At 69.0% G+C, this 57,374-nt stretch carries 52 protein-coding genes (1 of these 52 running past the window's edge); 22 read left to right on the top strand and 30 right to left on the bottom strand.

Annotated features, from left to right (window positions below; all coding sequences use genetic code 11):
• Positions 1-305: the 3' portion of an SH3 domain-containing protein gene (locus HUW62_RS05865; RefSeq protein ID WP_176433826.1), read on the top strand. The gene continues 277 nt to the left of window position 1, outside the view; 305 of the gene's 582 nt are visible here — the last part of the coding sequence; the start codon falls outside the window, past its left edge; its stop codon occupies positions 303-305.
• Positions 305-1,303 (top strand): M48 family metalloprotease, encoded by a 999-nt coding sequence (locus HUW62_RS05860; RefSeq protein ID WP_163863430.1) that lies wholly within the window; start codon positions 305-307, stop codon positions 1,301-1,303. The genes HUW62_RS05865 and HUW62_RS05860 overlap by 1 nt, the downstream gene beginning before the upstream one ends.
• Before the next feature lie 112 nt (positions 1,304-1,415).
• Here HUW62_RS05860 and HUW62_RS05855 read toward each other — a convergent pair whose 3' ends face one another.
• Genes HUW62_RS05855 through HUW62_RS05845 form a run of 3 tightly spaced genes read right to left on the bottom strand, consistent with a single transcriptional unit; the run spans position 1,416 to position 5,873 of the window.
• Positions 1,416-2,645 (bottom strand): extensin-like protein, encoded by a 1,230-nt coding sequence (locus HUW62_RS05855; protein ID WP_163863431.1) that lies wholly within the window; start codon positions 2,643-2,645, stop codon positions 1,416-1,418.
• Between the two features lie 8 nt (positions 2,646-2,653).
• Complete coding sequence (locus HUW62_RS05850; protein WP_163863433.1) at positions 2,654-3,613, bottom strand: ParA family protein; 960 nt, start codon at positions 3,611-3,613, stop codon at positions 2,654-2,656.
• A 40-nt stretch (positions 3,614-3,653) separates the two neighbouring features.
• On the bottom strand, positions 3,654-5,873 hold the full coding sequence (locus HUW62_RS05845; protein WP_176433825.1) for a HEAT repeat domain-containing protein: 2,220 nt from the start codon (positions 5,871-5,873) through the stop codon (positions 3,654-3,656).
• Between the two features lie 696 nt (positions 5,874-6,569).
• Between HUW62_RS05845 and HUW62_RS05840 the strand changes: the two genes are divergently transcribed.
• From HUW62_RS05840 to HUW62_RS05830, 3 genes are all read left to right on the top strand, one after another.
• Positions 6,570-6,929: a helix-turn-helix transcriptional regulator gene (locus tag HUW62_RS05840; RefSeq protein ID WP_141643418.1), complete on the top strand. Its 360-nt coding sequence runs from the start codon at positions 6,570-6,572 to the stop codon at positions 6,927-6,929.
• Between the two features lie 200 nt (positions 6,930-7,129).
• Positions 7,130-8,026 carry a fatty acid desaturase gene (locus HUW62_RS05835; RefSeq protein ID WP_163863438.1) on the top strand — a complete coding sequence of 299 codons (897 nt, stop codon included), beginning with the start codon at positions 7,130-7,132 and terminating at the stop codon, positions 8,024-8,026.
• Positions 8,027-8,106: 80 nt separating this feature from the next.
• Positions 8,107-8,862 carry a helix-turn-helix transcriptional regulator gene (locus tag HUW62_RS05830; protein WP_240356164.1) on the top strand — a complete coding sequence of 252 codons (756 nt, stop codon included), beginning with the start codon at positions 8,107-8,109 and terminating at the stop codon, positions 8,860-8,862.
• 19 nt (positions 8,863-8,881) lie between these two features.
• Here HUW62_RS05830 and HUW62_RS05825 read toward each other — a convergent pair whose 3' ends face one another.
• Both HUW62_RS05825 and HUW62_RS05820 read right to left on the bottom strand, forming a co-directional pair.
• Positions 8,882-9,487, bottom strand: coding sequence for a glutathione S-transferase family protein (locus HUW62_RS05825; protein WP_163863440.1), 606 nt, complete (start codon positions 9,485-9,487; stop codon positions 8,882-8,884).
• The gene (locus HUW62_RS05820; RefSeq protein WP_163863442.1) at positions 9,484-10,116 is read right to left on the bottom strand and encodes a phospholipase D-like domain-containing protein; all 633 of its coding nucleotides are present in this window, start codon (positions 10,114-10,116) and stop codon (positions 9,484-9,486) included. The genes HUW62_RS05825 and HUW62_RS05820 overlap by 4 nt, the downstream gene beginning before the upstream one ends.
• Positions 10,117-10,229: 113 nt before the next feature.
• On the opposite strand from HUW62_RS05820, the gene HUW62_RS05815 reads away from it, so the two are divergent.
• The 3 genes from HUW62_RS05815 to HUW62_RS05805 are packed head-to-tail and all read left to right on the top strand — an operon-like array spanning position 10,230 to position 13,857.
• Positions 10,230-10,910, top strand: a complete 681-nt coding sequence (locus HUW62_RS05815; protein ID WP_163863444.1) for a TetR/AcrR family transcriptional regulator — start codon at positions 10,230-10,232, stop codon at positions 10,908-10,910.
• 29 nt (positions 10,911-10,939) lie between these two features.
• Positions 10,940-12,394 carry an aldehyde dehydrogenase family protein gene (locus tag HUW62_RS05810; RefSeq protein WP_176433824.1) on the top strand — a complete coding sequence of 485 codons (1,455 nt, stop codon included), beginning with the start codon at positions 10,940-10,942 and terminating at the stop codon, positions 12,392-12,394.
• Between the two features lie 23 nt (positions 12,395-12,417).
• A complete protein-coding gene (locus HUW62_RS05805; RefSeq protein WP_176433823.1) occupies positions 12,418-13,857 on the top strand; it encodes an aldehyde dehydrogenase family protein in 1,440 nt (479 codons plus the stop codon).
• A 37-nt stretch (positions 13,858-13,894) separates the two neighbouring features.
• On the opposite strand, the gene HUW62_RS05800 is transcribed toward HUW62_RS05805, so the two are convergent.
• Positions 13,895-15,517 carry an ABC-F family ATP-binding cassette domain-containing protein gene (locus tag HUW62_RS05800; protein ID WP_163863450.1) on the bottom strand — a complete coding sequence of 541 codons (1,623 nt, stop codon included), beginning with the start codon at positions 15,515-15,517 and terminating at the stop codon, positions 13,895-13,897.
• A gap of 285 nt (positions 15,518-15,802) precedes the next feature.
• Positions 15,803-16,858, bottom strand: coding sequence for a zinc-binding dehydrogenase (locus HUW62_RS05795; RefSeq protein ID WP_176433822.1), 1,056 nt, complete (start codon positions 16,856-16,858; stop codon positions 15,803-15,805).
• Positions 16,859-17,293: 435 nt separating this feature from the next.
• Here HUW62_RS05795 and HUW62_RS05790 point away from each other — a divergent pair, with 435 nt between their 5' ends.
• Both HUW62_RS05790 and HUW62_RS05785 read left to right on the top strand, forming a co-directional pair.
• The gene (locus HUW62_RS05790; protein ID WP_163863455.1) at positions 17,294-17,920 is read left to right on the top strand and encodes a phenylalanine--tRNA ligase beta subunit-related protein; all 627 of its coding nucleotides are present in this window, start codon (positions 17,294-17,296) and stop codon (positions 17,918-17,920) included.
• A gap of 68 nt (positions 17,921-17,988) precedes the next feature.
• Entirely contained in the window at positions 17,989-19,023 is a 1,035-nt protein-coding gene (locus HUW62_RS05785) for a phosphotransferase (protein WP_176433821.1), read from the top strand.
• A gap of 17 nt (positions 19,024-19,040) precedes the next feature.
• Here the strand turns inward: HUW62_RS05785 and HUW62_RS05780 are convergent, their stop codons facing one another.
• The gene (locus tag HUW62_RS05780) at positions 19,041-20,066 is read right to left on the bottom strand and encodes an NAD(P)-dependent alcohol dehydrogenase (protein WP_163863458.1); all 1,026 of its coding nucleotides are present in this window, start codon (positions 20,064-20,066) and stop codon (positions 19,041-19,043) included.
• 120 nt (positions 20,067-20,186) lie between these two features.
• On the opposite strand from HUW62_RS05780, the gene HUW62_RS05775 reads away from it, so the two are divergent.
• Entirely contained in the window at positions 20,187-21,137 is a 951-nt protein-coding gene (locus HUW62_RS05775) for a LysR family transcriptional regulator (protein ID WP_163863459.1), read from the top strand.
• Positions 21,138-21,294: 157 nt separating this feature from the next.
• Here HUW62_RS05775 and HUW62_RS05770 read toward each other — a convergent pair whose 3' ends face one another.
• The 8 genes from HUW62_RS05770 to HUW62_RS05735 all read right to left on the bottom strand — a co-directional run bounded on the left by HUW62_RS05770 (position 21,295) and on the right by HUW62_RS05735 (position 28,548).
• On the bottom strand, positions 21,295-23,631 hold the full coding sequence (locus HUW62_RS05770) for a M12 family metallopeptidase (RefSeq protein ID WP_163863460.1): 2,337 nt from the start codon (positions 23,629-23,631) through the stop codon (positions 21,295-21,297).
• A 158-nt stretch (positions 23,632-23,789) separates the two neighbouring features.
• A complete protein-coding gene (locus tag HUW62_RS05765) occupies positions 23,790-24,275 on the bottom strand; it encodes a gluconokinase (RefSeq protein ID WP_163863461.1) in 486 nt (161 codons plus the stop codon).
• Positions 24,276-24,550: 275 nt separating this feature from the next.
• On the bottom strand, positions 24,551-25,639 hold the full coding sequence (locus tag HUW62_RS05760; RefSeq protein ID WP_176433820.1) for a hypothetical protein: 1,089 nt from the start codon (positions 25,637-25,639) through the stop codon (positions 24,551-24,553).
• Between the two features lie 2 nt (positions 25,640-25,641).
• Entirely contained in the window at positions 25,642-26,049 is a 408-nt protein-coding gene (locus HUW62_RS49875) for a DUF2169 domain-containing protein (RefSeq protein WP_368670350.1), read from the bottom strand.
• A complete protein-coding gene (locus tag HUW62_RS05750; protein ID WP_163863463.1) occupies positions 25,953-26,417 on the bottom strand; it encodes a DUF2169 domain-containing protein in 465 nt (154 codons plus the stop codon). The genes HUW62_RS49875 and HUW62_RS05750 overlap by 97 nt, the downstream gene beginning before the upstream one ends.
• A gap of 92 nt (positions 26,418-26,509) precedes the next feature.
• Complete coding sequence (locus HUW62_RS05745) at positions 26,510-27,007, bottom strand: hypothetical protein (RefSeq protein ID WP_176433818.1); 498 nt, start codon at positions 27,005-27,007, stop codon at positions 26,510-26,512.
• Between the two features lie 7 nt (positions 27,008-27,014).
• Complete coding sequence (locus tag HUW62_RS05740) at positions 27,015-27,440, bottom strand: hypothetical protein (RefSeq protein ID WP_176433817.1); 426 nt, start codon at positions 27,438-27,440, stop codon at positions 27,015-27,017.
• A 10-nt stretch (positions 27,441-27,450) separates the two neighbouring features.
• On the bottom strand, positions 27,451-28,548 hold the full coding sequence (locus HUW62_RS05735) for a DUF4150 domain-containing protein (protein ID WP_368670348.1): 1,098 nt from the start codon (positions 28,546-28,548) through the stop codon (positions 27,451-27,453).
• Here HUW62_RS05735 and HUW62_RS05730 point away from each other — a divergent pair.
• Positions 28,429-29,709 (top strand): TIGR02270 family protein, encoded by a 1,281-nt coding sequence (locus tag HUW62_RS05730; protein ID WP_368670347.1) that lies wholly within the window; start codon positions 28,429-28,431, stop codon positions 29,707-29,709. The genes HUW62_RS05735 and HUW62_RS05730 overlap by 120 nt on opposite strands.
• Before the next feature lie 33 nt (positions 29,710-29,742).
• On the opposite strand, the gene HUW62_RS05725 is transcribed toward HUW62_RS05730, so the two are convergent.
• On the bottom strand, positions 29,743-30,066 hold the full coding sequence (locus tag HUW62_RS05725; protein ID WP_163863468.1) for a hypothetical protein: 324 nt from the start codon (positions 30,064-30,066) through the stop codon (positions 29,743-29,745).
• A gap of 261 nt (positions 30,067-30,327) precedes the next feature.
• Between HUW62_RS05725 and HUW62_RS05720 the strand changes: the two genes are divergently transcribed.
• Complete coding sequence (locus HUW62_RS05720; RefSeq protein ID WP_176433814.1) at positions 30,328-31,398, top strand: DNA ligase; 1,071 nt, start codon at positions 30,328-30,330, stop codon at positions 31,396-31,398.
• A gap of 267 nt (positions 31,399-31,665) precedes the next feature.
• Positions 31,666-32,133: a PilZ domain-containing protein gene (locus tag HUW62_RS05715; protein WP_176433813.1), complete on the top strand. Its 468-nt coding sequence runs from the start codon at positions 31,666-31,668 to the stop codon at positions 32,131-32,133.
• On the opposite strand, the gene HUW62_RS05710 is transcribed toward HUW62_RS05715, so the two are convergent.
• Positions 32,120-34,153 carry a neutral/alkaline ceramidase gene (locus HUW62_RS05710; protein WP_163863471.1) on the bottom strand — a complete coding sequence of 678 codons (2,034 nt, stop codon included), beginning with the start codon at positions 34,151-34,153 and terminating at the stop codon, positions 32,120-32,122. The genes HUW62_RS05715 and HUW62_RS05710 overlap by 14 nt on opposite strands.
• 449 nt (positions 34,154-34,602) lie before the next feature.
• Here HUW62_RS05710 and HUW62_RS05705 point away from each other — a divergent pair, with 449 nt between their 5' ends.
• The 5 genes from HUW62_RS05705 to HUW62_RS05685 all read left to right on the top strand — a co-directional run bounded on the left by HUW62_RS05705 (position 34,603) and on the right by HUW62_RS05685 (position 40,730).
• On the top strand, positions 34,603-35,439 hold the full coding sequence (locus HUW62_RS05705) for a Hint domain-containing protein (protein WP_163863473.1): 837 nt from the start codon (positions 34,603-34,605) through the stop codon (positions 35,437-35,439).
• A 94-nt stretch (positions 35,440-35,533) separates the two neighbouring features.
• Positions 35,534-37,282 (top strand): M1 family aminopeptidase, encoded by a 1,749-nt coding sequence (locus tag HUW62_RS05700; protein ID WP_176433812.1) that lies wholly within the window; start codon positions 35,534-35,536, stop codon positions 37,280-37,282.
• Between the two features lie 45 nt (positions 37,283-37,327).
• Positions 37,328-38,131, top strand: a complete 804-nt coding sequence (locus HUW62_RS05695) for a hypothetical protein (RefSeq protein WP_163863477.1) — start codon at positions 37,328-37,330, stop codon at positions 38,129-38,131.
• A 202-nt stretch (positions 38,132-38,333) separates the two neighbouring features.
• On the top strand, positions 38,334-39,848 hold the full coding sequence (locus HUW62_RS05690; RefSeq protein ID WP_255203258.1) for a M4 family metallopeptidase: 1,515 nt from the start codon (positions 38,334-38,336) through the stop codon (positions 39,846-39,848).
• A 45-nt stretch (positions 39,849-39,893) separates the two neighbouring features.
• On the top strand, positions 39,894-40,730 hold the full coding sequence (locus HUW62_RS05685; RefSeq protein WP_163863479.1) for a hypothetical protein: 837 nt from the start codon (positions 39,894-39,896) through the stop codon (positions 40,728-40,730).
• Between the two features lie 66 nt (positions 40,731-40,796).
• Here the strand turns inward: HUW62_RS05685 and HUW62_RS05680 are convergent, their stop codons facing one another.
• The 4 genes from HUW62_RS05680 to HUW62_RS05665 are packed head-to-tail and all read right to left on the bottom strand — an operon-like array spanning position 40,797 to position 43,557.
• A complete protein-coding gene (locus tag HUW62_RS05680; protein WP_176433811.1) occupies positions 40,797-41,522 on the bottom strand; it encodes a hypothetical protein in 726 nt (241 codons plus the stop codon).
• Positions 41,519-41,938 carry a hypothetical protein gene (locus HUW62_RS05675; RefSeq protein ID WP_176433810.1) on the bottom strand — a complete coding sequence of 140 codons (420 nt, stop codon included), beginning with the start codon at positions 41,936-41,938 and terminating at the stop codon, positions 41,519-41,521. The genes HUW62_RS05680 and HUW62_RS05675 overlap by 4 nt, the downstream gene beginning before the upstream one ends.
• A gap of 57 nt (positions 41,939-41,995) precedes the next feature.
• Positions 41,996-43,165, bottom strand: coding sequence for a VCBS repeat-containing protein (locus tag HUW62_RS05670; RefSeq protein ID WP_176433809.1), 1,170 nt, complete (start codon positions 43,163-43,165; stop codon positions 41,996-41,998).
• Positions 43,162-43,557, bottom strand: a complete 396-nt coding sequence (locus HUW62_RS05665; protein ID WP_176433808.1) for a hypothetical protein — start codon at positions 43,555-43,557, stop codon at positions 43,162-43,164. The genes HUW62_RS05670 and HUW62_RS05665 overlap by 4 nt, the downstream gene beginning before the upstream one ends.
• Before the next feature lie 398 nt (positions 43,558-43,955).
• Between HUW62_RS05665 and HUW62_RS05660 the strand changes: the two genes are divergently transcribed.
• Positions 43,956-45,743 (top strand): HEAT repeat domain-containing protein, encoded by a 1,788-nt coding sequence (locus HUW62_RS05660; RefSeq protein ID WP_368670346.1) that lies wholly within the window; start codon positions 43,956-43,958, stop codon positions 45,741-45,743.
• 132 nt (positions 45,744-45,875) lie between these two features.
• A complete protein-coding gene (locus HUW62_RS05655; protein WP_163863491.1) occupies positions 45,876-47,030 on the top strand; it encodes a hypothetical protein in 1,155 nt (384 codons plus the stop codon).
• Positions 47,031-47,099: 69 nt separating this feature from the next.
• On the opposite strand, the gene HUW62_RS05650 is transcribed toward HUW62_RS05655, so the two are convergent.
• From HUW62_RS05650 to HUW62_RS05630, 5 genes are all read right to left on the bottom strand, one after another.
• Positions 47,100-49,136, bottom strand: a complete 2,037-nt coding sequence (locus HUW62_RS05650; protein WP_255203257.1) for an ATP-binding protein — start codon at positions 49,134-49,136, stop codon at positions 47,100-47,102.
• Between the two features lie 271 nt (positions 49,137-49,407).
• On the bottom strand, positions 49,408-50,067 hold the full coding sequence (locus HUW62_RS05645; RefSeq protein WP_163863496.1) for an acyltransferase: 660 nt from the start codon (positions 50,065-50,067) through the stop codon (positions 49,408-49,410).
• Positions 50,068-50,197: 130 nt separating this feature from the next.
• A complete protein-coding gene (locus HUW62_RS05640; protein ID WP_163863499.1) occupies positions 50,198-51,943 on the bottom strand; it encodes a histone deacetylase in 1,746 nt (581 codons plus the stop codon).
• 243 nt (positions 51,944-52,186) lie between these two features.
• Positions 52,187-52,891 carry a phosphatase PAP2 family protein gene (locus HUW62_RS05635; protein WP_255203256.1) on the bottom strand — a complete coding sequence of 235 codons (705 nt, stop codon included), beginning with the start codon at positions 52,889-52,891 and terminating at the stop codon, positions 52,187-52,189.
• Positions 52,892-53,017: 126 nt separating this feature from the next.
• Positions 53,018-53,470: a biopolymer transporter ExbD gene (locus tag HUW62_RS05630; protein ID WP_163863503.1), complete on the bottom strand. Its 453-nt coding sequence runs from the start codon at positions 53,468-53,470 to the stop codon at positions 53,018-53,020.
• Positions 53,471-53,648: 178 nt separating this feature from the next.
• Between HUW62_RS05630 and HUW62_RS05625 the strand changes: the two genes are divergently transcribed.
• Positions 53,649-54,215 (top strand): DUF1629 domain-containing protein, encoded by a 567-nt coding sequence (locus tag HUW62_RS05625; protein WP_163863506.1) that lies wholly within the window; start codon positions 53,649-53,651, stop codon positions 54,213-54,215.
• A 14-nt stretch (positions 54,216-54,229) separates the two neighbouring features.
• On the opposite strand, the gene HUW62_RS05620 is transcribed toward HUW62_RS05625, so the two are convergent.
• The 3 genes from HUW62_RS05620 to HUW62_RS05610 all read right to left on the bottom strand — a co-directional run.
• Positions 54,230-54,472 carry a hypothetical protein gene (locus tag HUW62_RS05620; protein ID WP_163863508.1) on the bottom strand — a complete coding sequence of 81 codons (243 nt, stop codon included), beginning with the start codon at positions 54,470-54,472 and terminating at the stop codon, positions 54,230-54,232.
• 62 nt (positions 54,473-54,534) lie between these two features.
• Entirely contained in the window at positions 54,535-55,260 is a 726-nt protein-coding gene (locus HUW62_RS05615; protein WP_217911142.1) for a hypothetical protein, read from the bottom strand.
• The coding region (locus HUW62_RS05610; RefSeq protein WP_255203255.1) for a serine/threonine-protein kinase at positions 55,260-57,374 on the bottom strand (2,115 nt) is incomplete at its 5' end. The genes HUW62_RS05615 and HUW62_RS05610, both read right to left, overlap by 1 nt.

Genomic DNA, 57,374 nt, shown 5'->3' with positions numbered 1-57,374 from the left:
CCGCGCCCAACATGGAGCTCGTCGTGGAGGACAAGGGCAAGCGCCAGGTGAACCCCGCGGGCTTCGTCGCCAGCGGCGCGGCGGTGAAGGCGCTCAGCCCCGGCGCCGTCGAGTACGGCAACAAGAAGGGCGGCAACCACAAGCAGGCGGTGGCCCAGTTGCAGAGCCTGGAGAAGAAGGCCAAGGACGTCTCCACCGCGGACATCGCGAAGCACGCGAAGGAGGCGGGGCTGTTCCCCGTCGTCGGCGCGGAGGCCACGGCGAAGTCGGGTGCGTCCAAGGGCAAGTCGAAGGGGGGCACGTGATGCGCGGGCACTGGAAGACGGTGGCGCTGGCGGGCCTGGGGCTGATGGCCTCGTCGTGCAAGGGGGTGACACTCGCTCAGTTCGCCGACAAGGCGGGGACGGTGGTGAACAGCTCGGCGGCGGCGACGAAGGAGCGCGCCTCCTGCGACAAGCTGAACGTGGAGCCTACGGTGACGGAGGAGTACGCCATCGGCAGTGCCATGGCCGTCCACTGGGTGCAGGGAGGTGGCGGGTTGATGGCCCCGACGGACGGCGCGAAGGGCACCGGGGTGCATGACGTCCACGAGTACATCAATGTCGTGGGGAAGAACCTGGGTGCGCAGTCCGCGAGGCCCACGCTGGAGTGGACGTTCGGCGTGCTCAACGACGACAAGAACTTCAACGCCGTGTCCACGCCCGGGGCCTACGTCTTCGTCACCCGGAAGCTGCTGTCGGAGCTGGACAACGAGAGCCAGCTCGCGGGCGTGCTCGCGCACGAGATTGCCCACGTCGTGCTCAAGCACTCCATCAAGCAGTACAACGCCGCCAAGGTGAGCCTCTGCAAGACGGCCGTCACGATGGAGGCCGGCATTCCAGGCTCCGGCAAGCTCATCGCCTCGACGGACAGCGGCGGCAACCTGGACCTGGACGGCGACTCGGCGTTGCTCGGCAGCCTGACGGAGAAGGTCATCGAGTTCGCGGAGAGCGGGAACGACAAAGAGCAGGAGTACGCGGCGGACGAGCTCGCGGCGCGGATGATGATCTCCGCCGGCTATGACCCGAACGAGTACCGCACGCTCCTGCGCAAGACGACGGACGGCTCGAGCCTGGGCTCACGGCACCCCAAGAAGGCGGACCGTGAGAAGCGCCTCGTCGCGTTCCTCGACGGGCTCAAGTCCACGCAGGGCGAGTTCGCGGAGCTGTCGCTGGAGGGCCTGCACAACCCGCCGCTCAAGCCGGAGCTCGTCGCCGCCGTGAAGAGCACTTCGCGCGGTGGCGTGGCGAAGGACGGGAAGTAGGCGCCACCGTGTGGCGCCCTCTTCCGGGCGCCCCAGGTGGAGCGGATTCAGCAAGGCGCGGGAGTCTTCAGCGCCTTGCGTCCTCCACCGGCTCGACCCGACGCGACGAGGACTACCGGGCCGCGGCCTGGCTCAGCGCGCGGTGCACGGCCTCCAGGGCCTTGCGTGCCTCGAGCAGTTCGGCGCGCTCGGCGGTGAGTGACGCCACCTGCTGGGCCAGCACGTCACGCTCGCCCTGGAGTGCTTCCACCGCCCGGTGCAGCGAGGTCGACTCGTCCTTGGCGGACTCCAGCTCACCGGCGAGCCTCTCCTCCTCGGCGAGGCTGTCCACCAGGGCCTGCTTGCCGCGAGCCACGGCCTCCTCGAGGACCTCGTGCTCCCTCGCGGAGGCCTGGAGCGCCTGACGGTTCTCCTGGAGGGACAGGAGCGCCTCGTCGCGCTCACCCTCCAGCGCGGCCAGCTCCCGCTCCAGGTCCGCCAGCAGCTTCACGCGGCCTTCCATCTCGGAAGAGAGCCGACGCGCCTCGTCCATGCGCAGGCGGGCTTCCTCGGTGGCCTTCTCCGCCTGACGGCGCGCCACTTCCAGCTCCTGCGTGAGCGAGAGGTTGGCGGACTTCACCTTCACCAGCTCCGCCTGGAGGTGGGTGATGCGCTCCACCGCGCGCTGACCCGCCTCGGCCACCGTCGCCGGCAGGGGCTCCGGACGCGGATTCTCGCGCACCGCCTTGAGGCGGGCCTTCAGCCGCTCGCGGCGCGCGTCGGAGTCATCCTCTTCACGCGGCGGCGCGGGCGTCTGCACCTCCACCTCCTGGGGCGGAGCTTCGACGCGAGCCACCGGCTCGGCGACCATCGCGGTGACATGGGGAAGCGAAGCGTGTGACGAGCCCTGCGTCATGGGATGGGCCTCCTGGGAGTGCCCGGCCGAGAAGCCGTCCAGATGGAACGCAGTGGGGGGAGGCGCCGCGAAGGTGGCGGGAGCTTCGCCGTACTCGTCGTCGAAGCGGGCCGACTCCGGCGACCCAGGCTCTGGAGACGCGTACGTGACGGGCTCGGAGACCTGCGAGGTGAACACCGGCTCCCGGGCGCGCGTCGGCTCCTGCGCACCCAACGCGACTTCCATCGCCTCGGCGGCGGTGGGACGCGGGGCGCGGGCGCGCTCGATTCTGGCGCGGACCTCGGCGGACAGGTCCGCGGAAGGAGGCTCGGGCGGGGCCGAGGCGGAGGGCTCCTGCTCCGAGGACTCGGAGGGGGAGGACTCGGCCGGGTCGGCGACGCCGGTGAACGCGCCCAAGCGGAGGCGCGGCTTGGCGCGAGACACGTTCTGTTCGAAGGCTTTCTTCATGGCGAATCTCAGCCGGCCTGCTGGGTGCCCTTCTTCGGGGCGGCGGCGGCCGCGGCGACGAGGCGCGGCAGGACGTTGTCAATCATGGCCTGGATGTCGCTGGCGCCCTTCGACGTGGGGTCCGCGACGAAGACGGGGCGCCCCTCGCTGGAGGCCTGGGCGAACTTGGTGCACTGCCGGATGATGGTCGGCAGGAGGAACTCCGGGTAGTGCTTCTGGAGCGCCTCCAGCGCTTCCTTCGCCAGCTTGAAGGTGGCGTTGAAGGAGTTGACCACGATGAACACGTGGTCGAGCACGTGGTTCAGGTCCTCCTCCAGGCTCTGCACCGTTTCGAACAGCAGCTTGAGGCCGTGGAAGGAAAGGAAGTCCGCGAGCACGGGGACGAACAAGTCGTTCGCCGCCATCAGCGCGTTGAGGTTGAGCAGGCCGAAGGACGGGGGCGCGTCGAAGACGACGACGTCGTACTGGGCCTCCACGTCCTTGAGGGCGTTGCGCAGCTTGAACTCGCGGCCGGCCATGGGCATCAGCGAGAGGTCCATGGTGGACATGCTGAGGTTGGACGGGACGAAGTCCAGGTTGGGCAGGGAGGACTTCTGGATGACCTTGGCCAGGGGCGTCTTGCGCACCAGCACGTCGAGCAGCGTCTTCTCGAAGTCCTCGCCCTCGTAGCCCAGGCACTTGGTGGCGTGGCCCTGGCTGTCCAGGTCGATGAGGAGGACCGAGTAGCCCAGCTCCGCGATTCGCCACGCGTACGAGGTGGACAGGGACGTCTTGCCGGTGCCGCCCTTGAAGTTCAGGAAGAGCTGACGGCGGTGGCCAATCTTGTCCGGGAAGCGGTCGAGGGTGGTGCGCAAATCCCAGACGTCGTCCGGGGTGTACACGTCCTTCCGCGCGTCCTCCGGGATGGCCTTCGGAGACACGCCGAGCATCTCGGCCACCTGCTTCGAGCTGTATGTCGGCGCTTCCATGAACGACCCTTCGAAAGACGTACGGGACGGAGACCTTGCCTCAAGCGGCGAAGTATTTGTGTCCCCTTCGGACCACGGAACCTCGGGCTGATAGCAGGGTGAGTGCTTCCTGGGCGAGTTCCACGGGGGCCCCCAGGGCGGTCGTCAGCTCGGCGAGCGAGCGACCACGAACCGCGACGCGGACCTCCATCAGCATCTGCCCGCAGAGCGTCTCGACGGGTGAAACACCCGGGCGGCCCGAGGGGGGACGTGCTTCGGCGGCTCGCGCTGGAGCGGGAGGAGCAGCGGCGGGCACGGGCGCCGGAGCACCCATCGCCACCAGGGCCGCCTGGACAGGGGAGAGTCGAGGAGCGGCGGCGGGCCGGGCGGCCTGCGCTGTCGGCTGCGAGGGAGTGCCCGTCGCGGACTGGCCTGGCGCGCGCTGGCCGGACTGCGCGGTGGGGAGAAGCGTCGAGGGAGGAGCCCCGCCCGCCTGCATCGGAGCACGGGCAGCAGCCTGCGCCGAGGGAACGCCCCCCTGCCCCACGAAAGCCGGAGCCGGGATTTGCCGACCCCCTACCGAGGCCACGGCCTGAGGCGATGCAGCGGAACCCGCGGCGTGCCGAGCACCCACGGCGACCATGGCCTGCGGCGCAGCCGCGAAACCCGCGCCCTGCCGGGCACCCACGCCGACCACGGCCTGCGGCCCAGCGGCGGTCGCACCTACGTAGGCCATCCCCTGCGCCTGCGCGGAGCCCATCGAGGCAGCCCCATGGGCCCCCTGTGCGGAAGCCATCGAGGCAGTCCCGTGGGCCGAGCCAGCGGACATCATCACCTGCGTAGGACTCATCGAGGCAGTCCCATGGGCCATGCCCGAGGCGGCCACGTGCGCGGAAACCACCGCCTGCGCCTGAACAACCAGGGTGCGCGCGACCATCGGGCGCGCCGCATCCTCCAGCCGTGCGCGCACGGGCTTCACGGGCAGCGTCGCCAGCCTGCGAATCTCGCGGCGCCGGTGCGTGTCATCCAGCGAGACCACCGCCGACACGTCGTGTCCCAGGATCCGCGACAGGCTCTGCGCCGCCGCCTTGCGCACGCGCGGCTCGCGGTCGCCCAGCGCCTCCAGCAACAGCGTGCGAGCGTTCTCCCCGCTCCCAGCCCCCAGCGCGAGCGCCGCCAGCGAGCGGACCTCCGAGTCCGCGTCGTGGATGGCTTCCTCGCCCAGCCGCCGCGCCGTCTCACCCTCCAACCCCAGCGCCAGCAGCGACGCCCGGCGACGCACGGAGCGGTCCGGGTCCTTCATCGCCTGCGCCAGATGCGGCGCCGCGTCCCGAGGCGCCAACGTCAAGAGCGCCTTGAGCGCCGCGATACGCACCTCGGGCACCGGCGACGCCAATAGCGGAGACACCACCGGCGAGCCTTCTTCCCGGCACAGCGCCGCGAACGCCTGGAGCAGCGCCACCTGCGCCGCCGAGTCCGTCTCCGCGTGCAGCGCGCTCGCCAGCGCCGGAGCCGCCGCCGGCTGGGACAGCGCCTTCAGTCGCTCCGCTGCACGAATCCGCGCGGCGGGGTCCGGCGCGGACAGCTCGCGCACGGAGAACCCGAACAGCGTCTCGTCTGTCGAAGCCCCCACGCCACCCTGCCCGGACAGCTCCGCGAGCTGCGCCTGGCTGACGCCGAGACGCCCCGCCTGGAAGAAGCGCTGGGCCTCGCGCGCCACCGGCGACAGCCCCTCCAACAGGGGCTCCAGCAACGCGGCTCGAATCGGCGTGCTCGGAGCGGAAGCACTGGCGGCCTGCGCCTTCGCGGCCCCCTCGGCGAGCGGCACGGCCGGCCCGCGCATCGGTACCTTGACGACCGGCGAGGCCACGCGCTGCGACTCCCCGTTCAGCAGCGCCTCGCTGCGAAGCTGGGAGATGAACGACGCCAGGTCGAACCCCAGGTCGTCGTCCTCGTCGTCGCCGTCCTTCGTCGACGTGCGCAACCGACTGGCGTTCAGCAGCCGGTCCATCAGCTGGTCGCGCTCGCCGCGCAGCGCCTGCGTGAGCCGCACGGACTCCTCGCGCTCCGCCTGGAACCGCCCGGCGCGAACCTCCAGCGCCGCCACCTCGCGGCGCAGCTCCAGCTCGCGCTGATGCGCCTCCGCCAGCTCACGCTTGAGGTGCTCCATCTCCTCGCGCGTCGAACCCAGCTCGCTGAGCAGTTGCTCCGCGCGCGCCTCGAAGTAGACAATTTTCTCGAGTGCGCTCTTGAGCAGCGCGTCCGGACGCTCGTCGCTCACGACCTCAACGGCCCTCCCCGCGAGGCAGCGCGGTGCACCCCCGACCCACCGGGGGGCGCTCACCCTACGTCAGACGTCCCGCCTTCGTAAACCACGGAAACACCAGGGCTTTTCCTTGAACTCCCGGCCTCTCCATTGACAACGCCGCGCAGGCCGACTTTTCGGCCTCGGAGGTGAGCACCGCCTTTCCGCCACACGCCGACGGTCGCGCCAGGACCGCTGAACACCTGCACCGTGAGTGCGGCCGCGCGGCGGGTGACGTCCAGCACCGGACGTTGCTCCGGAGCGACGTTCGCGGTGAGCCCGACGCGTCCTGGAAACGCTCCGCGTGAAGCCCCACTCGCACGCACGCCACGTTGATCCACCCGCGACAGGCGCTGATCTCCCCGGAGCCGATTTTTCGGCCTCGCGCGGCATTTGGCGAGATTCGCGTCCAGCGCCCGCATGGTGCCTTCCCCGGACGCCGGAACCCCACTTCCGGAGCCCCCCAGGAGCGGCCTCGGACACGTGTCCCGACAGGGTCCGAAACGCCTTCGGGTTCAAGCGCTTTCGCACGCCCTTCTGGATGCACCTGAATGTCAGACCCCACCCGTAGTCTGTGTTCCACGAGGTCAGGAGCCCGCAGGCACTTCTCCCCGGTACCTCTCCGCCGAAGCGCGGGGGGTGAAGCCCTCTTTCGACAGGTTTCCGCACGCCATGGAACAACGATTGGCCACCATCATTGGAAATGCAGTTCGCGCGGCGCGGCAGCGGCTGGAGCTCACCCAGGCCGACGTGGCCGAGCGCGTGGGAATCGCCACCGAGGTGTACGGGCGGCTGGAGCGCGGCCACATGCTCCCCAGCGTCCGCACGCTGAGGAAGCTGTGTCTGGTTCTCAACTGCTCGTCGGACGTGCTGCTCGGCATGTCCGGCGTGGAAGGCGCGCCCACGCTCGCCGAGGACCCGCCGGAGTATCGCGAGCGTCCCGAGGTGCGCCGACTTCTGCGCACCGTGCGCAAGCTGGATGCGCCCCGGCTCAGGCTGTTGGGCCAGGTCGCCAACGCGCTCGAAACGTGAACCCCGCAGCACGCCCGCGACGCGCTGCTTCCATTCCTCATCCGTGGAAGACAGCGAGCGCGGGCGGAATCAGTCCCGGGGCGGGGTGGACCCGGGTTGCAACGGATTGAGGGGGACGACGCTCGAGGTTGCGCGTTTTCGCAAGCGCTTGGCGTATGGAATGAAGCGGCGAGGCGAGCGCAAGCCTACCTTCGTGCTTCATGACTCGCCCCTCCCCCGCCCCCGCTCTCGACTTGCCGCAGCTCGCGGTACACGCGCTGTGGTGGGTGTGGTTCCCTTCCTTCCTGTTGAGTTGGGACCACCTGGGCCTCTGGGGCCGCGTGGGCATGTGCGTCGTCGGCTGGGCGGTGCTGTTCTGGAACTACGCCGTCCTGCACAACCACATGCACGTGTCCATGGCGCGCCCCAAGGTGCTGCACTGGGTCGTGTCCCGGACGCTCGGCCTGGCGTGTGGGTTCCCCTACCGGGGCTACTACATCCACCACTTCAACCATCACCGGTACAACGACGGCCCGGGGGACTGGGGTCAGCGGCGGCCGGGTGAAGGCGCCCTGCGTTATTGCCTGCGCTCGGCGCTGACGCCGTGGTTCTGGCCGTTCGAGGCGGTGGCCAACGTGTGGCGGTGGGCCAAGAAGCGCAACCAGCGCCTGGAGCTCATCCTCGACTTCCTCGTCGTGGACGGGGGCATCCTCGCGGTCATCCTCTGGCGCCCGGCCCTGGGGCTGGCGTGGTGGGGGGTGCTGCTGGTGGGACAGGTCTGCATCCACTGGCTCAACCTGGCGGCCCACTTCGAGACGGACTCCACCCAGAAGGCGGCCCTGGGCACCACGTCCACCTCCCATCTGTACAACCTGTTCTTTTTCAATGCCGGTTACCACCAGGCCCACCACGTGAAGCCCCAGGTGGCCTGGCGGGAGCTGCCGGTGGTGACGGCGGAGCTGGCCGGGACGGCGCAGGTCCGGCCGGAGTTGGTCACTTCGCTGGCCCCCATCAATCCCTTCTGGGTGGCCAAGGTGGCGAAGCGCTATTCTGCCGAGCCGTGCGATCGGCAGACGGCGTCGACGATTACTTCAGGGACCCCCACGGCCGTTACCTAGTCGGGGAAGGCTTCCTGCATTGGTACGCTTCGGCGGACCTGTGCGGCTTCATCCTCTGGGGCCGCCCGGCCGAGGCGCACGTGCGCCGGCTGGTGCATGTGCTCGATGTGGAGCTCGCCCCCGCGGCGCCGCATGCGTCGCTGGTGGATGCGCGGCGGCTGGAGGCGGCGGACCCCGCCGCGTTCGCGGTGCTCGTGAAGTACATGCAAGCGCGCGAGAAGTCGTTCAGCACGTCCGTGCAGCGGCAGGCCCTGGTGCGTCCGGAGGGCGTGGCGGGCGCGGTGGTGGGCGGGTTCTACACGCTCTTGACGGGCGCCTATCCCAGCAAGGTGTTCACGGACCCCGCGAATGCGCTCGCGTGGCTGGGCCAGCCGGAGGGCCGGGCGGCGCCGCTCTTGTCCAAGCTGAATGACCTGGTGGCGGAGGCCACGGGCCAGTCGCCCTTGCTGCGCGAGCTGCACCAGGCGATGCGCGGCAAGCTGCCGGACATCAACCTGTCGGACGTGGCCCGGGAGATGGGAATGTCCGAGCGCACGCTCCAGCGCCGGTTGAAGGAGGCGGGGACGTCCTTCCAGGCGGAGCTGAACTCGGTGCAGGTGCGTATGGCGCAGGCGCTGCTGCTGGAGACGGACATGAAGCTCACCGCCGTCGCGGTGGAGGTGGGCTGCGCATCGCTCCAGCACTTCAGCAGCCTGTTCCGCAAGCTGGTGGGCGACTCCCCCAGCTCGTGGCGAGAGCGACAGCAAGGCAAGGCGTCCGCCGAGGCGAGCGCCCAGGCAGAGGAGCCCGCCATCGCCGCCGCGGTGAATCGCGGCGAAGGGCCCCCGAGCGAATAGCCGCCAGACGGAGGGCGTCCTACTGCTGGGCGCGCCGCGCGGCGGGACGAGCCATCTGCCGCTCCACGTAGGAGCGCAGGGCGGGGAAGTCCTCCAGCAGCCCCATGCCTCCACCCCAGTTGAGGATGGACGCCATCACCACGTCCGCCGCGGTGAAGCGCTCGCCCACCAGGAACGAGCGCCCCTTGAGCTTCTCCTCCAGCATGCGGGCGATATCCGTGAAGCGCTTCTGGCCCCGCTCCGCCTCCCCGGGCACGCGCTCGTGCTCCGGCAGGAAGCGGCTGTGCGCGGAGTACGCGGACAGGGGCGGCTCCATGGTGGCCATGCAGAACATCATCCACTGGTAGTACTCGGCGCGCTCCACGGTGCCGAGCGCCGGCGCGAAGCCCGCTTCCGGGAACTTGTCGGCGAGGTGCAGGAGAATCGCGGCCGACTCGAAGACGGCGTGCCCGTCATCCTCCAGCGCGGGCATGGAGCCCATGGGGTGCACGCGCAGGTACTCGGGGCTCTTGTGCTCGCGCTGGAGCAGGTCCACCGGCACCAGCTCGTACGGGACTCCCAGCTCCTCGAGCAACCAGCGGGGTCGCGTGGCGCGCGTCTTCTGGGCGAAGTAGAGCTTCATCATCGTCGTCGAGACTCCGAGGTGTGTCGCTTGAGCCGGCGAGCCTTGCCCAGCCGCACGGCGTCGCGCGAGCTTCGCATCTCCCCCAACCTGGTGGGTGCGGGGATTATCGGGTCCGGGCACACCGCCCGCAGCTTGCACCCCCGGCATTCGGCCCCGCTCCACACCGCCTCGTAGAGCGCCGTCACCCGGTCGATGACGTCGAAGTCCTCCGTCACGAACCCCAGCTCGAAGTTGCGCACCGCGTCGCCCTTCGCGCCCAGGCCCGCCCCCGTGAGATTCGCGCTCCCCAGGTAGGCCCACGCCCCGTCCACCACCACCGCCTTGAAGTGCACGCGCGGGCACACCTTCAACTCCAACCCTCCCGCCACCAGCCGGGCCCGCTCGTCGAACGCCGCGCGGAACGGACGGCTCGGCAGCTCCGCGTGCAAGAGCCGCAACGACAGCCCTCGCGCGGACAGCCCATCCAGCACCTCCACCAGCGGAACGAAGCGCCCCTTCGACTCCACGTACATCGCCTTCACGTTCGCCGTCGCAATCCACACCGACTCGCGCGCGTGGAGCAGCTTCTCCAGCACCACCTCCCGGTACAGCTCGCTGCCGGACAGCAGTTCCGCCTGGATGGGACGCATGGCGACACTCTCACACACATACCCACCACCCTCCAGTCGGGGGCCATTGTTCAGCCGTCGAAGCTGACCGCCAGTCAATTGACGACTGACCCAAGGTCACCTATTGATGACCCATGGTCAGCAACGTGGGCGAGAAGGCGGGACGGGCGGCGCCCCAGCGGGCGCGCAAGGACGAGGACAAGGAAGCGCGGCGGCGCCAGTTGCTGGACGAAGCGCTGGCGCTCTACGAGGCCACCTCCTACGCGGAGGTGAAGATGGCGGACGTGGCGGAGCGGGCCGGGCTGGCCAAGGGCACGGTGTTCCTCTACTTCCCGACCAAGGAGGCGCTGTTCCTGGCGCTCCTGGACGACCTGCTCTTCTCCTGGTTCTCGCGGCTGGACGCGCGGCTGTGTCAGCCGGACGCGACGTGGACGGGCCCGTGGCTGGCGCGCACCGTGGCCGAGTCGCTGGAGCCAGAGACGTCGCTCACGCGGCTGCTCGCGATGCTCCAGACGGTGCTGGAGCAGAACGTGACGGTGGAGCAGGCGCGGCGGTTCAAGGAGCGGCTGCTGCAGGCGATGCTGCACATCGGCGCGCTGCTGGAATCGCGAATGACCTTCCTGCGGCCCGGCGAGGGCCCCCGAGTGCTGGTGCACCTGCACGCGCTGGTGACGGGCCTGCGGCAGATGGCGGACGTGGCGCCCGTGGCGCGCGAAGTCCTGGCGTCGCCGCACATGGCCCCCTTGCGAATCGACTTCACCGCCGAGCTGACCGCGGCGCTCACCACCCTCTTGCGCGGGCTCGAGGCCCGCTGAAGCACCCCGCCACACCCCAGGAGCCAACCATGCTGGAGCTCGTCCCCGTCACCACCGAGTCGAAGCCCACCGCGGACCTCGCGCGCATCCAGGCCGCCTTCCAGGCCCAGCGCGCCAACCGCTGGGTGATGTCGCGCACCACCACCGCCGAGCGCATCGCCCGGCTCAAGCGCCTGCGCGAGGCCATCATCGCTCGCCGCGACGAGCTGGCCGAGGCCATCCACCAGGACTTCCGCAAACCCGCGCTGGAGGTGGAGCTGACGGAAATCCACCCGACGCTGGAGGAGCTGAACCACACGGTGAAGCACCTGTCGTCGTGGATGAAGCCCACGCGCGTGGGCACGCCCCTGCTGCTCGCGGGCTCCTCCGCGCACGTGCGCTACGAGGCGCGCGGCGTGGTGCTGGTGCTGGCCCCGTGGAACTACCCCTTCCAGCTCCTGATGGCGCCGCTCATCGCCGCCATCGCCGCGGGCAACACGGTCATCTGCAAGCCCAGCGAGAAGACGCCTCACACCGCGCGCTTCCTCTCGCGGCTGGTGCGGGACGTCTTCCCGGAGAACGAAGTCGCGCTGTTCGAGGGCGGCGCGGAGACGGCGGAGGCGCTCTTGGAGCTGCCCTTCGACCACTTCTTCTTCACCGGCAACCCGCGCATCGGCCGCAAGGTGATGGAGGCGGCGGCGAAGCACCTGGCCAGCGTGACGCTGGAATTGGGCGGCAAGTCGCCGGCCATCATCGACGAGACGGCGGACGTGCAGGCCGCGGCGGAGCGGCTCGCGTGGGGCAAGTTCATCAACGGCGGACAGACCTGTGTCGCGCCGGACTACGTGTTCGTGCACGAGTCACGGCAGCAGGCCTTCATCGACGCGCTCAAGGCGGTCATCGCCCGCTTCTATGGGGCCACCGAGCCGGAGCGGCAGGCGAGCGCGGACTTCTCGCGGCTGGTGGACCAGGCGGCGTGGCGACGGGTGAAGGACCTGGTGGACAGGACGGTGGCGGCTGGAGCGAAGGTCGAGGTGGGCGGGGTGGCGGACGGGCCCTCGCGCTACCTGGCACCCACCGTGCTGACGGGCGTGACGCCGGACATGGCCATCATGGAGGGGGAAATCTTCGGGCCGGTGTTGCCGGTGATGACGTACCGCTCGCGTGACGAGGTGTACGCGCACATCCAGGGGGGGGACAAGCCGCTGGCGCTCTACGTCTTCAGCCAGGACAAGCGGGCCGTCGAGGACGTATTCCGCAACACGACGTCCGGAGGGGCCGTGGTGAACAACGTCCTCATCCACGTGGCGAACCCGAACCTGCCCTTCGGCGGGGTGGGAATGAGTGGCCTGGGGCACTACCACGGCGTCTACGGCTTCCGGACCTTCAGTCACGAGCGCGCCGTGTCGGTTCAATGGATGAAGTCGCTGGCGGCGGTGTTCTTCCCGCCGTACCGCGGAAAGGCGCAGGAATGGGCCTCCCGCGCCAGCCGGCTGTTGGAGTAGGCCAGACAGCCAGAGGAGCCGGGATGCGCGTGGTGAAGCAGGAGGAGGAGCTGATTCCCCGGGCCTTGCAGGAGGCGTTCGAGCGCCTGCGGGCCCGGCGCTGGGACGTGGCGCGGCGCGGCCCCGGCGAGCGACTGGAGAGGCTGGAGAAGCTCAAGGCGCGCATCATCGAGCGGCGGGATGCGCTCGCGGACGCCATCCACGCGGACTTCCGCAAGCCCCGCGCGGAAGTCGAGGCGACGGAAATCCTCCCGGTGCTCATCGAACTGGAGCACGTGCGCAAGCACCTCAAGGCGTGGATGAAGCCGCGCAAGGTGACGACGCCGCTGGTGCTCACGGGCACCTCCAGCCACGTGCGCTACGAAGCACGCGGCGTGGTGCTGGTGCTGGCTCCGTGGAACTACCCCTTCAACCTGCTGATGCTGCCGCTGATAGGCGCGGTGGCGGCGGGCAACACCGTGATGTGCAAGCCCAGCGACAAGACGCCGAAGACGTCGCGCTTCCTGGCGGAGCTGGTGCGAGACACCTTCCCCGAGGACGAAGTCGCGCTGGTAGAGGGTGGCGCGGAGGTGGGCGAGGCGCTCTTGCGGCTGCCGTTCGACCACTTCTTCTTCACCGGAGGGCCGCGCGTGGGGCGGCGGGTGATGGAGGCGGCGGCGAAGCACCTGGCCAGCGTGACGCTGGAATTGGGCGGCAAGTCGCCGGCCATCGTCGACGCGACGGCGGACCTGGAGGCCGCGGCGGAGCGCGTGGCCTGGGGCAAGTTCCTCAATGGCGGGCAGACGTGCATCGCCCCGGACCACGTCTGGGTGCATGCGTCGAAGGAGGAGGCGTTCCTCGCGGCGCTGAAGGTGGCGCTGGAGCGCTTCTACGGACGCTCCGAGGAGGCGCGGCGCGCGAGCACGGACCTCTGCCGCATGGTGGATGACGGCGCCTTCGCGCGGGTGCGCGGGCTGATGGACCGCACGGTGGCGGCGGGGGCGCGGGTGGTGGTGGGCGGCGGCGTGGACGCGGAGACGCGCTTCATCGCGCCGACGGTGCTGGCGGACGTGGCGCCGGATGCGCCGCTGATGGAGGAGGAGATTTTCGGGCCGGTGCTGCCGGTGCTGCGCTTCGAGTCGCTCGACGAGGTGGTGACGCACGTGCGCACGGGCGGCAAGCCGCTGGCGCTCTACGTCTTCAGCCATGACGACGCGGCGGTGGAGCGGCTGCTCCAGGAGACGAGCGCGGGCGGCACGTGCATCAACACCGTGGTGTTGCACAACGTGAACCCGAACCTGCCCTTCGGCGGCGTGGGCGCGAGCGGCCTGGGCGCGTACCACGGAGAGACGGGCTTCAGGACGTTCAGCCACGAGCGCGCGGTGCTTCGCCAGGGCCGTACGACGCTGGCGAACCTGTTCTTCCCTCCGTACACCGGCAAGGCGCGGAAGCTGGCGCGACTGGCCAGCCGCCTGTTCGAGTAGCCGCGCATCCCGAAGGAGCGCGGCCTCTCGCCGTCACTCAACTTCGCAGACCTGGCGCCTCGTGGCCGGTGCGCGCCACGTACTCGGTGTAGCCGCCGCCGTACTGGTGGATGCCTTCCGGCGTCAGCTCCAGCACGCGGTTGGACAGCGCGCCCAGGAAGTGACGGTCGTGCGAGACGAAGAGCATCGTGCCTTCGTAGCGGGCCAGCGCCGTAATCAGCATCTCCTTCGTCGCCATGTCCAGGTGGTTGGTGGGCTCGTCCAGCACCAGGAAGTTGGGCGGGTCGAAGAGCATCTTCGCCATCACCAGACGCGCCTTCTCACCACCCGACAGCACGCGGCACTTCTTCTCCACCTCATCGCCGGAGAAGCCGAAGCACCCGGCCAGCGCGCGCAGCGAGCCCTGGCCAGCGCGGGGGAACGCGTCCTCCAGCGACTCAAACACCGTGCGCTCACCATTCAGCAGGTCCATGGCGTGCTGGGCGAAGTACCCCAGCTTCACGCTGCCACCCACCGTCACCGCGCCGGTGTCCGGAGTCGTCGAGCCCACCACCAGCTTCAGCAGCGTGGACTTGCCCGCGCCGTTGACGCCCATGACGCACCAGCGCTCGCCACGGCGCACGAGGAAGTCCATGCCCTCGTAGATGGTCCGCTTGCCGTAGGCCTTGTGCACGGCCTTCAGGTTCACCACGTCGTCACCCGAGCGCGGCGCAGGCTGGAACTCGAACAGCACCGTCGTGCGGCGCTTGGGCGGCTCCACCTTTTCAATCTTCTCCAGCTTCTTCACGCGGCTCTGCACCTGCGCGGCGTGCGAGGCGCGGGCCTTGAAGCGCTCGATGAACTTCAGCTCCTTGGCGAGCATGGCCTGCTGGCGCTCGTACTGCGCCTGCTGCTGCTTCTCGTTCTGAGCGCGCTGCTGCTCGTAGAAGTCGTAGTTGCCCGAGTACGTCGTCAGCGAGCCGCCGTCGATCTCCACCATCTTGGTGACGATGCGGTTCAAGAACTCGCGGTCGTGCGACGTCATCAGGAGCGCGCCCTCGTACCCCTTGAGGAAGCCCTCCAGCCAGATGAGGCTCTCCAGGTCCAGATGGTTGCTCGGCTCGTCGAGCAGCATCGCGTCCGGGCGCATGAGCAGGATGCGCGCCAGCGCCACGCGCATCTTCCAACCGCCAGACAGCGCGCCGACGTCGCCATCCATCATCTCCTCGCTGAAGCCCAGGCCCGCGAGAATCTCCCGCGCGCGGCCCTCCAGCGCGTAGCCACCGAGCTCCTCGAAGCGCGCCTGCACCAGGCCATAGCGCTCGACGAGCTTCTCCATGTCGTCGGCCTTGTCCGGGTCGGCCATGTCCGCTTCGAGCGACTTCATCTCCCCGGCGACCGAGCTCACTGGACCGGCGCCGTCCATGACCTCGGCCACGGCGGAGCGGCCGGACATCTCGCCGACGTCCTGGTTGAAGTAGCCGATGGTGACACCACGGTCGACGGCCACCTGGCCTTCATCGGGGTGCTCCTGGTCGGTAATCATCCGGAACAGCGTCGTCTTGCCGGCGCCGTTGGGGCCGACGAGCCCGACCTTCTCCCCCTTGTGGAGAGCGGCCGAAGCCTCGATGAAGAGAATCTGCTGGCCGTGCTGCTTGCTGATGTTGTCGAGACGAATCATGTGCGTAGGGGTTGCCCGGAAGGCGGGCGCGGCGCCCTTATGCCATGGGGGACGCCGAAGGAGGACTGTTCCGAACCCTCGACCTCCGCTTCCCATGCCCGAGGCCTGCCCACCAAGGGGGCGTCCGCCCTGGAGCAGGGAGGGGGACCTACATGGGCCGGCCGCATCCCCTCGACATCAGGCCCCTAGGCTGGTGCCCATTCCGCCAGGAGCGGATCCGCACCAGGTCCGGACACTCTCCTGGGTGCTCGGCCGCCCGCTCCCCCGCCGTGCTGCCCGTGAGCCTCAGGGCGTGATGACGAGGCGGATGGGATTGCCTTCCTTCTTCACCAGCCGCTCCACGCCCTTCGCCACGTCCTCCAGCGGCAGCGTCGCCGTCACGGAGCGCGAGACGTCCAGGCGCTTGGTGCTCACCAGCGACACGAGCTGGTCCAGGTGCTTCTTCTCGTAGCCCAGGTGTCCCTGAAGCGTCTGGGAGCGCAGGCCGAAGTTCACACCGGCGCCCAATTGAATCTGCTCCGGTGACAGGCCCACCATCACCACGCGCCCGTAGCGCCCGAGGCACAACGCCGCCTGCGCCAGTACCGAGTTCGCCCCCACCAGGTCCACCGCCACATCCAGGCCCAGGCCATGCGTGTGCTGGAGCACCTGCGCACGCACGTCCGGAGAGCGCGGATCCAACGCCACGTCCGCGCCGAACTCCAGCGCGCGATTGCGCGCGGCCTCGTTCGTGTCGAACGCGATGATGGGCGTCGCTCCCATCATCCGCGCAATCTGTACCGCGTGGACGCCAAGCCCGCCGATGCCCCACAAGCCCACCGACTGCGCGGGCTTCAGCTTCGCGCTGTCCAGCAAGCCCGCGTACGGCGTGGCCACCGCGTCCGCGAGGATGGCCGCCTGTTCGAACGGCAGGTGGTCGGGAACCAACGAGAGCACGAAGTACGGCACCACGACGTACTCGGCCCAGGCGCCGTCGTAGTGGAAACCCATGATTTGGAAGTCGAGGCAGTCCGTCGGCTGACCGTTGGAGCACTTCGCGCAGCGACCGCAGGGCTTGCCACCCGCCATCGCGACACGCTGCCCCACCTGCCAGCGCGGCACGCCCACGCCCACCTCGTCGATGACGCCCGAGGACTCATGTCCCGGTGTCACCATCGGCAGCGGAGAGCGCAGCGAGCCGTCGAGCAGGTGCGCATCCGAGAGACAGATGCCGCACGCCTTCACTCGCACCCGCACCTCGCCCGGACGCGGCTGGGGGACGGGGACGTCGGTCACCGTCAACGTCCGCGCGGCCGTATCGAAGCGCGCCGCCCGCATCATCCGCTGGTTCGCGTCTGCCATCGATTGCTCCTCCTCGCCGCGCATCGTGGGGCACGAGCGGGCGCCAAAGCTCGGAAGGCGCGACCGTACCACGCACGCCCGGGGGCGCTGGTTGCTCTCATGCGCGCCTTTCACCCTGGCGCGAGGACGACACTCTTACGGCACCGGTTCAGCTCTGGTTCAGCTCCGAGCGGTCTGGAACGACTCGCACTGCGAAACCAGCTCCGTACCCATCTGCCTCCCATGGGCAACGCGACACCGGGTGCGTGGGCATCGCCTCCGTGCCCGAGCACCGCCGCCAGCACAGGCTCCGCATGTGGCGGAGGCGACATCACCGCCGTTTGCGCGCACCACCGCCGACAAAGGCAGGCTCCACATGTGGCGTAGGCGGCATCACCGCCGTTTGCGCGCACCACCGCCAGCACGGGCGCGCCGTGTGGCGTAGAGTGCCCGGCTGTGCTGACCGTCGAACCGCATCCGTCCCTGGACACCCTGGCCTTCACCACCACCTTCCCCGCACCGCTGGGCTCCCTGCCCTCGCCGGAGTGGCTGGTGGCGCTGCTGAAGTCGGATGCCTCCGCGCCGCTCTCCAGCGACGACGCCGTGCGAGGCGCGGTGCGCGACATGCTCCGCCACGGCGGCTACAAGCCCACCGGCCGAGGCAAGCCCGCCAGCGAGTACCTGGTGCGCGCCGCGGGCGATGGCTCGCTCGGCACCATCAACACCGCGGTGGACCTGTGCAACGCGGTGTCCCTGCACAGCGGACTTCCCGTCAGCGTCGTCGACATGGACCGCGCCACGTCTCCCTTCCGCGTGGCCATCGCTCCCGAGGGCGCGCAGTACGTCTTCAATGCCTCCGGACAGAGCATCGACCTGGCGGGCCTGCTGTGCCTCTTCGACGCGGAGGGCCCCTGCGCCAATGCCGTGAAGGACGCGCAGCGCACCAAGACGAACGCCGACACGCGCCGCACCCTCACCCTTCTCTGGGGCGCGAAGAGCCTGGGCGACCGCACCGCGCGCGCCTTCGCGTGGTACCGCGAGCTGTTGGAACGCGCGGGCGCCACCGTGGAGCGGCTCCCCTGAGCGCCCTGGACCTGGAGCAACTGCTCGCCGACGGCGCTCGCTCGCTCTCCGCCGCCTGGGGACGCCCCGTGCTCCTCGCGGAGCCCGAGGTCCTCCGCACCCAGTCCCGCTGTCACGTCGTGCGAGCCCGCGTGCGCGGTGGCGACGTGCCCACCGTCATCCTCAAGCACTTCCACGAAGACCCCGTGCTCGGCCTGGACGAGTGGGCCGGCCTGGAGCTGCTCGGCCGCCACAACCTCACGACCGCCCCGGGCCTCATCGCTGGAGACATCCACTCGCGCCTGCTCGTCCTCCAGGACTTGGGCAGCGGCCCCAGCCTGGAAGACCTCTTCAACGCCGACGACGCGAGCGCCGCCACCGGAGGACTGCTCGCCGTGGCCCGCCTCACCGGCCAGCTCCACGCGCGCACCCGGGGCCTGCAGGGTGACTTCGACCTGCTCCGCCACTCGCTCAACCCACGCCCGCTGCGCGTCCGCATCGACAACGCCCGCTATCTGCTGGACCACACGGACCGGCTGCGGCGCTGGACGGAGGCCGTGGGCACGCCCCTGGTCCCCGGCACGCAGGAAGACGTGGAGCAGCTCGCGCGGGAGCTGGCCGAGCCCGGCCCCTTCCTCGCGCTCACCCACGGGGACATGGCCCCGAGCAACACCCTCTTCACCCCCAGCGGCCCGCGCCTGCTCGACTTCGAGTACTGCGGCATGCGCCACGCGCTGTACGACGCGCTCATGTGGCTGCTCGTGGTGCCTTTGCCAGACGAGCTCGTCACCCGCGCGGACCTCACCTACCGCATCACCCTGGCCCCCGTCTGCGAGGCGGCCCAGACGGACACCACCTATACGCACGCGCGCGCCCTCGTCGCCACGGCTCGCACGGTGAACATGTTCCAGTGGCTGTCGCCCAAGGCGCTGGAGCGGGACAGGGACTGGGCGCCAGGCTACTCCGAGCGCGCCGCCCTGCTGCGCCACCTCGCGCGCTCCCGCGTCCTGCGAGAGCCCACGAACATGGTCCCCGCCCTCTCCCAAACCCTCGCCGCGCTGGAGGAGCAACTGGTGGAGCGCTGGGCGGGAACACCGACCTTCACCTGGCCCGCGTTCCGGTAGACGCCCCGCCGACGCGCTCACTCGCGGACGCGAATCACCACCTTGCCGAAGGGTCCCCGGTCCAGGTGCTCGAGCGCCTTCGGGAACTCGCGGAGCGCATACGTCGCGTCGACCACGGGCTCCAGGCGCAGTGAATCCACCGCGCGCACGAAGTCCTCCAGCCCGCGCCGATTCCCCACCGTCACGCCCTGGAGGGTGCCCTGCGTCTGGAACAACGGCAGCACCGGGAAGCGCATGTCGAAGCCGTCCAGCACGCCAATGAGCGTGACACGCCCCGCGGGCGCCAGCGCCTTGACCGAGCGCCCGAGGTTGTCACCGCCCACCATCTCCAGGATGTGGTCCGCGCCGCGCCCGCCCGTCAGCTCCACCACCGCCTTCTCCCAATCCGGCGACTGGCGTCGGTGGATGCCATGGGTCGCGCCCAGCTTCTTCGCGCGCGCGAGCTTCTCCTCATCCCCCGACGTGACGATGACCCGAGCGCCCAGCGCCGATGCGAGCTGCACCGCGAACAGCGACACGCCACCAGTGCCCTGTGCCACCACCGTCTGTCCTGGCCGCAGCCCACCCAACTCCACGAGCGCCGTCCACGCGGTGAGCCCCGCGCACGGCAGCGTGCTGGCGCGCACGTCATCCAATGACTTGGGCGCGGCGACGAGCCAGCTCTCCGGCATCGTCACGTACTCAGACAGCACGCCCTGAAGGCTCCCGCCCAGGCTGCGCACGGAGCCATTCACGCGGGGCACCGGCCCCTCCACCCAATCCGTGTTGAACGCGGCGAGCACCCGCTCCCCCATCCGGACGCGAGTGACGCCACTGCCCGTGGCCACGACCTCGCCCACCATGTCGGAGGTGGGAACGAAGGGCCACGGCACGTCCGAATAGCCCGCCGCATCCAGGAACAACTTCTCGCGGTAGTTCAGCGACACCGCGGAGACTCGCACCAGGGCCTCGCCCGCGCCCGGTGTGGGAATCGCCAGGCTCGCCAGCTCCAGGTTCGCCCGACCGGGCTTGCGCAGCTCCCACCGCTTCATCACGCCATCCATCGTCTCTCTCCGTTGCCGTGCCACCGAGGGGCGCGGGGGATATACCGACGCGGATATGTCGCCAGTGACGAGACTTCGGCGCTTTACTGGTGACAGGATTTCTCCAATGGACGCCACGCCATGACGATGGACCGACTCAGTGGAGTGCACACCTTCGTCCAGGCCGCCGAGGCCGGGGGCTTCGCGCTCGCCGCCGAGCGCCTGGGCCAGTCCCGCTCCGCCGTGGGCAAGAGCATCGCCCGGCTGGAGGAGCGGCTGGGCACCCGCCTGTTCCAGCGCACCACGCGCAGACAGAGCCTCACCGAGGACGGACAGGTCTTCTATGAGCGCTGCGTCCGCGCGCTCGCGGAGCTGGAAGCAGCCGAGGCGGCGCTGGACTCCGGGCGTCGCGCGCCCACGGGCCGCCTGCGTGTGGCCGCGTCCGTGTTGTTCGGTCGGCACTGTGCGGCGCCGCTGCTGTGGGAGCTGACGCGCCAGCACCCGGGGCTGGAGCTGGAGTTGTGTTTCAGCGACCGCGTGGTGGACCTCATCGAGGAAGGCTTCGACCTGGCCATCCGCGCCGCGCCCCTGGCGGCCCACGCGGGCCTCACCGCGCGCAAGCTCGGCGTGCAGATGATGAGCGTCTGCGCCTCACCCCGCTATGTCGCCCGACGCGGCCGACCCAGGACGCTCGCGGACCTCGCGAAGCACGAGGCCATCAACTACGGGCGCGCGGGCGTGAGCAATTCCTGGCGCTTCCCGGACGGACAGGGCGGCGAGCGACTCATCGCGGTCCAGGGCCGGCTGCGCTTCGATGACCTGGAGACCATCGCCGATGCCGCCGTCCAAGGCGCGGGGCTCGCGTGGCTTCCGAGCTGGCTCATCGCCGAGCGGGTGCACAAGGGCGAGCTGGTGACGCTGCTGGAGAACGAGGGGCACCACGGCAATGAACTCTTCGCCGTGTGGCCCCAGAACAAGCACCTGCCCTCGAAGGTGCGCGCGGCCATCGACATCCTCGTCGCGCGCATCCCCGAGCGACTGTCCGCCGAGGAGCAACGACGGACCGTGAGGACGCGAAAGCGCCACCGCTAGCCACGGGCCACACGCGGGTTCATTGCTGGCGCACCGATGCACCGTCGGGGAATGCGTCGGTTGGGCGTGCTCGCGCGGATTGCTCCCGTGCTCGACTCCCTCTAGCGCCCTCGAAGGCGCGCGCGGCGAGCGACCTCTTCGCCGCGCACGATAAGCCCTAGAGACCTCCGCCGAAGCGGTCTCCCGTCTCCACCGAGTCGGTCTGCCCCGAAGGAGCCTGGGACCAGCGCTGCTCTCCCGCGCGTGACAGCCCCATGTCCCCCGCGCTGTACAACACGTGCACCGCACCCGAGTCGACCGCGCTCCCCACGTCCTCGTAGGGCACTCCCACCGCCAGGTCCACGAAGCCATTCCCGTCGTAGTCGCCCGCCGTCAGCCGGAAGCCGAACTCATCCTGGTACTCCGCGCCTTCATCCACGGTGGAGCCCACCTGGGACCAGCGCTGCTCGCGCGCACCGGACAGTCCACCCGGCGCGCCATGCAACACGTGCACGATGCCCGCGCCAGCGATGCCCTCCACGCTCTCCGAGGGCACACCGATGGCGAGGTCCGCATGGCCGTCTCCATCGAAGTCCTCGGCCACCAGCGAGGAGCCCAGACCATCTCCCTCCTCGGCCACGTCCGAGATACCCGCCGAGTCCTGACTCCAGGAGAGAGCCCCCGTGGACTGGAGCCCCGCGGTTCCGCCGCGCAGCACCGTCACGGCGCCAGCCAGCGCCTTGAAGCCCACCGTCTGTCCTGGCGCGCCGATTGCCAGCTCACTCCGGCCATCTCCGTTGAAGTCCCCCGCCGCGAGCGCGGCACCGAAGCGCAGCTCCGCGCTCACGGCACCTGGCACCCCATCGCTCCCCGGAACCCAGAGCTGGTTGCCCGTGCTCGTCAGACCATCGATGGAGCCGAACAGGACGTTCACCGCGCCCACGTCCTCGGCGGTGCCCACATCCTCGGAGGGCACGCCCACGGCCAGCTCGTCGAAGCCATCGCCGTTGAAGTCGCCCGCCGCCAGCGCGGAGCCGAAGCGGTCTCCCGTCTCCGTGACTTCGAGCACGTGCGCCGACGCCTGACTCCAGCTCTGCGAGCCCGTGCCGGAGAGCCCTGAGGCGGAGCCGTACAACACCGTCACCAACCCGGAGTCGAGCGCCGACGAGCCATAGTCCTCCGCGGGCACCCCCACAGCCAGGTCATCATACCCGTCGCCATTGAAGTCCCCCACCGCCACCGTGGTGCCGAAACCATCGAACGCCTCCGCGCTGTCGGGCACTCCCGTGCTGTTCTGGTGCAACACCTTGTCGGTGCTGAAATCCACACCCTGCGCCGACCCCAGGAAGATGTGGACCGAGCCCGCGTCGACAATCCCATTCACGTCGTCCCCGGGCACGCCGACCGCCACATCCGCGAAGCAGTCTCCGTTGAAGTCACCCACGGCCACGGCGGCGCCGAAGTGGTCGTCGAGCCCCGCCGTGTCCTCCACACCCGACACGTCGCGATGCAGCCACAATCCCGTCGCTCCCAGCCCCGTGGCCGAGCCCAGCACGATGCTCACCGCGCCCTGGTCCACGCCCGTGCCCACGTCTTCATCCGGTGCGCCCACGACAAGGTCCGCGAAGCCATCTCCATTCACGTCGGAGCGGCGCCCGTAGCCGTGGAGGCGCTTCACCGCGCAGGCATCCGCGTTCGTCGGGGCCGTGCGGTTCGCGGTGAAGTACGAACCATCCAACCGGGTGATGGTGGGCGAGTCATTCGCGGAGAACGCCTCCGGTGCGTAGTGCATGATGGAATCCAAACCATACGGCCCCAGGTTGCGGCCCGCCGCGCCCTCCTGCGCGAAGGTCTCGAAGGCATGGGCATACCCCTCCTCGATGTTCTCGAAGTGGATGAGGACATTCTTGTCCCGGTCCGTGCGCGCCTGCTCGTGCCAGAGCCCCAGCACGTGCCCCACCTCATGAAGCGTGCTGCCCGTGGTGCAGCCCGGCGCGAGCGTCACGAACTGCTGACCGCCGATGCGCCCGACGTGCGACGAGCAGCCCGTGCCCGGCCGGAACGTGACGTAATCCGTCTGCGTGGTGCGTGGCACGAAACGGATGGGCGTGAGCAATTCCCACCGCGCCATGGCCCCCGCGACACGTCCGATGTCCGGCAGCGCCGCATCCAACGTGAAGGGCACCACGCCACCCGGCCAGCGCGTCATCGCTCGCGTGGACACCGCGCCCAGTGCTTCCACCGACTGCGCGGAGAGCTGTCTCGCCGGAACCTCGGGCGTCAGGAGGATGTCTCCCTGGAAGACGCGCTCACCATCGACGCGCTCGTAGGCGAGCGTGCGAAGCCCTCCGCCCACCTGGAAGTCCGCGCGATGCACTTCTCCCGTGCGACCTGGGAAGGCTCGCTCCTGTCGGATGGCCTCGCTTGGGGCAGCGGCGTCACCACCACAACCACTCGCGCCAAGGGCCAGCAGGCCGTGCGCCACGACGACACACCCACGTGAAACGTGTTTCATCCCCGGAAGTCTCGACATTGAAATGTCTCTCCAGAAAGTCGGGCACGGCGCCCCGCGAGACGCGGGACAGCATTCGTGCAACCCGATCTACATGTGCATCTGGGTCAACATTTACAGGAACGGTCTGACATTCCTGGCGGAATCCAGGGGCAAGCGCTTCAGAGGTTGAGTCCCTCGCGGATGCGCGCCACGACCTCCGGTGGTGGGGGCGAGACATCCACCTCCAGCGCCTGCGTGGGCACCTCCAGCGTGGCGAGCTGGCTGTCCAGCAACGACGGCGGCATGAAGTGGCCGTGGCGCTTGCCGAGCCTGCTGGCCAGCACCGCGCGCGGCGCATTCAGATACACCCATCGCGTCTGCTTCGGGTCCACCTCCAGGCGGTCCCGGTAGGTGCGCTTGAGCGCGGACGAGGCCAGCACCAGGTCCTCGCCTCGCTCCAACGCCGTCTGGAGCTGACCGCGCACCAGGTCGAGCCAGGGCCAGCGGTCCTCGTCCGTCAACGGAACCCCCGCCGACATCTTCGCCACGTTGGACCGGGGGTGCAGGTCGTCCGCGTCCAGGAAGCGCCAGCCCAGGCTCGCCGCCAGGGCCTTTCCCACCGTCGTCTTCCCGGCGCCCGACACTCCCATGATGATGACGACCATCCCGTGCGGCCTCCTCGAACCGTGGACCTCTGGACAGGTTGCGACTCCCTCCATCGGAGCGCCACTCCCGTCCCCGGCAAGTGCCCACCGCGCTACGTCCTCGTGAGGGCGACAGCCCCACTCCGTCCATCGACGCGGCGCCAGGCCGCTTGCCTTACCGGGCAGGCAGGCTCCCAGGCAGCGGCGCCACTTGGGCCCATGTCACATGGCGATCACAGGTGGGAGCGCATGAGCCGCGCAACCGCGAGGACGCGCCTCCTCGGTTCACCCAAGAATCACTTCTGGTCGGCGAGCCGCCTCTGTCCCGGCGCCGAGAATGGAGAGGACGCCCGTGACGGCCCCACGACACAGGCGCCCCGGAGTGACTCCTCGGAGCGACACTCGCAGATGGCGGTCGTTCCTGGCGCATACCCCCTTGCGACCGCCACACCCGCGAGGATGACCGACAAAGCTGCCGCCGCCGTACCGACATCACCCATCGAGGCCGCGGGATACATCACGGGCAAGCGCTCGCGGCGGGTACGATAGATACGAGCATGCGAGAACGTCGTCTCCCAGGCCGCATAGCGCTCTCCATTGTGGTTCGAGACAACGAACGAAACCTCGGCTTCGCTGATACGAGCGTCGTCGATCGCCAGGCGGACCGCTTTTCCGAGCCCCTCACCAACGGAGTAGTGTTGGCCGCCCACGGTGTGCGGCTCGTGAGCCGAGCCGGCCCCACGCAGCGCGGCAAGCGGAACATAGGGGCTCTCGCGACCCGAGCGCGAGACACAGAGGAATGCAGCCGCCTCTCCCGGAATCAGGCCCTGAGGGTTCCCTTCCTCATGGAGCCGGTGGACCTTTCTCAGTCGCTCGATATCCGTGTCGTTGAGAAGAGAATCAACTCCTCCAATGAACGCGCGTGTAATGGCGTTCCGTGCAAGGAGTTCGCGTGCGGCGGCGAGCGCTTCGAAGATGGAGGCCGCGCCTCCGTCCAACACACGCGAGCCCTGATGGAGTACCAATCCATGACGCGCCGCCAGCATTGAAACGAAGTCCTGGCGCGGGATGCCCTCGAGTCCAGGATGTTGCCGGAACGGCTCAGGAGGACAGACGAACAACGCCACGGGCCGAATGGAGGGACGCAGCGAGCCAACACACTCCTCAAGGGCTCTACTCGCGAGATTCAGGAGCCACTCCCGAGGGGTGCGCCGGAGCGCACGTCCCGCCTTCACGCGAGCGGCCTTGAGCGGCTCTCCGGGCGGAGGAACGGGAATGGAATACGAGACCCGGTTGATTCCAGCACGGATTGCCGCACACGTGGAGAAGCTATCGAGCCCGACGGGGGTCACCGCACCGCAGCTCTCCAGGTAGAGCGTGCTCATGGTCATACCCGGTACGTCGGTCTGGACAGGTCGATACCTCGGGTATTTCGACGATCGATGTACATCTTCCCGCCGTGTCGTGCACGGGTCCAGGCCTCGCGCATGTGGCCGAGCACAATCTCTCGCAAGCGCGCACTCCCGCGAACGGTTTCATGGCTGACGCGAGCCGTAAGGCGGACGCGACGGGAATCGGGTTCGAGTTGGACCGTGTCCAGCTTCAGCGCGGCACGCTTCACGCCACGGTCATAGAGGAGGTGAACGGGGACATCGAGGACAGGCAGGCGGAACGTCCAGAGCCCATCTGGAGTCAGGTTCAGGAGCCGAACAGGCTCGCCACCGACGAGGGTTCGGCTCTGTTGGTCGGCAGGCGCCACCTGGTTGTGCTTCGAATCAAAGTCCGTTGGAAGCAGTGGCCACCTCGTTTCGAGCCAGCGCTGGTCATCGCGCGCTCCCAGAGCAGCGGCATCTTCGTGAACGGGAGCGGGCGCGTCAGCGAGCCGGCCGCCCAGACACGGTGACCGAGGGCCCAGAGCGACTTCTGGACGTCGCCCACACGGACCTCGACGGAAACACGCTCCGCGGGCCTGCCACCGGGTGCGTACGCGGACCCGTTGATGATGACATCGACAAGTGGCTTGAACAGCGCCAGTTCATGCGTGAATCGAACGCTCGATTGGCCCGGGACGCCGACATGGGAATCCGTGAGGCGGATGCCGGCCTGTTCGTCCGCCAGATGGAGCGGCGCGCGGGAGGCTTCGAACGTCGCGGCGAGCACCACGAGAACCGACTCCTGTCCCTGGGGACCGACGAGGACGAACTTCTCCGCGGCGAAAGGAGTGTGGTTGCTCAACAGCGTCTGGAAGGACATGGCTACACCCAGTGGCCATCCGCGTCGATTCCCATGGGCCAGTAGGTCATCGCGGTGAGGACCTGCACCCAATCGTCTCGGCCCGCCTGCAGGACCCAACCGAACAGGAGGACCTGTGGAGGGACACGCTCGTCAGGCGGGACGGTCCGGTTGAGCGCATCGCACTTGAGCCAGTATGTCCGCACCACCCAGACGAGCTGCGGGCACGATGCTGGACCCGCGAAGAAGGTATTGTAAGCCGCCTTCAGCGCGGAATCAGGGTCAAGTCCCCGTTCCTCGTGGGCATGAATTCTGTCCTCCCACAGGTCGAAGGCAATCAACATTGAATCCGCGAGAAACTCCTCATATTCCGTGAACAGCGCGCGATGACCGGCTGAAGCAGCCGCCAGCGTCAACATCGGCTCGCGCCAGGGCACAGGGTCCTTGACGGGAACGTCCTGCGGCGCCATGAGGAGCCGATGGATGCCACGCTGCAGATTGTGAGTCGTCCGCAATGCCATATCGTTCCTACGTGATCCTTCCATTGACGTCCAAACCCATGGGCGAAAACACAAAGGCCTCCATGAACCTGCTCAGCTCGGGGTCGGCGGGCTCAATCCCATCGAGCAGGAGACGGACGGGGGGGACGAATGCGGGGACATCATCATCCTCATCGTCCTCTCCCCACCCCGCCGACGGGCGGCTGGGCGACGCGCGCGCGGCTTCGCGTTCCTCATTCAGTACGACACAAGCCAAGTAATATTTCCGATAGATGGTGATGATGCGTGGGTATGACGCAGGACCTGCGGGCCAGCGGAGCCGCACCTGGGTGTACGCACTCTCAGGGTCCTTTCCTTCGGATTGAATGAGCGAGTCCCACCACCGAACCGCCTCGTCGCGTGCCGGACGGAGTTCTTCGAGGTAATCGCGGAACAGGGAATCGTACGGACTCATCTATGCGCCTCTAAGTCCAACCGCGAATGTCGGGCACCGTGACATGGCTGATGATGCCCCCTTGGTAGGGTGAACAGGAGCTGCAATGGGGCTTCACCGATGCCGTGCTTTCCGCCCACTGCTTGAAATGGGCGGGATCGTGGCAGCCCCCCATATACCATGCCGTCTTCTGGGGAGGCTGGTGATCGGGAGTGAACCGCTCGTTGGCCTTGAAGTCCCGGAAGAGCTTCACCTTGGATTTCCGAGCGCCATAACCCGACTCGGGCTTTTTGCACTCCCAGCATGGACCGCCACGACAGGCATCCTGCTGTGCTTCGTTGGTGCCGGCGTTTCCCGGATAGGAGTCAGGGGGACAGGGCGTCACCTCATCGACCCAGGACAGCGCCTTGAACGCGGTCACGGCGGAAGCATCGACACACCCCGGAGGAGTCGATGCACTGTTCTGCCCCATCATGTCGCCATGACGGCAGACACCCTTGCCCTCTATCTTGACTGTGAAGGACCAGAGCGTGAAATACCCCTTGCCCTTCGTCTTATGCGTCACGACGTTGCCGCCCTGGGTTCCTGCCTCGTCGCCCGTGCTCGTGGACACATAGGACGAATCCTCGAGGGCGGTCGGCTGTCCTTCGACTTTTACCGTCTTGCTGCCATTCGCGAGATCAGCGGCGGAGAGGACATTGACATACGGGACCGGAACAGGCCCCGCCGGAGGAGGCGGCGGCGTGAGGCACACATCCGCTGGGGCAATGCCCTTACCACCGCTCCCCTTGTGGAAGAGGCCCATGTTCTCCGCGAAGACGAGCACCCCCATCTTGCCCTCCCGACTCACCGCGGTTCGATTCCGCGTCAGTCCTTCATGCCAATCAAAGGATGGCAGACCTCCTGGCCATTGACCACTCAAGCGTGGCGAAAGGCACTGGGATGCCCCGGCATCGTCATGCGTTCTGATTAGACTACGCTCCGACGAATGCGCGACGTACTGACGGACGTGCTTGAGCAGCATCTGAGCGAAGCCGCCTTCCTTTGGGGTCAGCGGGAGCGCGGCCTTTGCGCCCCCAACCTCGTGCTGGCCGACGTTGCCGAGACCGAAGAGCGATTGCTGGCCCACGTGGATGGGCTCGCGGTCGCTGGACCCCCCGCGGTCGAAAAGCTGCTCATTCCAGCCTTGGAGGAGATGGAGGAGGAACAGGTCGCAGCCGCCGCCTACACCCTGCTCAATATCCAGGAGCCCCCGGGAACCGACCTCGTGCGCACAGCCCTTGAAGTGGCAAGTCCGGAGGTTCTCCCCGCCTTCTACAGAGCACTCGAGCTGTGGGACTCCGCCGCACTGCGCACATGGGTTCCCGCCCTGCTGAAGCAGGAAGAGCCCACACGGCTCACCCTGTCACTGGAGTTGCTCGCCTCGCACGGCGTCGATCCGGGCCCGCCACTTCCCGAACTGCTCCGACACGAGGAACCCAAGGTCGTCGCGGCGGCTCTCCGAGTCGCGGCTCGCATTCACCACCCATTCGACCGACACCTCTATCAATCCTGTCTGGGTTCAACCGCCCCCGCGCTCCGGGATGCCGCCATCCAGACGGGGTTGCTGGAAGGACGTCGCTCCGCGTGGGCCGCTTGCCAGTCCGCGGTCGAAAGCACGGCTCCCGACTTGGCCTTCCCAGCGCTGCTGTTGGCTCTGGGTGGGGAGGCAAGAGATGTGGAACGACTGAGGAAGCTCCTTCATGAGCCGCGACACCGTCCGGCGACATTCTGGGCGCTGGGCTTCAGCGGCCGACGGTCCGCCGCCGAGATCTGCCTTGAATGGATGGAGGACCCGGCCGTGTCTCACCTCGCACTCGAGGCCTTCCGCTCCATCACGGGCCTTCCCCAGGAAGAGCGCTTCGCCATGCCTCCAGTCGAGGAGGATCCGCTGCCTCCGCTGGAGGAGGACCTCGCGGCCGACCTCACGCATGGACCCGAAGACGACCTGCCCCGACCAGCCACAACGGAGGTTCTCGCATGGTGGAAGCTGGAACGGCGACGCTTCGACCTGGAGCGGCGATACCTGCACGGAGAGCCCTTCGGCATGGAGGCACTGAGCGCGGCCTTGCTGACCGCGCCGATGCGTCGGCGCCATGTGCTGGCGCTGGAGGTGACGTTGCGCAGCCGGGGGCGTCTGAACGTGCCGACGCGCGCATGGACATCCCTTCAGCGAAAGGCCCTGGCGAACCTCGGCACTGCCGCGCCATCCCTCTTCAGGAGTTGGACGTCAGGGCTCCATGAGCCGTGACGCGGACGTCTGGCAAACCGTTGGTGGAGCGCGTCAGCGCGTCATCACGTCAAGCACCAGGGACCAGGCCTCTTGCTCCCATACCGCCAACGGCAGCGAGGAGCAGAGGTAGAGGGCGGCGAGGTCGCTCATCCTCGCGGCGGACGTGAGCGTCCGGACCAGGTCGGCGGTCACACTGTTCGTGAGGCGGAACTCCGTCATCAGCGCTCCCGCATAGTGATTGGCGAGCATCTTCCGGGCCCGCGCGATCAGATTCCCCCACAGATAGCGGTGTGAGCCGCTCGTGACGTTGGCGAGCGAATCCCGGCACATGTCCGACTTCGAGCCCCGGACCGCCACCTTCAAGCTATAGTACATGCGGGCAATCCTCCATGACGCGCGATGGGAGGAACCACAGGCAAATCACATACCAACGACTGGAGTTGCCTAGCGCGAAGTGGCCACTGTCTGGGAATGCCCCTGCTCGCGCCGCTCCGCGTCCCATGAGGACGCGGGTGCGTCTGGGAGGAACACAATCCGCGTGTGCACCCCCAGGCTCCGCGCGCCTTGGGGATGTCGGACCTCGGGGGTACTCTTCCCTTCATCGCCGCGAAGGACGCGGCACGGAGGGGTTGGCACTTGGCGGAAATCGCGGACGGCGAGCAGGTGGAAGTCCAGGGCTCGGGTTCCAAGCCCTACATCCTCAAGAACACGGGAGGCGTCTACTCGTGCTCCTGCCCCGCGTGGCGCAACCAGTCCATCGCCATTGAACGGCGCACCTGCAAGCACCTGCGCCGCGTGCGCGGTGACGCCGCCGAGGATGCCCGCGTCGGCGGCACCTCCACGCCTCCCGCCAAGGCCACGCGCGTGAAGGCCACCTCGGAAGGCGCGGAGGGCGAGGCGGGCGATGAGAAGGCCCCGCCGCTGCTCCTGGCCCACCCGTGGGAGAACGACGTCGACCTCACGGACTGGTGGATGAGCGAGAAGCTCGACGGCGTGCGCGCGTACTGGGACGGCAAGCGCTTCTGGTCGCGCCTGGGCAACGAGTTCTTCGCGCCGGACTGGTTCACCGCGGGGCTGCCGGACTTCCCGCTCGACGGAGAGCTGTTCGGTGGGCGCAAGCGCTTCCAGCGCACGGTGAGCGTGGTACGCCGACAGGACAAGAGCAAGGACTGGAAGGAGCTGCTCTTCGTCGTGTTCGACGCGCCGGGCTTCGACGCCGCGTTCGAGCAGCGGCTGGAGCACTGTCGCAAGTGGCTGGACGACGCGAAGCCCCCGTATGCGCAGTGGCATCCGCACGAGCGCTGTCAGGGGACGCCGCACCTGCGCTCGGAGCTGGAGCGCGTGGAGGGACTGGGCGGCGAGGGGCTGATGCTGCGCAAGCCGGGCTCGCGCTATGAGGTCGGCCGCTCGCACACGCTGCTGAAGGTGAAGAGCTTCAAGGACGACGAGGCGGTCGTCATCGGCCATGTCCCGGGCGCGGGCCGGCACAAGGGACGGCTGGGCGCGCTGGAAGTCGAGCTGCGCAACGGCAAGCGCTTCAGCGTGGGCACCGGCCTGTCGGACGCCGAGCGCTCGGCGCCTCCCGCCATCGGCACCCTCATCACCTTCCGCTACCAGGAGCTGTCCAACGACGGCGTGCCGCGCTTCCCCTCGTACATCGGCGTGCGCATCGACGCGGCCCCATTCAAGGCCAAGGCCAAGGGCTGAGTCCTCCCGCGCCTGGCCCCGTCAGGCGTGAAGCTGGAGCGCGGCGACCCGCGTGGCCCCGCCAGCGCCAATCGCTCACCGTGTCCCCGCGCCCATGCGGGCCAGCCGCCCCGCCGGCTCTGTGCGCCAGCCATCATCGCAAGCGCCTGGACCCACGTGGCGCGCCTGGGCCCGTCGGCACGTGGACTCCCGCACGCGCTATAGAGCAACGGGTGAGCCCTCCGCCCCCGCGGAGTCAGCACCTCCCGGTGTCTGCTCGAGGCGACCATGCACTGCTCGCGCTGCCTGTCGGACCACTCCGTGGATTCGCCGTGCACGCCCGTCCCCCGGGCACGCCACGGCACCTCACTGCTCGGCGAATCCCATCCGCACGGTGGCGAATCCTCCGAACAGGCACCTCCCGGGTCCTGGGACGTGTGGATTCGCCATCCCGAGGGCGTGAGCGTCCACGGCATGGAGCTGGGCAAGGGCGGCCTCTTCCTGAGTTGCGCGGAGCCCTTCCCTGCCCTCTTCACCCGGTTGGAGCTGACGCTGCGGCTGGCCGGCGAGGAGTTCGCCTGCGAGGGCGAGGTGGTGCGGCACGTCGACTCCGCGCACGCCCGCACGTGGGGCGTCTCAGCGGGCATCGGCGTGCAACTCCTGCCTCCCTCGCCCCAACTGCGCGACTTCCTCTCCCGTGCACGCCACTCGCGTCACGAGGACGGCCTCGTCCCCGAGCTGCTCACTTCACGGTGAAGGCCCGCGACGCGCCGTAGTACGGCCGCACGCGGCCATCCCAGCCGGACTTCCACTCGCCCTCATGAAGGATGCGATAGGTGCCCGGTGATGCATCCCGAGGGATGTGCCACTCCACGATGACGTGCGAGCACCCCAGCGTGGGCAGGCAGTTCTCCCGCTCCCACCGGTAGCGCGTCTCCCAATCGCTGTCATCCGCCACGTCCACCCACGCGCCGATGGAGCCCTTGCGCTGCACTCGCAGGTACGTGTCCTCCAGGCGCAGGTCATTCTTCGGATGCGCGCCCCAGAACGTGACGCGCACCGTGTCGCCACGTGAGTAGGCCGCGCGCGCGTCCTTGAGCACCTCGCCGAACTCCACCCAGAGCAGCTTGTCATCGAACACCACGCCGGGCTGGAGGCTCGTCTGCGCGTGGCGCAGGTCCGGAGGCGTCGGGCCGGGCGGCACCGGCTGGCCATCCCTCAACGCGACGGCGAGCGCATCAAAGCCCTGCTGGAGCGCGGCGAGCGTCCAGGGCCCGAAGTGCGTGGACGCGCCTTCATAGGCCTGGCGGGCGTACTCCTCGCGCGTGGCGACATAGCCCGCGTAGTCGTTGGCGAGCCCCGCGATGACGACCTCCGTGACACCCATGGGCGCCAGCCGCTCCAGCACCGTCTGGCGAAGGCGACGCCCGGCCATCGTCGTCACCTCGAACGGCACGGCCACCAGCGCGAGCGAGCCCACGGTGACGAGCTGGAGGGGCAGCACGTTGGGCGTCCACGGATACGGCAGCATGCTGCCCATCTCCAGGACGATGGGCTTCTCTCCCTGACACGGCGTGGTGGTGAGCGCGCAGGTGAACTGGCTCCAGAGGTCATGGATGACGGAGCACGTCGCTCCCTCCACGCCAAAGCCGGGCCCGTCCTCCGCGCCCGCGAGCATCGACACGCCAATGGCGGCGGGACACGTGCGGCGCGGCCGGCCATCCGTGTACGCGGGCGCCACATCCACCGCGTCCAGCTTCACGAAGGTGTGTCGGAAGTCCACGCCTCCGGTGAGCGGCGTGGTGGCCTGCCCCCACAGGCGCGCGGCGGCGGCGTACTGGCGACGGGCGGACAGCTCGGTGGACTCGAAGTCGTCGGCGCCGCCGCCATTCGTCCCGCCGAGGATGTTGGGCGTGACGTCCCCCTCGTTGGACTGGGCGAACGCGGCGACGAACGTGTCCCCCGCGTCATGCGCCCGCTCGAAGAGGTACGAAGCGAGGCCCTTGTTGTCGCCGCTGATGAGGTGGTTGTCATTGCCCATGGACGTGGCATGGACGGCGAACCAGTTGATGAGCCCCACGTCGCGCCCATCCTTCCGCGTCAGCCGCAACAGCGTCATCCGCGTGTCCACGTCGTGGGTGTAGCGGGCGCGCTCGGCGGCGGGGTTGAGGCGGTAGGCCTCTGGCGAGCGATTGCGGCTGGCTCCGAGCAGCTCTCCGGCGGACAGGCGCAGCGAGCCTTCCCCCAGTCGCGCGTGCGCGCGGGCGATGGAGGTGACGATGCCGGAGACGATGGCGTCGAAGCTCTGCGGCACGAAGCCGAAGGTGCTCAGGTTGTAGAGGGTGTGGTGCGAGAAGCCGCCCGGCCCCGAGTGCGTGTGCGTGGCGCTGATGAGGACGTTCTCCTCGGAGTACACGGCGCCGAAGCGGGCGCGCAGCTTCTCCACCACCTGCGTCTTCACCGCCTGGAACACCATGCCCAGGTCCGCGCTGACGAAGGCGACGCGCCGCCCGTTGCACGGCGAGACGATGACGAAGGCGCGCGAGCGCAGGCGCTGGTGGATGCCCGCCGTCTGCTGCGAGAGCTGGCCGTAGCCCATCATCCCCACCTCGGCGGCGGGGCCGGTGATGTCCCCCATGCCCGCGCCGATGAGGAAGCGCGCGTTGCCCGCACAGGCCTCTCCGGCCGTACCCCGCACCGGCGTCGAGGCCCCCCGCGCCCCCGTCCCCAGGACGAAGCACAGCGCCACGATGAACCGGAACCAATGTGCGCGCATGCCTTCCTCCAAGGCGCGGGGGGAGCGCCGCTTCAGGGTGAGCCCCTCATAAAGACGCGCCCCTCCCCTCGCACCTACATGTTCACAATCAGCACCCTGAGTGCGCCCTCCCTGGGACATCACGAACCCCCATCCGGAGCCCGGTGTACGCGGCCGCCGCCCGCTCGGGACCCCCAACTCCTGACGCGATGGGCTGTCTCCCTGCAGCGCGAACCCGGACAGGGCCCGCATCCAACCCACTGAGTTCGCAGTGGTTTTCGAGCCAACGCCCACGCCAGACCCCAGGACTCACGCCTGGAATCATCCGTGTTCACAGCAAATCAATTACACCCAACATTCCAGTCAGGGATTCCCACGATATGTCGATTTACACTTTACTGTCAGTGAACCCGGGTATATCCCCTGACTCCGCAAACAGAGCCCCTCCATCAGCCTTCAGGAGCAAGCCCATGAAGCGACTGTCGTATCTGGTTGTCCTTGCGTGCGCGGTGCTTTCCACGACGGCGTCGGCGCAACTGTCCACGCGCTGCTTCACGGATGATCAACTCACCACCTACGCGCTGTCGCAGGGTCGCAACAACTGGGCTCACAACTGCGGCTACATCACCGCGGCGAAGCGCGACTTCCTGAACTCCGAAGGCGAGTACCAGGTGTTCTCCGGCGGCTGTTACTCCTTCGCCACCACGGGGCCCTCCGCGAGCTGCACCTTCTTCATCCCCGCGGACGTCAACGCGGCCTGCATCCCCGGCCTCGTGAAGCTCGGCACCTGCGTGACGGGCTGCTACACGGCGAAGGAGAAGGTGTCCTTCGGGGGTGAGTACTGGCCCATCTCGGACGCCTATGCCGCGGGCGTGCGCACGGTGACGGCGCTCACCAAGGACGCGTCGCTCGTCGCGCCGACGACGGGAGAGCAGACCATCCGCGCCTTCGTGGCGGGAGACACCGTGGAGGACGTGTTCGCGATTGAGACGGTGGACGGCCGCCGCGTCGAGGTGACGTCCGAGCACCCCATGGTCACCGCCACTGGTGAGATGGTGAAGGCCAAGACGCTCCAGAAGGGCGACCTGCTGCTCGGCACCACGGGCGAGAAGGTGGAGATTCGCGACGTCACCGTGTTCCGGTACGAGGGGAAGACCTGGAACGTGCAGCCCGTCAGCCACGAGAAGATTGAGAACGTGCTCGACGTGGAGGGCCTGTTGACGGGCTCGGTGCGCTTCCAGAACGAGTGGGCGGACGACCACTACCGCCTGTCGCTGCGCGACGAAGCCAGCGTCGACGGCCTCTGACGCGGTCCCCGTTCGAAGCCGACGCGAGAGCCCCACGGGGGACATGGGCTCTCGCGTCGTCCCATCGCGCTCGTCACTTCACGACAAGGACGCCATGCGAAGCATCCCAGGATGGCTTGCGGACAAGGTGGCACGCGGTCTTTCGGTGGTGACACTCGCATGGGGAGCCCTCGCGCTCACGGGGTGTGGCCCGACGGAGGACCCCTCTCTTGAAACGGAGGCCCTCGTCGGCACCCAGGCGAGCTCCTTCGACTTCGAGCCGCTGATGCCCGAGGGCGACCTCGCGCTCAACGTGACGCGCTACGAATACGATTTCGCGACGCAGACAGGCGCGGCGAAGTCCACGCTGCTCTTGAACGTCTATCCCCCCGGCGGCGACTGCGTCGTGGTGAAGGCGCCCGAGGGCCTCACCGACGTCCGCTGGAATGGGAACACCCCGCAGCGGACCGAGTCCGTCGAGGATGGCATCCGCGTCTGCGGGACTGGAATCTTCGCGGGCCAGGTGAAGCTGGAGGCGCGCTTCACCGTGCCCCTCCAGACGTACGACTTCACGCAGGTCGGCTTCTCCCGTCGCCAGGACAAGGCGGGCAACACGTTCTCCTACCTGCTCAACTGGGTGGAGGCCTGTGACAGGTTCGGCCCCTGCGACGACCGCACGGACCTGCTCGCGCAATACGTCTTCACCGTGAAGCATGCGCTGGGTGAGCGCGTGTTGTGCCCGGGCCAGCGCACGCGGCCGGACGACACCACGACGAAGTGCACGCTGACGGGGCTCACCAAGGCGCCCACGTACTCGTCCTTCGCCGTGGCCTCCAACCCCGCCTGGGTCTCCAAGACGCTCACGGAGGTGTCGAACAAGTTCAAGCTGGTGTTCTACGAGGTGCCCGGCGGCAAGCTGGCGTCCTCGCTCAACGGCGGGGACGTGACGGCGTACCTGCACTGGATTATCGGCGAGCTGGGGCCGCTGCCCTATGGCACGGAGCTGCGCGTGGCGGGCGCGCCCACGGATTGGCTCGGCGTGGAGCACCCCGCCAACCTCATCCTCCGCGAGGATCTGCCGGACCTGCGGCGCGACTACGCGAACATGACGATGCACACGCTGATGCACGAGGTCGTGCACCAGTGGGCGGGCAATCGCACCACGCTGTCGCGGCCGTTCGACTTCGTGTGGAAGGAAGCCATCGCCGAATACCTCACGTACCTGTACGAGCTGAGCGCGCGCCCCTCGGGCGAGGCGGAGCAGACGCGCGCGTACTGGGACAGGCTGGCGCGCACCGCCGCGTACTACCCGCAGCCCCAGGACGACCCGCCGCCCGTCTTCCTCTCGCTCGCGTCGGACGTCTACGGCACCGGGCCCATGATTCTGTTCCTCCAGTTGGAGCCGCTGCTCGGCGAGGACGTCGTGCTCCGAGGCATCAAGAGCTTCCTGTCGCAGCCTGGAGACAGGAGCGTGGAGGACCTGCGCGTCGCGCTGGAGCAGGCGTCTGGAAAGAACCTGCGCCCGTACTTCGACGCCTGGGTCCACGGCGAGGGGGACCCGGACTGGCCCTACTTCGAGGTGAGCACCGAGGAGGACGACGGCGAGGTCACCGTCACCGCCCTCCAGCGCTCCGTCTCTGGAACGCACTACCCCGTCTCCGTGGACGTGCTGCTCGAGGGCGCCACGCAGCGCAGGCTCGTCACGCTCGACTACGGCCTGGAGCCCGAGTCCGACACGTCGCAGGTGACGGTGCCCTTCCCCGAGCCCGTGCTCCAGGTGACGGTGGACCCGGAGAACCGCGTCGTCAACCGCAGGTTCCTCGGCCTCTCCGATGAGCCGCCTCCGCCGCGCTGGCTGTTCTGAACCTCTCATCGAATCGCGTCGTCATCGACAAGGAGCGCAAGCCCCATGAACGGACATCCTCCCGAGAGCGCCAAGCCAAAGCCTCCCAGACGCTGGCGGATGATGGGACCCGGGCTGGCGCTGCTCGTCCTCGGAGGCACCGGCCTCTACGGACTCCTCTCCAGGACCACCGCCGCGCCCTCCGCCACCACACCCTCAGGCACCCCGACGCCCCAGGCGCACGCACCCGCGCCGCGGCCCGCCGCATTGGCGACGAAGCGAGTCGAGGCTCCCGTCGCCGCGCCAGCAGGCACCGCGCCCACCAAGGACGAGGCGCGCGTCGCGAAGGAGCAACGCGAGGCCGCGCGTCAGTCCGCTCGCGAGTACCGGGCCGGGCGCTTCAACGCATTCTTCCGCAAGGAGGTCTTCGTGGAGGAGCTGACGCGCGAAGGTGGCGCGCGCATCGTCGCACTGAGGAACGAGCTGGCGGACCCCACCGCGCTCCAGCAGCTTCCACCCGGCGCCCAGTTCCTGGAGACCAAGCCCGAGCCGGTGCTGGAGCGCATGGCGATGATTGACCTGCTCTTCGAGCTGGCACCCCAGGAGCCCACCGCTCGCGAGGCGATGACGTCGCTGGCGCTGACGCCCATCGACAGCACGTTGCCGGACTCGGTGAAGAAGGGGCTCGTCGGAGAGAAGTACGACCTGCTGTTCCGGCTCGCACAGGTGGACCGGCAGCTCGCCGTCGACACGTATTCGAAGCTGGAGAACCCCCGGCTCAAGGACCTGCTGCGAGAGGCGCTGTTCGCCGGCCTGGCGGAGTCGGGGGCCAATCCCGACGAAGTCCGGCGGATGACAGCTCACCTCTAGTGCGCAGCCGTGATGGGCCCAGGAGCACCCTGTCTGCCGTGGGCGGACGGGGCCTCGTGCGCCCCGCAGTGCCAGCGAGGAGGGTTCGCCCGTCCATCGGACGCACCCGCGCTGGAGCCGTGAAGCAACACCCACCAGAAGACAGGAGCGCGTCGTGACTCGGACTTGGAAACAGGGATTGATTGGAGCGTGCTGTGCCGTATTGAGCGTCGCGTGCGGCGACGTCCCGGCGGACCCGGCCGAGGCTCGGGACAGCACCCGGCAGGCGCGACAGGACGCCCTCGCCGCGCTGGGCCGCGTGGAAGTGGTCGACGTGGGGAAGGACGGCACCCCCCGCTTCATCCGGGGGCGGCTGGGCACGGCGGATACCGCGCTCGTCTCGCTCAGGGCCGGTGACGCGCTCGCTCCCGCGCTGCGCGCCATCGCCCCGGTGTTCGGGCTGCGCGCGGAGGAGCTGACGGTGCGCTCCAGCCGCGTGGATGACCTGGGCTTCACGCACATCCGCTACGACCAGACGCGCCAGGGCACCCGCGTCATCGGTGGTGAGCTGGTGCTGCACGTCAACACTGCGGGCCTGGTGTACGCGGCCAATGGCTCGGCCCGAGGCGCTGGCGAGCCCGCGATGCTCGCGCGGCTTCCCATCGACGACGTGAAGCGCGCGGCGCTGGAGGGACTCGACACGCTCGTCGTCGAGGGCGAGCCCCGCTTCGTCTACTTCCTGGGCGCCGAGGGCACGCTGGCCTCCGCCTGGGAGGTGACGCGCGCGGGCACTCGCGAGGACGCGCCCGCCAGGGACCGCGTCTACGTGGACGCGGCGTCGGGCCGGGTGCTCGACGTGCAGCCGCTCATCCACTCCGCCATGAATCGTCGCATCCACTCGGCCAACAACCAGTGGACCACGCCCGGCACCCTGCGCCGCATCGAGCTCGGCGGGGCCACGGGCGACAACCACGTCGACGTGAACTACGACCACGTCGGCACCACGTACGCCTGCTACGAGACGATTTTCGGTCGCGACTCGTTCGATGACCGGGGCGCCACCATCACCAGCACCGTGCACTACGGCTCCGCGTACGTGAATGCGTACTGGGACGGCATCCAAATCGTGTTCGGTGACGGCGACGGGGTGAACTCGGGCCAGCTCGGCCTGGATTTGGACGTGGTGTCGCACGAAATCACCCACGCCGTGACGCAGTACGAGTCGGGGCTCGTGTACCGCAACGAGTCCGGCGCGCTCAACGAGAGCCTGTCGGACATCGCCGCCGCCATCTGCGAGAGCTGGACTCGCGGCGGCGCCATCGACGCGGACGTCTGGAAGATTGGCGAGGACATCTGGACGCCGAACATCGGCGGGGATGCGCTGCGCTACATGGACAGCCCCACGCGAGACGGCTCGTCCAGGGACTACTACCCCGAGCGCTACACGGGCACCGCGGACAACGGCGGCGTGCACTGGAACTCGGGCATCCAGAACCTGGTCTTCAAGCTGCTCGTGACGGGCGGCACGCACCCGCGCGGCAAGTCACCCGTCAACGTGACGGGCGTCGGCATGAACCGCGCGGCGCAGACCTTCTACTTCGCCGCGACGAACTACTACACGTCGACCACGACGATGTCCCAGGCCAAGGCCTACACCATCCAGGCCGCGGCGGACCGCTACGACGCCTCCGTCGTCAACGCGGTGCGAGACGCCTGGAGCGCCGCGGGCGTGCCGTAGGCCACGCCAGCGCAATCCACACCCCAAACACCTCAAGGAGAACCCATGAAGAATGTCTTCATCGCTGTCGCTGTCTTGTCTGTCTGTCTCTCGAGCACCGCCCTGGCGCAGTTGTCCACGCGCTGCTTCCAGGATGACCAGCTCACCACGATTGAGCTCGCCCGGGGCCGCAACGCCTGGGCCCGCAAGTGCGGCCTCATCACCGCCACGCGCGAGGCGTACCTCAACACGGAGAACGAGTACCAGGTCTTCACCAACGGCTGCTTCGCGTACCCGGCCGTGCCCGCGGGTTCGACCTGCTCGTTCTTCGTCCCGGCCGAGGAGTCGGCCACGTGCATCTCCGGCCTGAACAAGCTGGGCACCTGCGTCGCCGGCTGCACCACGCCCAGCCAGAAGGTCGCCTTCGGTGGGCGGATGCTGCCCGTGCCGGAGGCGTATGCGTCCGGCCTCACCACCGTGACGTCCCTGAGCCCTGACTCGGAGCCGGGCTTCCTGCGCTACGGCGAGCAGACCATCCGCAGCTACGTCGCGGGTGACACGCAGGAGGACATCTTCACCCTGGAGACCCAGGAGGGTCGCCGCCTGGAAGTGACGGCGGAGCACCCGATGGTCCTCGAGGACGGCACCATGGTGAAGGCCCGCACACTGAAGGCCGGTGACACGCTGCTGGGCGCCGACGGCGTGAAGCTGCACCTCAACCGCGTCACCGTCTTCAACTTCAAGGGCCAGGTCTGGAACGTCCGGCCGGAGAGCAAGGTGAAGCTGGAGAACGTGATGAACGCGGAGGGCTTCCTCACCGGCTCCGTGCGCTTCCAGAACGAGTGGGCCCAGGACGACTACCGCCTGTCCCTGCGTGACGACGTGGACGTCGGCGGCCTGTAGTCCCGCGCGCTGAAACCTCCAGGTCGGGACTCCGGCGACGTACGAGCCGGAGTCCCGACCGCTCCCTCAGGGAGTGAGCTGTGGAATGGGGCACTCGGCGGGGCTCAGGCACGGGGCCGCGAAGCCGCAGTCCTGGCTGCAGAGGAAGCGGTTCTCGATGCCGGTGCAGAGGCCGTCCCCACAGAAACCGCAGTCATGCAGACAGCTGCTCCACGTCTCCGAGCCCGTGCAGAAGTTGTCCCCGCAGTAGCCGCAGTCCGTGGCGCAGGAGAACACGTCCTCTCCACCCGTGCAGGCACCGTCTCCACACGCGGAGCCACAGTCACCGGGACACGTGGCGGTGGACTCGCCCGGCCCACACGTCCCGTCGCCGCAGGGGTTGGGACAGCCACAGTCCACGGAGCAGGTATACGCCGTCTCGCCATTGCACCAGCCGTCCCCGCAGTAGCAGTCGGACGGACAGCTCCCCTCGCTCTCGCCGAAATCACAGGAGCCGTTTCCGCACCAGGTGGGTGAGCCGCAGTCCCACGAGCAGCTCCACGAGTCCTCACCCGCGGCGCAGTAGCCATCACCGCAGTAGCTCTCACACTCGTAATAGGGACACTGGGGCCGCAGCGGGTCCACCACCTCGCCCGCCCGGAGATACTGCAGCGGGCACTGGCAGGCGGGGAGCGGCTGGGAGGACTCGCCGAGCGCTTCACTCGAGCCCTCTGGAGCCACGACTCCGCAAGCCATCCAGGTCACGCAGGCCCACAGGACCACGGTGAGGCGGCCGGTCTCCGCCGCGCTCACGTGGGGCCCGCCGCGTCACGCGGGAGCCAGGCGGGCCACGCGGGCACGGAGTCCTCCAGGTATGCCAGCAGGGAGCCGCGCGGCGGAGCCACGGTGCTCGCCATACACGTTCCGAGGTTGACGAGCCCCGTCACACAGGGCGCGCTGGGCGAGACGGGCACGAAGTACAGACAGTTGTTCGTGGAGCACGGGTACCGGAAACAGCCGTTGGCGAAGACCTGGTACTCGCTGTCCGCGTTGAGGATGGCCTCCTTCGCGGCGGAGATGTAGCCACACTTGCGCGCCCACGCGTTGCGTCCCTGGACCTGTTGCGGCGTGAGGTTGTCGTCACCGCCGCACCGGCCGCTGAGCTGCGCCTGGGAGGGGCTCGCGAAGCCCACGATGACCAGACCGACGATGAGCCAGAGCTGCTTCATGCCAACCTCCACGATGGATGCGGACTGAGAAGGACCACGTTGCTCCCGGGTACGCACCTAGGGCTCACGGCGAACCGTGGAGCCCAGGAGGACCTCCACGGTGTCCGGCGTCGTCCACGCCAGGTCGGGGAAGCCATCCGCGTCCAGGTCCTCGGCGACCAGGGACGTGGGCGCCACGCTGGACGCCACTCGCACCGGCGCGCCGAGCTGTCCGTCCGCCGTGCCGAGCAGCAGGTAGACACCGCCGGACATCCCCGCGTGGGCGATGTCGCTGCGCCCGTCCTGGTTGAAGTCGGCCACCACCACCTCTCCCGGCTCGTTGGCGAGGATGGGCGCGATGGAGGTGAAGCCGCCCCGGCCGTCACCGAGGTGCACGGAGAGGTAGCCGCTGTCCGACAGGCCATGGGTGATGACGAGGTCCAGCTTGCCGTCGCCATTCACGTCCACGGGGGCGAGGCGGAAGGGCTCGTCGTCCGCGGACCCGCTGAGCTTCAGCGGAGGAGCGGCGGTGAGCTTCTCGTCCTTGCGCGCGAGCAGGATGTCCACGGTGAAGCTGTTGGTGTTGAGGACGAGGACATCCGGCAGCGCGTCGTCGTTCACGTCGGCGACCGTCAAATCCCGAGGCAGTCCGGTGACGGAGTGAGGCACCGCCTCGCCGAACGAGCCATCGCCCCGGCCCTTGAGCGAGGTGATGTTCCAGAAGCCCGCCGAGCCCGCGTTCTTCGTTATCGCGTCGAGGTGTCCGTCTCCGTCGAGGTCCGCCACCCGCACCTGCTGCGAGTGATTGCCCAGCGAGTAGGGGATGCCCTCCTGGAACGTGCCACCCGCTCCGCCCAGGCGCACCGTGAGGGCGTTGGAGAAGTGGCCGACGATGAGCAGGTCCTGGCGTCCGTCGCCATTCACGTCGCTGACGGCCACGTCCATGGGCGTGGTCCCCGCGGCCAGGCACCGGGCCGCCGCGAAGCGCCCTCCTCCTTCGCCCTGGAGGATGCAGACCTGCTCCTCCTGCGAGGCGACGAGGACCAGGTCCTTCCTCCCATCATCGTCCACGTCGGCGATGTGCAGCCCTCGCGCCTTGGACCCCCCCGCCTGGAGCGTCGCCCGCGTCTCGGAGAAGCCGAGCCACTCGACCTCCACGTCCGAGAAGGCCCGAGGGGAGATGGAGGAAGACGTGCATGCCAGCCCGGCGCAGCAGCCCAGCACGAGGGGGTGGAGACGGCGGCTCATGGTGCTTCCTGTCGCTGGAGGGTAGGAACCGCGAACGGGTCCCCCAGCAGGGATGCGGAGCAGGAGGAGTCTCCGGGTTGGCAGTCCACGGTGAGCCCACCGGGACACCCACAGTCCACGGGGCAGGTGTTCACCGTCTCCGCGGTGCAGACGCCATCACCACACCAGCAGTCGCTCGGACACGTCGCCTCGTTCTCCGCGCCCACCTGACAGAAGCCGTCCCCGCACCCCAGATGGCATGAGCCCATGCAGGAGTCGGCCAGCGAGGAGACCCGGGCGACGGGACACGTGCGGACCGCCTGGACTGCCTGGGCCTGGGTATCGAGCCCCGTGGACGGTGGCGCTTCTTCCCGGGCGCCACAGGCCGCCAGCAACGTCAGCGCGAACCCCACCAGCCACCGCCAGGACTCCGGACGCGAGGCCGTTCGAGACTCGCACACTCCGGGTATGAGATGACGAAAGCGGCGTCGACTCAGCATGTCAGCCCCACGATAAGGGATTTCGCTATATTCTCGGAGCCCTGGCGTTCCCAGTCATTCAATGACAAGCGTGGGTTGGGACACATCCCCCTGTCAAGGAAGCGTCCCCGGGAGACACGATGCGCCGCAAGCGACTTCACGTCGTCGGGTTGGCAGCGTTCCTCCTCCTCCTGGGGCTGGGCGCGGTGTGGTGGAGGCAAGCGGGGGAAGCATCTTCCGCCCCGGTGGGAAACGCGGCGTCATCCGTGCGGGCAACGGAGCCTCCACCGCCCTCCGAGGCCCCGCGTGACGCGGTCGGAGGACGGGCGTGGGTGCCGGGCTCGCTCCACCGTCACGCGTTGAGCCTGGGGCTGACAGTGTCCTTTGGCCAACAGAACGCGCCCGCCGCGTCCACCGGCTCCGGCATGCGCTTCGCCGTCCAGGGTGAGTGGGACGTCGGCATCGTCTCCGTCGAGGGCGACACGGTGCTCGTCCGCTTCCATCTGCGGCCCACGAGCTTCGAGCTGCAGGTGGAGGGACAAGGGGCGCTCGCGCCCGAGCAGCGCCAGGCGATGGTGGCGGCGTTGTCGCTGCCCTTCTTCGCGACGTGGGACAGGACGGGCGCGGTGTCGCTGACGCACTTCGAGCAGGGCGTGGACGAGCTGGCGCGAGGGCTGCTGCGCTCCGTCGTGGCGTCGTCCCAGTTCGTGGTGAACGGCATGCCCGGGACGTCGTGGAGCACCGAGGAGCAGGACACCTCCGGCCAGTACCTCGCGGCGTACCAGCGCCAGGGCTCCAGCCGCTTCGAGAAGCGCAAGCGCGCCTATACCGCCGTGGCGACGCCTCAAGGGCTCCAGCCGTTGGGCACATCCCCGCGCATGAGCGTCAGCGGCGGCTCCACCTTCGAGCTGGGCGAGGGCGCGTGGCTGCAAACGCTCCAGACGCGTGAGCAGCTCACGGTGGACTCGGGCGAGGGCCTGCCCACGGTGACGAACACGACGGAGCTGACGTTGCGGCTGCTGGAGCGTCGACAAGACGCCTCGCTGCGGAGCGCCTTCGCCGCGCGCTCGGGACTGCTGACCACCGCGGCGCTGGCCTCGTTCCAGGGACAGGCGACGGACCCGCTCGCGCACCATCGCCAGGTGCTTGGCTCGCGGACGTTCGAGGACATCCTCGCGGACCTGCGCGCACTGCCCACGGATGAGAAGGCCCGGGACGACGCGAGGACGCGGGCCCTGGAGCAGCTGCGCGCCCTGTTCCTGCTCCGCCCCGAGGAGGCCGCGCGCATCCCCGCGCTGCTGCGCGAGAAGGGCCTGTCCCCGCTCGCCGCCAGCGCGATGCTGGGCGCGCTCTCCGCGGCCAGTACGCCGGAGTCCTTGCGCGCGCTGGCGTCGGCCACCGTCGACACCGCGCTGACGACGGACGTGCGCATGGACGCGGTCTCCGCGCTGGGCATGGCGGACAACCCCCTTCGCGAGGGCGTGGACACGCTGCGACAACTGTCCCGAAGCGAGGACCCACGCCTGCGAGGCACCGCGACGCTGGCGATGGGCAACGCGGCCATGCAGTTGAACGACACCGACGGGCGCGGCTCCGAGGCGCTGGTGCAGGAGCTGAAGAACGACTACCGCGCCGCGCGAGACGCGGACCAGCGAGCCCTGCTCCTGCGCTCGCTGGGCAACACCCGTGCGCCGGGCGCGCTCGAGTCCATCATGGACGCGCTGCGCTCCGACTCCGTGAAGGTGCGCGAGGCGGCCATGGTGGCGCTGCGCGGGATTCCCGGCCCGGAGGCGGACCGCCTGCTGGTGGAGCGACTGGCGAACGATTCCGCCTCCGAGGTGCGCCGGGCCGTCGTCTTCGCCTGCGGCTTCCGTCCCCTGGAGCCGCTGCTCCTGCCCATGCTCGGACAGGCGCTGCGCGAGGACGTGTCCGACGGCGTGCGCTCCGACATCGTCCAACTGCTCGGCCAGCACCGGGGCAACACGCCCGGCGCCCTGGCCCTGCTGCGCTGGGCAAGCCAGCACGAGCGCCATCCCGACATCCGACGCATGGCCACCACCTACGTGGAAACCCCCACCACGCCTGTCACTTCTCAGTCAGCACCAACGCCCATGCACTGACGTTGACGCGGCGGACCGTGAGAAGTCAGACATACCGACGGCCCCCGTGACGTGTTTTCACGATTCAAACACATCCACGGACTTCACCCGGAGTAAATAGACAGCCTTCCACCTACCCCCCGGGAGGCCCACATGAACAGGGCACTGTCGCGCGTCGTCGCGACGCTGCTGGCCGTGGTTCCAGGACTCGTCGCCGCGCAGAGCTACGTCGACCCGAGTCCCTACGTCGTCCAGCCCTCGAAGTATCCGTTCGCCGTCTACGCCCCGGGCACACCGCTCAACAACACGGTGGCGTGGGAGTCCCAGGTGGCGCCGTTCGTCCCGGGCGCCAGCTACACGACGAACCAGGAGTACTCCATCCTCCAGGACGAGGCGAACCGGACGGGCGGCCAGCTCCAGTTCGACCTGTCCGACTACACCCACAACATCGACATCCAGCAGGCGGTCATCCCGGAGGCGTTCCAGCACCAGGTCCCTCCGGCGACGGAAATCATGCCGTGGACCAACCCGGCGCAGACGTTCAACAAGTCCTACGTGCGCACGGAGAAGTTCGGCAACAGCCTCTTCGGCGCGGGCTACCACCTCAACGCGGTGCTCACGGCCGAGACGGCGACCGTCAACGCGGACAAGAAGGTCGTCGCGGTGGCGGAGGGCAAGCTGTTCGCCGCCGTGTTCTCCTCGGAGCATGACCTGGTGCGCGGGCGCGCGCAGGTGGTGGGGCAGAACGGCGGCGACAACAGCGGCACGGCGGCGCTCTACGTGCTGGGCCAGGAGGTCTGGTCCACCAGCCTCTACGCCACGTACTCACCGCCTCCCATCAACTGGAGCCGGACGTTCTTCAACGCCTCCAAGACGTTCATGGTGGGCCCGGTGCCCATCACCGTGAAGGCGTCGCTCTCCGGCGGCGTGAAACTGGCGGTGCAGGGACTCGTCGGCCCCACGGTGGCGCGGCTGTCGGCGATTCCGGGCGGCTGGTCCAACGTCGCCGCGTCCGCGTCCGTGGACGTCATCATCGTCGCCTTCGGCGTGGAGGGCAGTCTGGCCCTCATCAACGCCACCCTGCCCGCCTCGGGCGAGGTCTTCTGGCCCGTCTGCTCGCTCGACTGGAAGCTGAAGACGGACCTGGACCTGAACACGCTCTCCGGAACCCTGAAGGCCTTTGCTCGCGTCCGCCTCCTCTTCTTCAAGAAGACCTGGTGGGTGACCATCGCCCAGTGGGGTGGAATCACGCACCAACGGACCCTGCTGGGAATCGAGGGCTCACAGCCGCTGGGCATCTGTAGCTGACGCGCCTCTTCGAGCCACACCCCTCGCGGGCGATACGCGCGCGCGAGGGGACTCCCTCACCGTCAGGGCTCAGAGGCCGTGACGGGCGACGGAGTCCAGCGGAGACGCGGCGTGCAGGGCCACGCGGAAGGTGGTGCCCACGCCCACGGCCGACTCCACGGAGATGTGGCCACCCAGCGCGGAGACGATGGTGTCGCAGATGGACAGCCCCAGGCCCGTGCCCAGGCCCGCGGACTTGGTGGTGAAGAACGGGTCGAAGATGCGACGCAGGTGCTCCGGGGGGATGCCGCCGCCCGTGTCTCGCACCTCCACCAGGACGCGCTCGCCGTCGTCCGGCCGCGTGGTGATGCGAATCTCGTTCGTCTCCGACTGGCCTTCCTCAATCGCGTGCGCGGCGTTGATGACCAGGTTGAGGAACACCTGGAACAGCTTGCCCTCGTTGCCGCGCACCAGCGGCACCACGCCGTAGGTCTTTATCAGCCGCGCGCGGGGACGCACCTCGCTGGCCGCCATCTGCGCCACCGAGTCCAGCACCCGGTGCACGTCCACCGGCTCCTCGCGGTTGTCCTCCACGCGGGAGAAGACGCGGAGCTGGCGGACAATCTGCCGCATCCGCTCGGCGCCCTCGCGCGCGTCGTCCAGCACCTGGCGGCACTCCACCAGGTCATCGGGAGTCAGCGGACGCGCGCGCGGGCCCACCGTGGCGTGCAGGAAGTCCAGGTTGGAGAGCACGTAGGCCAGCGGGTTGTTCAGCTCGTGCGCGATTCCGGCGGCGAGCAGGCCCATGGAGGCCATGCGGTCGGCGAGGATGAGCTGCGCCTGGGAGCGCTTCCGCTCGGTGAAGTCGCGCGCCATCGTCACCCACGCGGGCGTTCCATCGAAGACGACCGCGAGCGTCACCAGGTCCGCCACCACCGTCTCGCCATCGCGGCGCACCAGCGGCACCTCCACCGCGCGCGACGACCGCTTCCCCTCCAGCGCCTGGCCTAGATAGAGCTGGGCCGCGCCGCGGTCCTCCTCGCGCACCAGCTCCAGCACGTGCGTGCCCACCAGCTCCGCCGCGTCCCGGTAGCCCAGGTACTGCACCAGCGCCGGGTTCACCGACAGCAGCACGCCGTCCCCCACGTGCACCATGACGGGGTCCGGGAAGGCCTCAATCAGGAGGTGGACGCCGGCCTCGGTGCGCCGCAGCGTCGTCTCCGTGCGCACGCGCAGCGCCTTGTCCGTGCGCTGCTCCAGCGCGAGCGACAGCGTGCCCGCGGCGCCCGACAGGAGGTTGACCTCGATGGGCCCCCAGGGCCGCGCCTCGCGACAGTTGTCGAAGCCGATGACGCCGAAGAGCTGCCCGTGCACATGCAGCGGCAGGAGCAGCACCGAGCGCACGCCCTGCGCTTCCAGCATCGGCGCCAGCACGGGCGTGAAGCTCGTGGGAAAGCCCTGCACCGGCTCGCCGTGCATCAGCGCGGAGGCCTGCTCGGGGAGGAGCGCCTCCAGCAGCGGCAGGCCGTGCATGTTCGGGTCCTCCAGGTTGGGAGGAATCCCCGGCATGCACCACTCCGCGCGCTGCGAGGCGAGCGGCTCGCCTTGCGGACCGCGGTGCATCTCGAAGACGTAGACGCGGCTGGCATTGGACACGCGGCCCAGCGGCTCCACCACGGAGGCATACAGGTCCACGGGGAGCTGGTGCGGCATCATCCGCCGCTGCACCTCCACCATCGTCTCCAGGTAGCGCTCGCGCGTGGCGACGGCCTCCTCGGCCCGACGGCGCGAGTCGATATCCAGCAGCGTGCCCACGACTTCACCGGGCTGACCGGGCACGCCTCGCGCGGCAAGCACCACCCAGCGCGCGTCGTCGCCCACGGACAGGCGCAGCTCCTGGCGCGCGTCGGGCAGGCGTTGCGCGGACACCGACTCCAGCAGCGCCCGCGCGGCATCGCGGTCCGGCGGGTGCACGGCCTCCACCAGCGGGTGGCCCTGCGACACCGCCCTGAGCGTCCCCGTCAGCTTCTCCCAGCCGGGGCCCAGGTAGGTGACGCGGCCTTCGGCGTCGAGCTGGAAGACGACTTCACTGAGCAGTCCCTCCAGCACCTGGAGACGCCGCGCCATCGCGGCTCCGCTGTCCGCGGAGGACGAGGATGCGCGGGGGGAATGGCCACCCTCGGTCGCCTCGGGAACCGGTCCTGGAGCCTCGACACGCCCCACGTCCCGCCGCTCGTCTGCCACTTCGGCCTCCTGCGCCCTCGGCGGGGGTCCAGCGCCCAGGCAGCGCACATGGCTGCCAGAAGCCTGACCAACACCCTGTGCCCCTCCCGGTGGCGACGTCTGCTCCCAGCATAGAGCCGGCGAATGTCGGGAAGTCAATGAAGCCGGAGAAGGTTCACTCCTGGTCGCCCGGTTCCCACCCGCCCGGGGCCCCCGAGCGGTGGCGCTCCCGGCGGTCGCCGAGCACACGGGCGGGCACCCCTCCGACGACGGCCCAGGCAGGCACGTCGCGGGTGACGACGGCGCCCATGCCCACCACGGCGTGGTCCCCCACGGTGACGCCATCCGTCACGCCCGCGTTGGCACCTATCCACACATCCGCGCCCAGGGTGATGCCCTGGGAAGTCACGGGCTGCTCTCTCACGGGGCGGTCCGGGGCGAGGCCATGGTCGAAGGCGTAGAGGGTGGCGCCGGTGGCGATGCGGGTGCCCTCGCCGATGCGGATGCCGCCCGCGCCGCCGTCCAGGCTCACTCGGGCGTTGAGGCTCACGCGAGGCCCGAGGACGACGGGGCCATGGACGAAGGCGTCCGCGGCGATGCTGCACCCGGGGCCGATGACGACGGCGCGGCCGGGCTCGGCGAAGATGCGGGCCTGCGGGGCGATGAAACAGCCCTCGGCGATTTCGACGGTCTCCAGCTCACGCAAGAGGTCCTGCACCTCGCGCTGCCAGGCGTCCGCCCACGCGCGGTGGCGGGGCTTGAGGGAGAAATAGAGCCACGGCATCCACGAGAGCCGGAGCTTGTGCTGCTCACGGCGGAGCGCGTCCAGGTCCACGGCCCCTGCCTACCATGAGCCCTGGGGGTTCGTGGTGGGTGCCGGGAGGGCGAGCGCCTGCCCGAGGCGCGGTGACGGACTGCCTCCCGCGAAGCGCGCCTCGAGCGGACGGACGCGCCTGGCGCCCCACTCAGTGCCGGGGCTCCACGGTGAAGTGGCAGCGCTCGCGCTCGGCGGCGATGACGTCGGTGTCGACGGGGACGGGCTCCAGGCGCAGGACGAGGTCATCCGGCTCCCAGCGGTAGGGCTCGCCGTTGAGCGACACGCGGCCCTCGGCCACGGCGCGCGTGGCTTCGAGCAGGGGCAGGTGGGCCAGGTCTCTCATCATCGCCTCGAAGCGGCCCTGACGCGCGGGGTCGACGAAGCGGAAGCGGGCCCGGGCGACCACGGCGAGGTGGTACCACATGGGGCGTGAGGCGACGCCCGCGAGGCCGAGGCGTCTGGCCATCAGGACGAACATCTCCGTGGCCTCGCGCGCGAGGCCGAGGCCGGGGACGTCCTGGCCCGGGAGCTGGGGGCGGCGCTCGCTGAAGCGTGCTCGGGGGTGACGCAGGCTGAGCCAGTTGACGAAGAAGAAGGGTTCGCCCGCGATGGTGCGTCGCTCCACCACGGCGTCGACGAGCAGGTGTTCTTGTCCGCCCGCGCGGCCCAGCACCTTGATGCGGTCTCCGACGCCGGTGGAGCCCACCTCCACGCGAGGTCGGCTGTAGCCCAGTCGCTCCACCTGCCAGAGGAGGCCGTAGCGGAAGAGGGCGTACTCCAGGGACTGCGCCGTGTAGAAGCCGAGCACGCGGGGCTGCACCGCGCCGCCCAGGCCGAGCGAGCCCTCCAGGTCCTCCAGCGTCAGCGGCTCATCGAGCGGCTCACCTTCCTGCGAGAGGAGGCGGGAGATGCGCTGATAGCGGGCGCTGAGCGGGTCATAGCGGTCCTTGATGCGGCGCCCACCCATGTCGGACAGCACGAGCACGGTGCCGGCGAAGACCTTCCACGACTCGGCGTGGTAGCCGCCGCCGGGGAGCCAGACGCTCGGCACGCCGCGCAGGGCGCGCGCCAGGAGCTGGTCCCTGCGCCGCGCGCCTTGCACGGTGAGGCCCACGCGTCCGAAGCGGTCACCCGCGAGCACGTCACAGCCGGCGATGACGAAGGCGAGGTCGGGCTTGGGCATGCGCGACAGCGTGGCCTCGAGCAACGCGAGGTAGCCGTCGTCGGTGACGCCCTCGGGCACGCGGGTCTCGTCGACGCCTTCGGGCAGTGCGCCCCAGTCGCTGCCGGAGAGTGAGCCAATCCAGACCTTGGGATGTCCGGCGAGACATTCGGCGGTGCCATCGGGAGGATGGGCGTCGAGGTCGAGGACGACAGTCTGTCCTTCGTAGCCATCGGCGTTGAGTGAAGCGAGCGCGACGGCGATGTCATTGACGGCGCAGAAGCCACCGCCGCGGCCGGGGGCGGCATGGTGGAAGCCGCCGGACATGTTGACGACGGGGCCTCTGCGGCCGAAAGCGAGGCGCGCGGCGCCGAGGGTGCCTCCGCAGACGAGGCGCACGTTGGACAGGAGGGTGTCCACGGGCACTTCGGACGGGTCGACGGCGTAGATGCGCGCGAGGGTCTCCGGAAGGCTGAGTGACTCCAGATAGGAGGCGTCGTGGATGCGGGACATCTCCGCGTAGCTCACGGGCCTGGGTCGGTGCACGTCCGAGGGACGGACGACGTGTTTCTCCAGCAGGTACCAGGTGGTGAAGTCGACGCCGCGCGGTTCGACGCCGACGGTGGACTCGATGCCGGTGAGGGGGAGTCGGTAGTCCTCGTCGTAGAAGATGGGGACGTGCTCGCTGCGCAGCGAAGGGAACCACCGACCCAGCCAGCTCCACACGCTCATTCCGCGAACCTCACGGGAGAGGGGAACGGTCGCGGTGGGGAGGGACGGGAGAGACGACGCACGGGGTCACGACTTTCGCCCAGAGGACGCCGCGTGGGGGCTTTTTCGTGAGGCCTGGCGTGGGGATGCGTTCGTGTCCGACGCTGGGAACTGATGCCCTCTCGGTCTCCTAGAGACCGAGCAGCCCTGCTGGACGAGTCGTTGGCCTACTTCTGCACGGAGAGGATGAGCCACCGGGCGATGTCACTCCACCTCGCGGCGCGTCTCTTCACGCAGGGCTGGGCTGCGACGTCGCAGGCCACGCGCGACGAGCGCCGTCAGCAGCGCCCATGCGAGCCCCGCCACCCAGCCGCCCAGCACGTCCGTGGGATAGTGCACCCCCAGGTACACCCGCGTCAGTCCCACCAGTAGCGGGAGCAGCAGCGCCACCGTGAGGATGTATGCCTTCACGCGCCTGCTCTCCGCGAGCTGCGCCAGGAGCGCGCCCAGCGTGAGGTACACGATGGCCGACAACATCGCGTGTCCACTCGGGAAGCTTGTCGTCATCACTTGCTTCAGGTGAGGCACCACCGAGGGCCGAGGCCGGGAGAAGAACTGCTTCAGCGCACCGTTCAGCAGCGTCCCGCCCACCGTCGCCACGAGCAGCAGCAGCAACGTCCGGTAACGTCGCACCAGCAACAGGAAGCCGCTCACCGCCAGCGTCACCAGGATCAACACCGGCGCGCCCCCCAGTGATGTCACGTCCTCTGCGGAGAGCCGCAACCACCACGGCCCCCTCGGCACCAGCGGATCCTCTGGACTTCGCAGCGCTCGCAACACCCGTTCGTCGAAGTCCTGAGTCTCCCCCTCCGACACCTCGTCCGACAACGCGATGAACCCCAGACAGCACACGCCCAGCAACAGCAGCATCCCGAAGAGCCGCGTCACCGCCACATTCTGCTGGGACATCCTCGCCCACAAGCCTCGCCACATATCCCCGACACTATGCCTGGGCCCGCGCATGGAGGCCCGCATGACGTGCGGACTGTCGCCTCGCGGGCTCCGGACTCGGTACCGGAACCCACGGACGTGTCCTCAGGGCGTCAACGGGAACGGCGTGCCCGCGCTCGCCTGACCCTCGGGCTTCACCACCGCGAGCGACACCTTCTCCGCCCCGGAGTCCTTCGCCAGTTGCATCACCTTCATCACGTCCGCGTACGTGAGCGACTGGTCCACCTTGAGCAACAACCGCCGCCGAGGCACTTGCGTCAGCTCGGCCTTGAGCTTCGCCTGAAGGACGCGCTCGTCCGGATAGGCCTCGGATTCCACGAACAGCTTTCGGTCCGGAGTCACCGAGAGGATCAACGGGTCGGGCCCATCCTCCTCCTCGATGTGCTTCGCCTGGGGAAGTTCCACTTCCTTGCCTCGCTTCATCATGGGCGTCACCACCATGAAGATGATGAGGAGGACGAGCACCACGTCGACCAGGGGAGTGACGTTGATGTCACTCTTCATTCCACCCCGGCCACCACCGCTGGACATGCCCATGCGCGACTGCTCCTTGCGTAGAAGGGACAGTCACAGTGGTACACGCGCACGAAGACCCGTTGGCGGGCGGACGTCCCGCGTCGGGTCATCGTTCCGTCACGACGCGGGCGTGGACGCCACGAAGGGGACGGACATCAACAAGCTCCTGACTGAGCGCCAGCAGCGATAGAACCACGCCATGCCCACTCGATTCTTCGACCTTGCCGAGAACGTTCAGGCCGGGAGCTGGTACCTGGGGGACCCCGAAGACGAACGAGGCCAGGAAGTGGAGGACCCATGGAGCTTCAGGGCGGGGCGGCCTGTCCAAATCAAAGGCCCTCTAAAAATACCCATTGATGAGCCAGGCAAGGCACTGGACTTCTCCACGGCGGGCGTGGGCGTGACGCCCGTGGTCCACGTCAGGGTTGCGGAGATCTTCAAGGAACTGGCCCCCGATGACGTGCAGTTCATCCCCGTGTCCATCAAGGGGCACCCGGACCAGTACCTCATCCTCGTGGCCACGAAGCTCATCCGCTGCATCGATGACGCAGCGTCCAGGGTGCAGCGCTGGGAGCCGGAGGATGGACTCCCCGAGAAGGTAGGCCAGTACTACGCCGTCGATGACATGCGCATCGACCTCGGGAAGGTGGGAGATGCCAAGGTCTTCCGCACGGAAGGCTGGGACATCGCGCTCATCGTCTCCGAGGACATCAAGAAGGCTTTGGAGCGCGCGAAGGCTACCGGCGTGAAGTTCTCACCGGTGTAGTTTCTTGGGGTCTTCTACCTGCGAAGCCGGAGCCGGTCCTGTCCCGCGCTGCCCAGGGCCGCGCCGAGCACGCAGAAGAAGTGCAGCACGAGGCCGGGGAAGATGAAGAACCAGTAGCCCGCGCCGACGAAGCAGAACCACAGGATGGCTCGGAACAACTGCCCCTTGTAGAGCTGGCCCAGGCCCGGGAAGAAGAACGACAACACCCCGGCAATCAAGGGGTTGAAACGGCGCTCGCGGATGATGTCGGTGGTCATGTCGGCCTCCAATCCTCCCCTCTTAAAAGCGGGCTCCTCGAAACGAAAATCCCGCCCGTCCCTCAGGGCACCGGCCGAGCAGACGGGGCGGGCGTCAACACCATCCCATCCAGGACACCATACGCATAGGCCGCCGCGAAGGCATAGGCGCCCACCAGGTACGTCACGTTGAGCGTCCGCGCCGTCCCCGCGTCACTCGCGCTGTAGCGGCCGTCCGGCCCTCGCATGGAAAGCGAGGCCCCCAACGAGACTCCCGCCGCCGCGAGCCCCAACCCCTGTGTCACCGCCATCACCGCGCCCATTCCCGAGCGCCCATGCTTGAAGTGCCCCACCCCCAACGGCGCCAGATACCAGGCCCGCGTCGGCATCGGCGAAGCGGGCACCGCGACCTGGCCCACGGGGTCGACGATGGGCGTCGGCGGTGGGAGCAGTCGAGGACGTCGCTCCGCGCTCAGCTCCGCGATGCGCGCCTGGTGCTGCACACGCGCACGCTCCACGAAGGCGAGGAAGTCCGGCGGATACAGCAGCGGGTCCAGCACCGCGTCACCGTGCACGGCCAGCCCTCGCACCACCTCGTCCTCCGCCCGGGCGAGTTCCTCCTGCGCATGGTAGGTGGCCGCGAGCAGCAGGTGCGCGTCCGCCTCCAACGCGTCTCCGTCGAGCCGCAGTGGATAGAGCAGGGACTCCAGCTCCGCGCGAGCCTGGGACAGCTCGCCGGACTGGTAGGCACCGCGCGCGCCGTCGAGCGGGGTGGCCGCGAGCACAGTCATCAACAAGGCCGCGCCCATCACGGCGTCACGTCCAGCGTCACTTCGAGACGACGACCAGCCACCACGTCCACCTCTCGCTGCAAGGGAGGCGCACCCGCCCGGCGCGCCGTCACCGTGTGTCGCCCATGTTCGACGGCCACGGGGCCAGGGAGGGGCGCGACGCCCACCTCCCGGCCATCCAAGAAGAGCCGCGCACCCACGGGCGCCAGGATGAGCACCTCCGCCTTGCGCAACGGCAACACCACGTCACGCACCACCGTCTCTCCGGGTGCGAGCGTCACCACCTGGTCGACCTCGTCACACAGCGGGTTGACGAAGCGCAACTGGTAGGTCCCCGGTGGCAGCGAGAGTTCACGTACGCGCGGCGTGTAGCCCCGACTCTCGCCATTCACGAACACCTCCGCCCACGGACGCGCCGTCACCTTCAGCACGGCGGGACGCGCAGGGACAGTGGTTCCCGCGCTTGGGCTCGTCGTCGGCACCAGGGCATCGGAGACGGTGATTCCCATGTCCGGGCTCTTCATCGGCGCTGGGGACTGGGACGCCTCAACGGGCTCCCCTCTCGTCGAATGTCTCGTCGGCGCTGGGGACCCGCCGGGCTTCGCTGGGGCCACTTCCTCCGAACGTCCCGTCGGCGCAGGTGACTCGCCGGGCTTCGTGGGGCGCTCTGTCCGTGGAGCAGGTGGCTCACTGACACCCGAGGGAGCACGAGACCGCTCGTCGACGGAGGTGGAGGAGGAGCCATCCACGGGCACCGTCTCTGGGGACACCTGCGCTGACGGAGACTCCGCACCACGCGACGGCGTCCCTCGTTCAATTGCCTGAGGCGTCTCCACCGCGGAAGAGCCATCACCCGCCCGCTGTGCGGACTTCGCTCGCTCGGCGGTGATGGCTTCGCTCGAAGGCTCGGTGACGCGCGCCCCTTCCACTCCGGAAGTCCCGCTCCGTCGAACCAGCGTCCATCCACCCCACCCCACCGCCGCGCAGAGCACGAGCCCCGTGCCCACGGCGCCAGCCTGCCACCCGGAGCGCCTCGGCCGCTTGCGCAACAGCGCCACCACTTCGGCGGAGGTCGGCTCCAGCACCAGCGCGGCGTTGAGGACCTTCGCGGCCCGCGCGCCCTCGCCGCGCGCCAGCAAGCCACGCCCCTCCTCCAGCAATCTCTCGAAGCGCTCCCGACGCCATCGGGAAACAACCGCCACCGGGTTTCCCAAGAACTCCCGAGCCACCTCCGCGGGCGGCCCCACCCCGCGCTGAAGCAACTCCTCCAACGCCGCCGCGAGCACGGCCCCGTCACGAGGCCTGTCCCGCGCGTCTTTCTCCAGACACCGCGCCACCAGCGACGCCAGCGGCTCGGGTGTGCCCGGCACCACCTCCGTCAGCGACGGCGCCTCCTTCGTCATCACCGACGCGGCCAGATGCGCCGCGCCCTTGCCCGCGTGCGGCGTCGTCCCCGAGCACAGCTCGAACAGGATGACCCCCACCGCGTACACATCCGAAGCGGGCGAGTACGCGCCCGTGTCGATGCGCTCGGGCGCCATGTACGGCAGCGAGCCCGTCACCGCCCCGGTGCTCGTCAGTCGCTCCTGGTCCTCCAGCGCGGCGAGCCCGAAGTCGGCCAGCTTCAGCGGCCCTCCCTCCGCCACCAGCACGTTGTCGGGCTTAACGTCGCGGTGGACGATGCCGCGCGCATGCGCCGCCGCCAGCGCCCGGGCGAGTTCCCAACCCAGCACCATCACCGCCTCGGGCGGCACCGGCGACAGCCTCCCCGCCAGCGCGCGCAGGTCCTCGCCCCGCACCCACTCACAGACGAGAAACGGGCCATGCGCCCCGTCCTCGCCGTAGTCGTGAACCTCCAGGACGTTGGGATGGTGGAGGGACGCAGCCAGCTCCGCTTCCCTGCGGAAGCGCTCAGCGCGGCCCGTGCCACCTCCCGGGTGCATCCGCTTCAGCGCCACCGGGCGCGACAGCCGCAGGTCCGTGGCCAGGAAGACCGTGGCCATTCCCCCACGCCCCAACTCCCGCTCGAGTCGGTAGCGGCCCGCAAGCACCTCACCCGTCATCACCCGCGCATTCTCCGGGAGCGCGCCCCCGCGAGCAACCCGGCGGATTACAGCGACAGCCGACAGGCC

The sequence above is a fragment of the Myxococcus sp. AM011 genome, from assembly GCF_013372595.1.
Taxonomy (GTDB): domain Bacteria; phylum Myxococcota; class Myxococcia; order Myxococcales; family Myxococcaceae; genus Myxococcus; species Myxococcus eversor.
Note: the sequence above shows the minus strand (reverse complement) of the source record. Positions and strands in the feature narration are given on the sequence as shown.

Coding starts and splice junctions, on each gene's coding strand:
- HUW62_RS05860 (WP_163863430.1), top strand. CDS start 305: ATGCGCGGGCACTGGAAGACGGTGGCGCTGGCGGGCCTGGGGCTGATG.
- HUW62_RS05855 (WP_163863431.1), bottom strand. CDS start 2,645: ATGAAGAAAGCCTTCGAACAGAACGTGTCTCGCGCCAAGCCGCGCCTC.
- HUW62_RS05850 (WP_163863433.1), bottom strand. CDS start 3,613: ATGGAAGCGCCGACATACAGCTCGAAGCAGGTGGCCGAGATGCTCGGC.
- HUW62_RS05840 (WP_141643418.1), top strand. CDS start 6,570: ATGGAACAACGATTGGCCACCATCATTGGAAATGCAGTTCGCGCGGCG.
- HUW62_RS05835 (WP_163863438.1), top strand. CDS start 7,130: ATGACTCGCCCCTCCCCCGCCCCCGCTCTCGACTTGCCGCAGCTCGCG.
- HUW62_RS05825 (WP_163863440.1), bottom strand. CDS start 9,487: ATGATGAAGCTCTACTTCGCCCAGAAGACGCGCGCCACGCGACCCCGC.
- HUW62_RS05820 (WP_163863442.1), bottom strand. CDS start 10,116: ATGCGTCCCATCCAGGCGGAACTGCTGTCCGGCAGCGAGCTGTACCGG.
- HUW62_RS05815 (WP_163863444.1), top strand. CDS start 10,230: ATGGTCAGCAACGTGGGCGAGAAGGCGGGACGGGCGGCGCCCCAGCGG.
- HUW62_RS05810 (WP_176433824.1), top strand. CDS start 10,940: ATGCTGGAGCTCGTCCCCGTCACCACCGAGTCGAAGCCCACCGCGGAC.
- HUW62_RS05805 (WP_176433823.1), top strand. CDS start 12,418: ATGCGCGTGGTGAAGCAGGAGGAGGAGCTGATTCCCCGGGCCTTGCAG.
- HUW62_RS05800 (WP_163863450.1), bottom strand. CDS start 15,517: ATGATTCGTCTCGACAACATCAGCAAGCAGCACGGCCAGCAGATTCTC.
- HUW62_RS05795 (WP_176433822.1), bottom strand. CDS start 16,858: ATGGCAGACGCGAACCAGCGGATGATGCGGGCGGCGCGCTTCGATACG.
- HUW62_RS05780 (WP_163863458.1), bottom strand. CDS start 20,066: ATGGATGGCGTGATGAAGCGGTGGGAGCTGCGCAAGCCCGGTCGGGCG.
- HUW62_RS05775 (WP_163863459.1), top strand. CDS start 20,187: ATGACGATGGACCGACTCAGTGGAGTGCACACCTTCGTCCAGGCCGCC.
- HUW62_RS05770 (WP_163863460.1), bottom strand. CDS start 23,631: ATGAAACACGTTTCACGTGGGTGTGTCGTCGTGGCGCACGGCCTGCTG.
- HUW62_RS05765 (WP_163863461.1), bottom strand. CDS start 24,275: ATGGTCGTCATCATCATGGGAGTGTCGGGCGCCGGGAAGACGACGGTG.
- HUW62_RS05760 (WP_176433820.1), bottom strand. CDS start 25,639: ATGAGCACGCTCTACCTGGAGAGCTGCGGTGCGGTGACCCCCGTCGGG.
- HUW62_RS05745 (WP_176433818.1), bottom strand. CDS start 27,007: ATGGCATTGCGGACGACTCACAATCTGCAGCGTGGCATCCATCGGCTC.
- HUW62_RS05740 (WP_176433817.1), bottom strand. CDS start 27,440: ATGAGTCCGTACGATTCCCTGTTCCGCGATTACCTCGAAGAACTCCGT.
- HUW62_RS05725 (WP_163863468.1), bottom strand. CDS start 30,066: ATGTACTATAGCTTGAAGGTGGCGGTCCGGGGCTCGAAGTCGGACATG.
- HUW62_RS05715 (WP_176433813.1), top strand. CDS start 31,666: ATGCACTGCTCGCGCTGCCTGTCGGACCACTCCGTGGATTCGCCGTGC.
- HUW62_RS05710 (WP_163863471.1), bottom strand. CDS start 34,153: ATGCGCGCACATTGGTTCCGGTTCATCGTGGCGCTGTGCTTCGTCCTG.
- HUW62_RS05705 (WP_163863473.1), top strand. CDS start 34,603: ATGAAGCGACTGTCGTATCTGGTTGTCCTTGCGTGCGCGGTGCTTTCC.
- HUW62_RS05700 (WP_176433812.1), top strand. CDS start 35,534: ATGCGAAGCATCCCAGGATGGCTTGCGGACAAGGTGGCACGCGGTCTT.
- HUW62_RS05695 (WP_163863477.1), top strand. CDS start 37,328: ATGAACGGACATCCTCCCGAGAGCGCCAAGCCAAAGCCTCCCAGACGC.
- HUW62_RS05685 (WP_163863479.1), top strand. CDS start 39,894: ATGAAGAATGTCTTCATCGCTGTCGCTGTCTTGTCTGTCTGTCTCTCG.
- HUW62_RS05675 (WP_176433810.1), bottom strand. CDS start 41,938: ATGAAGCAGCTCTGGCTCATCGTCGGTCTGGTCATCGTGGGCTTCGCG.
- HUW62_RS05670 (WP_176433809.1), bottom strand. CDS start 43,165: ATGAGCCGCCGTCTCCACCCCCTCGTGCTGGGCTGCTGCGCCGGGCTG.
- HUW62_RS05655 (WP_163863491.1), top strand. CDS start 45,876: ATGAACAGGGCACTGTCGCGCGTCGTCGCGACGCTGCTGGCCGTGGTT.
- HUW62_RS05650 (WP_255203257.1), bottom strand. CDS start 49,136: ATGGCGCGGCGTCTCCAGGTGCTGGAGGGACTGCTCAGTGAAGTCGTC.
- HUW62_RS05640 (WP_163863499.1), bottom strand. CDS start 51,943: ATGAGCGTGTGGAGCTGGCTGGGTCGGTGGTTCCCTTCGCTGCGCAGC.
- HUW62_RS05635 (WP_255203256.1), bottom strand. CDS start 52,891: ATGTCCCAGCAGAATGTGGCGGTGACGCGGCTCTTCGGGATGCTGCTG.
- HUW62_RS05630 (WP_163863503.1), bottom strand. CDS start 53,470: ATGGGCATGTCCAGCGGTGGTGGCCGGGGTGGAATGAAGAGTGACATC.
- HUW62_RS05625 (WP_163863506.1), top strand. CDS start 53,649: ATGCCCACTCGATTCTTCGACCTTGCCGAGAACGTTCAGGCCGGGAGC.
- HUW62_RS05620 (WP_163863508.1), bottom strand. CDS start 54,472: ATGACCACCGACATCATCCGCGAGCGCCGTTTCAACCCCTTGATTGCC.
- HUW62_RS05615 (WP_217911142.1), bottom strand. CDS start 55,260: ATGGGCGCGGCCTTGTTGATGACTGTGCTCGCGGCCACCCCGCTCGAC.